The sequence below is a fragment of the Pseudomonas rosaeacicularis genome, from assembly GCF_057128745.1.
In genome coordinates, this window is sequence record NZ_JBSKHT010000009.1 from 57672 (window position 1) to 113719 (window position 56048).

Annotated in this window: 53 protein-coding genes, 4 tRNA genes and 4 pseudogenes (2 of these 61 cut by a window edge); 22 read left to right on the forward strand and 39 right to left on the reverse strand. The window is 58.6% G+C overall.

Annotated features, from left to right (window positions below; genetic code table 11):
* Positions 1 to 209: the final stretch of a ribonuclease E gene (gene rne, locus ACWKWM_RS13080; protein WP_483846542.1), read on the forward strand. The gene continues 3064 nt to the left of window position 1, outside the view; the window shows 209 of its 3273 coding nt (coding positions 3065–3273); its start codon lies off the left edge, out of view; its stop codon occupies positions 207 to 209.
* Positions 210 to 276: 67 nt separating this feature from the next.
* On the opposite strand, the gene ACWKWM_RS13085 is transcribed toward rne, so the two are convergent.
* The 8 genes from ACWKWM_RS13085 to ACWKWM_RS13120 all read right to left on the reverse strand — a co-directional run bounded on the left by ACWKWM_RS13085 (position 277) and on the right by ACWKWM_RS13120 (position 7374).
* The gene (locus ACWKWM_RS13085) at positions 277 to 873 is read right to left on the reverse strand and encodes a nucleotidyltransferase family protein (RefSeq protein ID WP_483846543.1); all 597 of its coding nucleotides are present in this window, start codon (positions 871 to 873) and stop codon (positions 277 to 279) included.
* A 72-nt stretch (positions 874 to 945) separates the two neighbouring features.
* Positions 946 to 1965 (reverse strand): UDP-N-acetylmuramate dehydrogenase, encoded by a 1020-nt coding sequence (gene murB, locus ACWKWM_RS13090; protein WP_483846544.1) that lies wholly within the window; start codon positions 1963 to 1965, stop codon positions 946 to 948.
* 46 nt (positions 1966 to 2011) lie between these two features.
* A complete protein-coding gene (gene kdsB, locus ACWKWM_RS13095) occupies positions 2012 to 2776 on the reverse strand; it encodes a 3-deoxy-manno-octulosonate cytidylyltransferase (protein ID WP_483846545.1) in 765 nt (254 codons plus the stop codon).
* A complete protein-coding gene (locus ACWKWM_RS13100; RefSeq protein WP_007931663.1) occupies positions 2773 to 2958 on the reverse strand; it encodes a Trm112 family protein in 186 nt (61 codons plus the stop codon). Before ACWKWM_RS13100 ends, kdsB begins: the two co-directional genes overlap by 4 nt.
* Before the next feature lie 17 nt (positions 2959 to 2975).
* On the reverse strand, positions 2976 to 3971 hold the full coding sequence (gene lpxK / locus ACWKWM_RS13105; protein ID WP_483846546.1) for a tetraacyldisaccharide 4'-kinase: 996 nt from the start codon (positions 3969 to 3971) through the stop codon (positions 2976 to 2978).
* Positions 3971 to 4402 carry an ExbD/TolR family protein gene (locus tag ACWKWM_RS13110; protein WP_483846547.1) on the reverse strand — a complete coding sequence of 144 codons (432 nt, stop codon included), beginning with the start codon at positions 4400 to 4402 and terminating at the stop codon, positions 3971 to 3973. The genes lpxK and ACWKWM_RS13110 overlap by 1 nt, the downstream gene beginning before the upstream one ends.
* Positions 4399 to 5073 carry a MotA/TolQ/ExbB proton channel family protein gene (locus ACWKWM_RS13115; protein ID WP_483846548.1) on the reverse strand — a complete coding sequence of 225 codons (675 nt, stop codon included), beginning with the start codon at positions 5071 to 5073 and terminating at the stop codon, positions 4399 to 4401. Before ACWKWM_RS13115 ends, ACWKWM_RS13110 begins: the two co-directional genes overlap by 4 nt.
* An 84-nt stretch (positions 5074 to 5157) precedes the next feature.
* Entirely contained in the window at positions 5158 to 7374 is a 2217-nt protein-coding gene (locus tag ACWKWM_RS13120; protein WP_483846549.1) for a DNA internalization-related competence protein ComEC/Rec2, read from the reverse strand.
* Between the two features lie 152 nt (positions 7375 to 7526).
* Here ACWKWM_RS13120 and ACWKWM_RS13125 point away from each other — a divergent pair, with 152 nt between their 5' ends.
* A complete protein-coding gene (locus ACWKWM_RS13125; RefSeq protein WP_483846550.1) occupies positions 7527 to 8048 on the forward strand; it encodes a DUF2062 domain-containing protein in 522 nt (173 codons plus the stop codon).
* A 132-nt stretch (positions 8049 to 8180) separates the two neighbouring features.
* Here ACWKWM_RS13125 and ACWKWM_RS13130 read toward each other — a convergent pair whose 3' ends face one another.
* The 3 genes from ACWKWM_RS13130 to ACWKWM_RS13140 all read right to left on the reverse strand — a co-directional run bounded on the left by ACWKWM_RS13130 (position 8181) and on the right by ACWKWM_RS13140 (position 10707).
* Positions 8181 to 8960: an ABC transporter permease gene (locus ACWKWM_RS13130; protein ID WP_483846551.1), complete on the reverse strand. Its 780-nt coding sequence runs from the start codon at positions 8958 to 8960 to the stop codon at positions 8181 to 8183.
* Positions 8957 to 9889, reverse strand: a complete 933-nt coding sequence (locus ACWKWM_RS13135) for an ABC transporter ATP-binding protein (protein ID WP_483846552.1) — start codon at positions 9887 to 9889, stop codon at positions 8957 to 8959. Before ACWKWM_RS13135 ends, ACWKWM_RS13130 begins: the two co-directional genes overlap by 4 nt.
* A 194-nt stretch (positions 9890 to 10083) precedes the next feature.
* Positions 10084 to 10707 (reverse strand): glutathione S-transferase, encoded by a 624-nt coding sequence (locus ACWKWM_RS13140; RefSeq protein ID WP_483846553.1) that lies wholly within the window; start codon positions 10705 to 10707, stop codon positions 10084 to 10086.
* 258 nt (positions 10708 to 10965) lie between these two features.
* Between ACWKWM_RS13140 and ACWKWM_RS13145 the strand changes: the two genes are divergently transcribed.
* The 4 genes from ACWKWM_RS13145 to ACWKWM_RS13160 all read left to right on the forward strand — a co-directional run bounded on the left by ACWKWM_RS13145 (position 10966) and on the right by ACWKWM_RS13160 (position 15673).
* On the forward strand, positions 10966 to 13413 hold the full coding sequence (locus ACWKWM_RS13145; RefSeq protein WP_483846554.1) for an acyl-CoA dehydrogenase: 2448 nt from the start codon (positions 10966 to 10968) through the stop codon (positions 13411 to 13413).
* 212 nt (positions 13414 to 13625) lie between these two features.
* Complete coding sequence (locus tag ACWKWM_RS13150; protein WP_483846555.1) at positions 13626 to 13826, forward strand: hypothetical protein; 201 nt, start codon at positions 13626 to 13628, stop codon at positions 13824 to 13826.
* A gap of 145 nt (positions 13827 to 13971) precedes the next feature.
* Complete coding sequence (locus tag ACWKWM_RS13155) at positions 13972 to 14382, forward strand: PA2817 family protein (protein ID WP_483846556.1); 411 nt, start codon at positions 13972 to 13974, stop codon at positions 14380 to 14382.
* A gap of 202 nt (positions 14383 to 14584) precedes the next feature.
* Positions 14585 to 15673, forward strand: coding sequence for an LLM class flavin-dependent oxidoreductase (locus ACWKWM_RS13160; protein ID WP_483846557.1), 1089 nt, complete (start codon positions 14585 to 14587; stop codon positions 15671 to 15673).
* A 231-nt stretch (positions 15674 to 15904) separates the two neighbouring features.
* Here ACWKWM_RS13160 and ACWKWM_RS13165 read toward each other — a convergent pair whose 3' ends face one another.
* Complete coding sequence (locus ACWKWM_RS13165) at positions 15905 to 16810, reverse strand: LysR family transcriptional regulator (protein WP_483846558.1); 906 nt, start codon at positions 16808 to 16810, stop codon at positions 15905 to 15907.
* 219 nt (positions 16811 to 17029) lie between these two features.
* On the opposite strand from ACWKWM_RS13165, the gene ACWKWM_RS13170 reads away from it, so the two are divergent.
* From ACWKWM_RS13170 to ACWKWM_RS13180, 3 genes are all read left to right on the forward strand, one after another.
* Positions 17030 to 17638: a cysteine dioxygenase family protein gene (locus ACWKWM_RS13170; RefSeq protein ID WP_483846559.1), complete on the forward strand. Its 609-nt coding sequence runs from the start codon at positions 17030 to 17032 to the stop codon at positions 17636 to 17638.
* The gene (locus ACWKWM_RS13175) at positions 17635 to 19233 is read left to right on the forward strand and encodes a rhodanese homology domain-containing protein (RefSeq protein ID WP_483846560.1); all 1599 of its coding nucleotides are present in this window, start codon (positions 17635 to 17637) and stop codon (positions 19231 to 19233) included. Before ACWKWM_RS13170 ends, ACWKWM_RS13175 begins: the two co-directional genes overlap by 4 nt.
* Before the next feature lie 105 nt (positions 19234 to 19338).
* Positions 19339 to 20334, forward strand: coding sequence for an ABC transporter substrate-binding protein (locus ACWKWM_RS13180; RefSeq protein WP_483846561.1), 996 nt, complete (start codon positions 19339 to 19341; stop codon positions 20332 to 20334).
* Positions 20335 to 20504: 170 nt separating this feature from the next.
* Here ACWKWM_RS13180 and tssE read toward each other — a convergent pair whose 3' ends face one another.
* The 14 genes and pseudogenes from tssE to ACWKWM_RS13250 form a co-directional block, all read right to left on the reverse strand.
* Positions 20505 to 20930, reverse strand: coding sequence for a type VI secretion system baseplate subunit TssE (tssE, locus tag ACWKWM_RS13185; protein ID WP_483846562.1), 426 nt, complete (start codon positions 20928 to 20930; stop codon positions 20505 to 20507).
* A gap of 3 nt (positions 20931 to 20933) precedes the next feature.
* A complete protein-coding gene (gene tssJ, locus ACWKWM_RS13190; protein ID WP_483846563.1) occupies positions 20934 to 21470 on the reverse strand; it encodes a type VI secretion system lipoprotein TssJ in 537 nt (178 codons plus the stop codon).
* Positions 21451 to 22548, reverse strand: coding sequence for a type VI secretion system baseplate subunit TssG (tssG, locus tag ACWKWM_RS13195; RefSeq protein ID WP_483846564.1), 1098 nt, complete (start codon positions 22546 to 22548; stop codon positions 21451 to 21453). The genes tssJ and tssG overlap by 20 nt, the downstream gene beginning before the upstream one ends.
* Positions 22512 to 22967, reverse strand: a pseudogene (locus ACWKWM_RS13200) (type VI secretion system baseplate subunit TssF); the annotation flags it as partial. The gene tssG and the pseudogene ACWKWM_RS13200, both read right to left, overlap by 37 nt.
* Positions 22964 to 23134 (reverse strand): annotated as a pseudogene (locus ACWKWM_RS13205) (type VI secretion system domain-containing protein); the annotation flags it as partial. The pseudogenes ACWKWM_RS13205 and ACWKWM_RS13200, both read right to left, overlap by 4 nt.
* A complete protein-coding gene (gene vgrG, locus ACWKWM_RS13210; RefSeq protein ID WP_483846565.1) occupies positions 23112 to 27353 on the reverse strand; it encodes a type VI secretion system tip protein VgrG in 4242 nt (1413 codons plus the stop codon). The pseudogene ACWKWM_RS13205 and the gene vgrG, both read right to left, overlap by 23 nt.
* Position 27354: 1 nt before the next feature.
* Positions 27355 to 27570: pseudogene (locus tag ACWKWM_RS13215) on the reverse strand (hypothetical protein); the annotation flags it as partial.
* Between the two features lie 17 nt (positions 27571 to 27587).
* Positions 27588 to 28139, reverse strand: a pseudogene (gene tssK, locus ACWKWM_RS13220) (type VI secretion system baseplate subunit TssK); the annotation flags it as partial.
* A 23-nt stretch (positions 28140 to 28162) separates the two neighbouring features.
* Positions 28163 to 29701 carry a type VI secretion system contractile sheath large subunit gene (tssC, locus tag ACWKWM_RS13225; protein ID WP_483846566.1) on the reverse strand — a complete coding sequence of 513 codons (1539 nt, stop codon included), beginning with the start codon at positions 29699 to 29701 and terminating at the stop codon, positions 28163 to 28165.
* 31 nt (positions 29702 to 29732) lie between these two features.
* Positions 29733 to 30236: a type VI secretion system contractile sheath small subunit gene (tssB, locus tag ACWKWM_RS13230; RefSeq protein WP_483846567.1), complete on the reverse strand. Its 504-nt coding sequence runs from the start codon at positions 30234 to 30236 to the stop codon at positions 29733 to 29735.
* A gap of 816 nt (positions 30237 to 31052) precedes the next feature.
* A tRNA-Gly gene (locus ACWKWM_RS13235) sits at positions 31053 to 31128 on the reverse strand.
* A gap of 3 nt (positions 31129 to 31131) precedes the next feature.
* Positions 31132 to 31207, reverse strand: a tRNA-Glu gene (locus ACWKWM_RS13240).
* Between the two features lie 101 nt (positions 31208 to 31308).
* Positions 31309 to 31384, reverse strand: a tRNA-Gly gene (locus tag ACWKWM_RS13245).
* Between the two features lie 3 nt (positions 31385 to 31387).
* A tRNA-Glu gene (locus tag ACWKWM_RS13250) sits at positions 31388 to 31463 on the reverse strand.
* A gap of 266 nt (positions 31464 to 31729) precedes the next feature.
* Between ACWKWM_RS13250 and ACWKWM_RS13255 the strand changes: the two genes are divergently transcribed.
* Positions 31730 to 32503, forward strand: coding sequence for a hypothetical protein (locus ACWKWM_RS13255; RefSeq protein WP_483846568.1), 774 nt, complete (start codon positions 31730 to 31732; stop codon positions 32501 to 32503).
* 108 nt (positions 32504 to 32611) lie between these two features.
* On the opposite strand, the gene ACWKWM_RS13260 is transcribed toward ACWKWM_RS13255, so the two are convergent.
* Together ACWKWM_RS13260 and ACWKWM_RS13265 are read right to left on the reverse strand one after the other, a co-directional pair.
* A complete protein-coding gene (locus tag ACWKWM_RS13260; protein ID WP_483846569.1) occupies positions 32612 to 33097 on the reverse strand; it encodes a GAF domain-containing protein in 486 nt (161 codons plus the stop codon).
* Complete coding sequence (locus tag ACWKWM_RS13265) at positions 33094 to 33987, reverse strand: ATP-binding protein (protein ID WP_483846570.1); 894 nt, start codon at positions 33985 to 33987, stop codon at positions 33094 to 33096. The genes ACWKWM_RS13260 and ACWKWM_RS13265 overlap by 4 nt, the downstream gene beginning before the upstream one ends.
* A gap of 85 nt (positions 33988 to 34072) precedes the next feature.
* Here ACWKWM_RS13265 and ACWKWM_RS13270 point away from each other — a divergent pair, with 85 nt between their 5' ends.
* Positions 34073 to 36394 carry a hybrid sensor histidine kinase/response regulator gene (locus tag ACWKWM_RS13270; RefSeq protein ID WP_483846571.1) on the forward strand — a complete coding sequence of 774 codons (2322 nt, stop codon included), beginning with the start codon at positions 34073 to 34075 and terminating at the stop codon, positions 36392 to 36394.
* Between the two features lie 96 nt (positions 36395 to 36490).
* Here ACWKWM_RS13270 and ACWKWM_RS13275 read toward each other — a convergent pair whose 3' ends face one another.
* Positions 36491 to 36976: a glutathione peroxidase gene (locus ACWKWM_RS13275; RefSeq protein WP_483846572.1), complete on the reverse strand. Its 486-nt coding sequence runs from the start codon at positions 36974 to 36976 to the stop codon at positions 36491 to 36493.
* 112 nt (positions 36977 to 37088) lie between these two features.
* Entirely contained in the window at positions 37089 to 37484 is a 396-nt protein-coding gene (msrB, locus tag ACWKWM_RS13280) for a peptide-methionine (R)-S-oxide reductase MsrB (protein WP_483846573.1), read from the reverse strand.
* Between the two features lie 193 nt (positions 37485 to 37677).
* Between msrB and ACWKWM_RS13285 the strand changes: the two genes are divergently transcribed.
* Together ACWKWM_RS13285 and htpX are read left to right on the forward strand one after the other, a co-directional pair.
* Positions 37678 to 38889 (forward strand): pyridoxal phosphate-dependent aminotransferase, encoded by a 1212-nt coding sequence (locus ACWKWM_RS13285; protein WP_483846574.1) that lies wholly within the window; start codon positions 37678 to 37680, stop codon positions 38887 to 38889.
* A 232-nt stretch (positions 38890 to 39121) separates the two neighbouring features.
* Positions 39122 to 40009, forward strand: a complete 888-nt coding sequence (htpX, locus tag ACWKWM_RS13290; RefSeq protein ID WP_483834639.1) for a protease HtpX — start codon at positions 39122 to 39124, stop codon at positions 40007 to 40009.
* 65 nt (positions 40010 to 40074) lie between these two features.
* On the opposite strand, the gene ACWKWM_RS13295 is transcribed toward htpX, so the two are convergent.
* Complete coding sequence (locus ACWKWM_RS13295) at positions 40075 to 40731, reverse strand: thiopurine S-methyltransferase (protein ID WP_483846575.1); 657 nt, start codon at positions 40729 to 40731, stop codon at positions 40075 to 40077.
* Positions 40732 to 40834: 103 nt separating this feature from the next.
* Here ACWKWM_RS13295 and ACWKWM_RS13300 point away from each other — a divergent pair, with 103 nt between their 5' ends.
* Entirely contained in the window at positions 40835 to 41602 is a 768-nt protein-coding gene (locus ACWKWM_RS13300; RefSeq protein ID WP_483846576.1) for a DODA-type extradiol aromatic ring-opening family dioxygenase, read from the forward strand.
* A 176-nt stretch (positions 41603 to 41778) separates the two neighbouring features.
* Here ACWKWM_RS13300 and ACWKWM_RS13305 read toward each other — a convergent pair whose 3' ends face one another.
* A complete protein-coding gene (locus ACWKWM_RS13305) occupies positions 41779 to 43467 on the reverse strand; it encodes a DEAD/DEAH box helicase (protein ID WP_483834636.1) in 1689 nt (562 codons plus the stop codon).
* Between the two features lie 416 nt (positions 43468 to 43883).
* Here ACWKWM_RS13305 and ACWKWM_RS13310 point away from each other — a divergent pair, with 416 nt between their 5' ends.
* Positions 43884 to 44675: a crotonase/enoyl-CoA hydratase family protein gene (locus ACWKWM_RS13310; protein WP_483846577.1), complete on the forward strand. Its 792-nt coding sequence runs from the start codon at positions 43884 to 43886 to the stop codon at positions 44673 to 44675.
* Here the strand turns inward: ACWKWM_RS13310 and ACWKWM_RS13315 are convergent.
* On the reverse strand, positions 44672 to 45427 hold the full coding sequence (locus ACWKWM_RS13315; protein ID WP_483846578.1) for a spermidine synthase: 756 nt from the start codon (positions 45425 to 45427) through the stop codon (positions 44672 to 44674). The two genes, ACWKWM_RS13310 and ACWKWM_RS13315, sit on opposite strands and share 4 nt — an antisense overlap.
* Before the next feature lie 257 nt (positions 45428 to 45684).
* Here ACWKWM_RS13315 and ACWKWM_RS13320 point away from each other — a divergent pair, with 257 nt between their 5' ends.
* On the forward strand, positions 45685 to 47031 hold the full coding sequence (locus tag ACWKWM_RS13320) for a class II 3-deoxy-7-phosphoheptulonate synthase (protein ID WP_483846579.1): 1347 nt from the start codon (positions 45685 to 45687) through the stop codon (positions 47029 to 47031).
* Between the two features lie 91 nt (positions 47032 to 47122).
* Here the strand turns inward: ACWKWM_RS13320 and ACWKWM_RS13325 are convergent, their stop codons facing one another.
* Positions 47123 to 48367 carry a winged helix-turn-helix domain-containing protein gene (locus ACWKWM_RS13325; protein WP_483846580.1) on the reverse strand — a complete coding sequence of 415 codons (1245 nt, stop codon included), beginning with the start codon at positions 48365 to 48367 and terminating at the stop codon, positions 47123 to 47125.
* Between the two features lie 50 nt (positions 48368 to 48417).
* Positions 48418 to 48651 (reverse strand): DUF1127 domain-containing protein, encoded by a 234-nt coding sequence (locus tag ACWKWM_RS13330; RefSeq protein WP_483846581.1) that lies wholly within the window; start codon positions 48649 to 48651, stop codon positions 48418 to 48420.
* 97 nt (positions 48652 to 48748) lie between these two features.
* Between ACWKWM_RS13330 and ACWKWM_RS13335 the strand changes: the two genes are divergently transcribed.
* Positions 48749 to 49603, forward strand: coding sequence for a LysR substrate-binding domain-containing protein (locus ACWKWM_RS13335; RefSeq protein ID WP_483846582.1), 855 nt, complete (start codon positions 48749 to 48751; stop codon positions 49601 to 49603).
* A 3-nt stretch (positions 49604 to 49606) separates the two neighbouring features.
* Here the strand turns inward: ACWKWM_RS13335 and ACWKWM_RS13340 are convergent, their stop codons facing one another.
* The gene (locus ACWKWM_RS13340) at positions 49607 to 50353 is read right to left on the reverse strand and encodes a sulfite exporter TauE/SafE family protein (RefSeq protein WP_483846583.1); all 747 of its coding nucleotides are present in this window, start codon (positions 50351 to 50353) and stop codon (positions 49607 to 49609) included.
* Positions 50354 to 50578: 225 nt separating this feature from the next.
* Between ACWKWM_RS13340 and ACWKWM_RS13345 the strand changes: the two genes are divergently transcribed.
* Positions 50579 to 51052: a MarR family winged helix-turn-helix transcriptional regulator gene (locus ACWKWM_RS13345; RefSeq protein ID WP_483846584.1), complete on the forward strand. Its 474-nt coding sequence runs from the start codon at positions 50579 to 50581 to the stop codon at positions 51050 to 51052.
* Positions 51053 to 51337: 285 nt separating this feature from the next.
* The gene (locus ACWKWM_RS13350; protein ID WP_483846585.1) at positions 51338 to 51757 is read left to right on the forward strand and encodes an organic hydroperoxide resistance protein; all 420 of its coding nucleotides are present in this window, start codon (positions 51338 to 51340) and stop codon (positions 51755 to 51757) included.
* A gap of 208 nt (positions 51758 to 51965) precedes the next feature.
* Here ACWKWM_RS13350 and ACWKWM_RS13355 read toward each other — a convergent pair whose 3' ends face one another.
* Together ACWKWM_RS13355 and earP are read right to left on the reverse strand one after the other, a co-directional pair.
* Positions 51966 to 52535 (reverse strand): elongation factor P, encoded by a 570-nt coding sequence (locus tag ACWKWM_RS13355; protein WP_483846586.1) that lies wholly within the window; start codon positions 52533 to 52535, stop codon positions 51966 to 51968.
* Between the two features lie 87 nt (positions 52536 to 52622).
* Complete coding sequence (earP, locus tag ACWKWM_RS13360; RefSeq protein ID WP_483846587.1) at positions 52623 to 53756, reverse strand: elongation factor P maturation arginine rhamnosyltransferase EarP; 1134 nt, start codon at positions 53754 to 53756, stop codon at positions 52623 to 52625.
* Positions 53757 to 53883: 127 nt separating this feature from the next.
* Between earP and ACWKWM_RS13365 the strand changes: the two genes are divergently transcribed.
* From ACWKWM_RS13365 to ACWKWM_RS13375, 3 genes are all read left to right on the forward strand, one after another.
* Complete coding sequence (locus tag ACWKWM_RS13365) at positions 53884 to 54285, forward strand: hypothetical protein (protein WP_483846588.1); 402 nt, start codon at positions 53884 to 53886, stop codon at positions 54283 to 54285.
* A gap of 39 nt (positions 54286 to 54324) precedes the next feature.
* On the forward strand, positions 54325 to 54807 hold the full coding sequence (locus ACWKWM_RS13370) for a GreA/GreB family elongation factor (protein WP_483846589.1): 483 nt from the start codon (positions 54325 to 54327) through the stop codon (positions 54805 to 54807).
* Between the two features lie 123 nt (positions 54808 to 54930).
* Entirely contained in the window at positions 54931 to 55137 is a 207-nt protein-coding gene (locus ACWKWM_RS13375; RefSeq protein ID WP_483834623.1) for a hypothetical protein, read from the forward strand.
* A 130-nt stretch (positions 55138 to 55267) separates the two neighbouring features.
* Here ACWKWM_RS13375 and ACWKWM_RS13380 read toward each other — a convergent pair whose 3' ends face one another.
* Positions 55268 to 56048: the 3' portion of a cryptochrome/photolyase family protein gene (locus tag ACWKWM_RS13380; RefSeq protein WP_483846590.1), read on the reverse strand. Its footprint extends 749 nt past the window's final position; the window shows 781 of its 1530 coding nt (coding positions 750–1530); the start codon falls outside the window, past its right edge; its stop codon occupies positions 55268 to 55270.

Consider the following 56048-nt stretch of genomic DNA (forward strand, 5'->3'; position numbering starts at 1 on the left):
GTCTTGAAGCCGAGCGTCTGCAGAAAGAGGCCGAATCAGCCCCTGCTGCCGCCGCCCCGGCTCCAAAGGCTGAGGAACCGGCGCCTGCAAAGCCAACTGAAGCCGCACCGGCTCCGTCTGTTGACGAGAACGTGCAACCGGCCGATGAAGCCGCGCATCACCACGTTGCAGAGCAGGAAGAAAGCAAAGAGCCAAAGCCTCACGCTTGATCCCCGCTGAATGAAAAAACCCCACCTGTGTGAGCAGGTGGGGTTTTTTTATGTCTGGGTAATTGAGTTAGCTGCGCGTGAAAGCAAGTGCAGCGGGCACATCGATATCCCACAACACCCCCGGATCATCGACCTTGAGTTGCTTGACCCTTGCCCCTTCAAACAACCGCTTGGCACCCTTCTCGCCCGCCAACAACATCAACGCCGCACCAAAATCGCGGCCGAATCCTACCGGATGTCCAAATTTGCCTTCGTGGACAGGGACGCTGATCGCATTGTCTTCCAACGATCCGATCAGTTGCTTGAGGGTATCGGGGTGAATGAAGGGCATGTCGCCCAGTACCACCAGCCAACCGCGATGGTCGGGCTCAGCCGCGACGGCAGCCGCAATGCTGTCACCCATGCCCGGCGAGTCCAGGATCACGACCTCACAGCCGTGCTGCAAACCCAGCTCAGCCACGCCGGGATATTCGGGGCGGGTGATGACTACGCATTTATCTACAAGGGGTCGAATGCTGAGCAGAACATGCTCAAGTACTGAGCGCTCGGCGCCGTCGCGCCCTGCACATTGCGCCAGTAATTTGTTGCGATGAGGGCCGGCAACTTGTCGGTAACGACTGCCTTGGCCGGCGGCGAGGACGATGGCGCACAGGGTTTCACGCATGCTTGAGCTCTCCATCGACCTGAATTTAGCATCCGCAACATCAGGACCACGCCAAGAAATGAAGCTGACGGCTCAGTAAAGGTTTGGCTCCATTTCCAGCTCGACGCCGAACCGCTCAGCGACGTCGGCTTGAATCCGGCGGGCCAACTTGAGCAAATCAGCTCCGCTTGCCGAACCGTAGTTGACCAATACCAAAGACTGCAAGCGGTGCACACCCGCATCGCCGTCACGAAAACCCTTCCACCCAGACTGTTCGATAAGCCAACCCGCAGCGAGTTTCGCGCGACCGTCGGCCTGCGGATAACTGACCAGCCCCGGATGCGCCTGCTTTAGCTGCGAAGCCAAATCAGCTGACACCAGCGGATTTTTGAAAAAGCTACCGGCGTTGCCCAAAGTGGCCGGGTCCGGAAGCTTTTCACTGCGAATGGCACAAATGGCGCGGCTGACGTCCATCGGCGTGGGTTGCTTGATGCCCAGTTCGTCCAGACGCTGACGCACTGGACCATAGTCCAGATGCAGATCGGCCCTGTAGCTCAGGCGAAACCGCACACGCAGAATCAACCAGCGTCCGACCTCATGTTTGAACACGCTGTCACGGTAACCGAAGGCGCAGTCATCGAGAGAGAACTCGCGCAATTCACCTGACTGCCTGTCCATGGCCGTGAGGCTGTGGAAGACGTCTTTGATCTCGACGCCGTACGCGCCGATGTTTTGCATGGGCGCTGCACCCACTGTCCCCGGAATCAGACTGAGATTCTCCAGGCCCGCCAGCCCGCGTGCGAGCATGTCCTGCACGAAGGGATGCCACGGCTCCCCCGCTTCAGCCTCGACCACCGCATTGCTGCAGTCCTCATGGACAATCCGGATGCCCCGACTTGCCATGCGCAACACCAGCGCATCGATATCGCCCGTTAACAGCAAATTGCTGCCGCCACCAAAGATCAGCAGCGGTACGCTGTGGTGTTGCGAGTACGCCAGCGCCTGACGAGCGTCGTCATCGCTATGGGCCTGGGCAAACAAGCGCGCCCTAACATCAACGCCGAAGGTGTTGAACGGCTTGAGGGAAACGTCGGTTTGAATCTGCAAGGTCATGAGTTGACCCGCATCAGGCACGCCAACCCATTAAAACGAAACCGCATCAAACCTCCAGCAAACGCCGAACGCGTTCCAGATCTTCGGCGGTATCGACGCCGGCAGGCGGCGCTTCCAGTGCATCGGCGACGTGGATACGCACGCCATGCCACAGGGCTCGCAGTTGCTCAAGGTTTTCAGTGTTCTCCAGCCAGCATGGACCCCAACTGACGAAGTCATGCAGAAACCCGGCGCGGTAGGCGTAAATACCAATGTGGCGACGGAACGGAACGCCTTCGGGCAATTGATCCCGGTCCTTGGCCAATGCATCGCGTGCCCAAGGCAAAGGTGCGCGGCTGAACGTCAGCGCCAGGCCGTTGATATCGGACGCGACTTTGACCACGTTAGGATTGAACAGCGCCGCCACGTCATCGATAGGCTCGGCCAGTGTCGACATCCGCGCTTCGGGATGCGCTGCGAGGTTGTCAGCCACCTGATCGATCACCGAGGGCGGGATCATCGGCTCATCACCCTGCACGTTTACGACGATTGCATCGTTGGCAAGCCCCAGTTGCGCCGCCACTTCAGCCAGGCGATCGGTGCCCGAGTTGTGATCATCGCGGGTCATCAGCACGTCGGCACCGAACGCACGGCAGGCTTCGAAGATGCGCGCATCGTCAGTGGCAACCACCACCCGCTCGGCGCTGCTTTTGCGCGCCTGTTCCCAGACATGCTGGATCATAGGCTTGCCAGCGATGGTTTTTAGCGGTTTGCCAGGAAACCGGCTGGAGCCGTAACGCGCCGGAATGACAACGGTGAAGGCTGCGGTCATTTGTCCAGACGCTCGTCGGTAGACAAGGTGCGGGCTTCGCTTTCAAGCATCACCGGGATGCCATCGCGAATCGGGTAAGCAAGGCCTGCGCCTTTGCTGATCAGCTCGGTTTTGTCAGCGCTGAGCTTGAGCGGCCCCTTGCAGATCGGGCAAGCGAGGATGTCGAGCAATTTGGTGTCCATAAGTAATCCTGAGCGAGTCATGGCAAAAGACGGTGTAACTGCGAATCGAACCACTGAATGAAGGCGGTGGAAGGCTCGGCCTCTACCGCCAGATACCACCAGTCTGCACCCGCAAAGGCACGACATTTGACGGCGTCCTTTTCGGTCATGACCAAAGGCAGAGACGGCTCGAAAGTAAGAGCCTCGGCGTTGTAAACGGCATGATCGGCAAACGGGTGTGGCACAGGCCGCCAGTGTAGTCCTTCGAGGGTATTGAAGAAACGTTGCGGGTTGCCGATACCGGCCACCGCATGCAGCGATTGCCCCGGCGGAAAATGATCTATGGGTCGACGCTCGCCGGTCAGCAGATTGACCAGCGCCGAGGGCTGAAGTTGAAAGCCGTAGCCATCTTCTCGATCATCAAGGGCGCCGTTATAAAGCAGCGCGTCAACGCTTTGCAGTCGCTCAACCGGCTCGCGCAAAGGGCCAGCAGGCAGACAGCGTCGATTGCCCAGACCGCGGGCAGCGTCGATCAAGACCAGTTCAAGATCACGCGCAAGGCGGTAATGCTGCAGGCCATCGTCGGACAGGACCAGGTCGAGCTTCTCATCGGCCAACAGTGCACGAACGGCTTGAGCCCGGTCGGGGTCGATCATCAACGGCACGCCAGTGCGTTGCACGATCAACAGCGGCTCATCGCCCGCCTCGTCGGCCGTTTGCTCAGGGCGAACGCGCCACGGCAGGCTGGGCGGCGTGGCGCCGTAACCGCGACTGACCACACCCACCTTCAAACCCCGGCTGCGGCAATGCTCGATCAGCCACAGAATCAGCGGCGTCTTACCCGTACCGCCGACGGTGATATTACCCACCACGATGACCGGCACGGGGGCTTTATAGATGTCACCCTCACCTGCTACGAACCGCGCGCGCTTTTTATCGACCACGCGCCGATAAAGGCATTCCAGCGGACGAAGCAATGCGAGGGCGGGATGGCCGGTGTACCAGGCGTCGAGCAGTCGGTCGGTAAGGGCCATCAGTTAGCCGATGCGGCCTCGACAGTGGTCATGCGCAAATGGGCGAAACCGAGTTTTCCGGCAGCGTCCATGGCAGTGATCACCGCCTGATGCGGCGTTTTGCCGTCCGCACTGATGGACAGCGGCAAGCTGGTGTCACCCGCCGATTCCTTTTGCAGGGCGTCGATCAGCGTTTGCAGATGGCTGTCGGGCAGCAGCGTGTCGTTCACCGAATACACGCCGTCGGCATTGATGGTGATATCGACGTGCTTTTTATCGACATCGTCGGCCGAAGCGCCAGTCACCGACTGCGGCAGCTCAACGCGCATCTGGGTTTCGCGGGTGAAGGTGGTGGTGACCACGAAGAACAGCAGCAAGATAAACACCACGTCGATCAGCGACACCAGATTGATGTCGATAGTCTCCCGAGGTTTGCGGCGGCGGAATTTCACTTCTTCTTGCCCTCGGCCTTGCCGGCAGGCTTGTCTGGCACATTGACTTCGACCAGATCAACGTCACGGTCGCCCTGCACCACTTCAACCAGTTTGATCGCTTCCTGCTCCATACCAACCACCAGCTCGTCGACACGGCTTTGCAGGTAGCGATGGAAAAAGATTGTCGGGATCGCGACGGTCAGGCCCGACGCGGTACAGATCAGTGCCTTGGCGATACCGCCCGCAAGCATCCCGGCATTGCCGGTCATACCAGAACTGGTGAAGGAGCTGAAAATGTCGATCATGCCCAGCACGGTGCCGAGCAATCCCAAAAGCGGCGCCATGGCTGCGATGGTGCCGAGGGTCGCGAGATAGCGTTCCAGATCATGGATGACGCGGGCGGCAGCCTCTTCGATGCACTCTTTCATGATCTCGCGACCGTGACGGGAGTTGGCAAGGCCTGCTGCGAGGATTTCCCCTAGCGGAGAGTCAGCGCGCAGCTCTTTGAGTTTTTCGCTGTTGAGTTGTTTGTCCTTAATCCAGCGCCACACCTGGCCCAGCAAATGCGGCGGCGTGATGCGACTGGCGCGTAAGGTCCACAGGCGTTCGATGATGATCCCGACGGCGGCGATGGAACTCAGAATGATCGGTAGCATCATCCAGCCACCAGATTTGACCAGTTCCCACACAGCGATCACCCCCTGAAAAAAAGTGGCGCCACTCTAACATAGGGTCGTCGGCTGGCCGAAGCACGCGATGAATAACCAGCTGATTCACTCACGCCAGAACCGTTGCGTCCTACGTTCGGCCTCGGGTTCTGCAAAAGCGCCCAATTGCAGCGTGATGGCCCCCAGTTTGGCGCTATCGTAGGTGGCGATGCCCATCCATCCATAGCGCGACATCACCAGCGGGTGCGGATGACCGAAGCTGTTGTTGCGGCCACGGGAAATCAACACGCCGCGCGGCGCCACTTCCCGCAGGAAAGGCTTGGACGACGAGCTGCGACTGCCATGATGCGGGGATTGCAGCCAATCGGCGCGCACATCGAAACCGTCGTCGAGCAAGGCGCGTTCAGCCTTGACGTCGATATCCCCGGTCAGCAGCAGGCGCTCCCCATTGGCCTCGACGCTGAGCACGCAGGACGCCTGATTGCCCTCAGCGGCACTTTCCCAGAGCCAGGTGGCAAACTTCACGGCGTTCCAGGTCCAGGTTTCGCCGTTACGACAGGACTCGGCTTGCAACTCGGATGGCAGTCTTCCTACATCGCCCCCCAGCAAGCGCTGCACGGGCAACCCCTGAACGATGGCCTGGGCGCCACCGGCGTGGTCGGCGTCGGCGTGACTGAGCAACATCACATCCAGCGTCTGAACGCCGGTTCTGCGAATCGCCGGAAGCACCACCCTTTGTCCGGTATCGAATTCACCGAAACGCGGCCCGGCGTCATACAGCAAACTGTGGTCCCGAGTACGCAGCAAAATCGCGAGCCCTTGCCCGACGTCCATCTGCACCACCTCAACTCGCCCCTCCGGCACAGTTTTGAGCGGCGGGAAGACACACAACAAGAGCATCGGCCAACCCAACAGCCGCATCGGCGCGCCAGTGGGCAACAGCAACAGCACCGCCCCTGTCAGGCTGATGCACCACGCCCATAGCGGAACCGACGGGCCGGTCCAGGCCGGCATCCATCCGGCGGCCAATGTCAGCAATCGGAACAGCCACTCCATCGAACCGCCCGCAAGCCACAACAGCCCCTCGCCTACCGTGGGAACCGCGAGCATCGCTGTGCCCAGTAGGGCCAAAGGCAGTGTGACCAGGCTAATCCAGGGAACCGCGATCAAGTTGACTGCGGGGCCACTGACGCTGACGGGCAAGTTAAGCGCCAGCAGGATCGGCAACAAACCGACAGCGATCAGCCATTGGGCGCGGGTCCAGCTTTGCAGCCAGCGCCAGGCGCCGAGACGCCCGCTGAAAATCAGAATAAGAATGCCCACCGCAGCGAACGACAACCAGAACCCTGGCTTCAGGCTGACCAGGGGTTCGAAAAGTAGCACCAGATTAAGCGACAGCAGCATCGGCCAAGCGACGCCCAACTGCCGAAAGCGCAGGCGCCACAGCAGCACCATGCCAATCATCACGCAAGCCCGTCGCACCGGGACTTCGAAACCGGCGAGAAAGCCGTACCCCAGCGCACCGGCGAACGCGAGGATGCACGCGGCTGGCAGCCATGGAATAACTCTCGGCCAGGCACCCAGACGCGCAAGCCCGGCGATCAGGGCGTAAATCAACCCGCTGAGCATGCCAATGTGCGTGCCGGAGATCACCAGCAAATGTACGGTGCCGGTGTCTTGCAGCACTTGCCAATCGGCGGGACTGAGGCCGGAATCGTCGCCCAGCACCAACGCCGCGAGCCCGCCTTCACGGCCTTGCGCATCCACTTGCAGCAAACGCTCGCGGATTGCGTCGCGCCAGGACGGCGCTATGGCTGCGAGCAATTGTCCGTCCAGCACCGTGCCGGTCGCGCCAATACGCTGGGCCAGCAGCCAGGCTTCATAATCGAAGGCGTCGGCGTTGACCAACCCGCCAGGGGCTTTAAGCTTCACTGCCAGGCGCCACCGCTCGCCGCTGCGCACCTGAGGCCCGTCGTACCAGGCGACGCGGATCGTCTCCGGCAGCTTCGCGCGCCGGGACTGCGCGTCTTCGAGCTTAAATCGCACGACACCGTCAATATGCTGCGGCAGGCCAACAACCTGGCCTTGCAGCCACAGCGTCTGGCCATCGAGCCGCGCAGGCAGCCGATCATTGAGCGCCGACTGTGCCGAAAAACAGGCCCACGTCAGCCCAAATAGAAAGAACGCCAACGGATAAGTACGAAACGGCAACAGCATCAACGCCACGACGGGCATCAACAGCAGTAACCAGACGGGCGGCAAGGCCGGTAAAAAACGCAGGGCCAACAGCCCCAAAGCAAGCGCGAGCATCCCTGTGCGCATGGTCTCTTCCCTGATGACTGCAAAATCCTCCACACGGCTTAGCGCACCTTGCGCGTGACAGTTTTATTAATTGTCACAAAGTCTGAATTTCCAGCGTTCAGTATCTGTGCATACTTTGCCCCGACTTGCCTGCCCATCGACCGGATAACCGTATGCCACGCCATTTGATCAAGCGTTACATGCCCGATCCGAACACCATCCGGGAACACAAATCCTTACGGTTTTTTGGCCGACTGTTGCACGATCCCAACCTGTGGCACCTCAATCGGCGGTCGGTCGCACGAGCAATGGGCGTAGGACTGTTCGCTGCGCTGATGCCAATTCCATTGCAAATGCTGCTGGCGGCGCTGCTGGTGATCTGGGTGCGTGGCAATCTGCCGATTGGTGTGAGTCTGGTCTGGCTGACCAATCCGCTGACCATGCCGCCGGTGTTCTATTGCACCTACAAGATCGGCGCGCTTCTCATGGGATTGCCGCCACGGCATTTCCCGGACGAGTTGAGCTGGGAATGGATCAGCGGACAATTGACCACTTTGTGGCAACCGTTTTTGCTGGGATCGGTGGTGGCAGGCGTGGTGCTGGGGGTGATGGGGTATTTTCTGACAATGGGCTATTGGCGCTGGTGGGTCGGGCGGCAGTGGCGGTTGCGGCAGAAAAAACGTAATCAGCTGTAGGAGCGCAAATGTGGGAGCGGACCTGTCCGCGAAGCCTTCGGCACTGGCAATACAGATGTATCGAGCCCGATGACGCATTCGCGGACAGGTCCGCTCCCACAGGTGTTTCAGTGAATCAATAAGCCGTCACGACTACTGGCGCATCCCTCGCCCACTCACCAGCAACCGCGCGCAGCCAAGGTAAAGCACGATGGTCGCAACGATCATGAATGCCAGCGCAATGCTGATCTTGATGTCCGACACGCCGAGAATGCCGTAGCGGAAGGCGTTGACCATGTGCAGCACCGGGTTGGCCAGCGACACCGTCTGCCAGAACGGCGGCAGCAAGTTGATCGAGTAAAAGACTCCGCCCAGATAGGTCAGCGGCGTCAGTACAAAGGTCGGGATGATCGAAATATCATCGAAATTGCGCGCAAACACGGCGTTGATGAAGCCCAGCAGCGAGAAGATCGTCGCCGTCAGTACCACCACAATGACCGTCACGCCCAAATGATGGACCTGCAGATCGGTGAAGAACATCGACAGAATCGTCACGATGATCCCGACCATCAAGCCGCGCAGCACGCCGCCCAGGGTGTAGCCGATCAGAATGGTGTGCGGCGAAACCGGAGACACCATCAACTCTTCCACCGAACGTTGAAACTTGGCACCGAAGAAGCTCGAGACCACGTTACCGTAGGAGTTGGTGATCACCGACATCATGATCAGGCCCGGCACGATGTACTGCATGTAAGTGAAGCCACCCATGTCGCCGATCTGTCGGCCGATCAGATTGCCGAAGATCACGAAGTACAAAACCATGGTGATCGCAGGCGGTAGCAGCGTTTGCGGCCAGATCCGCGTGAAGCGGCGAATCTCGCGATAAACGATGGTGTTCAGGGCAACGAGGTTGGGGCGCAGCTCAGAGCTCATATCGCCACCTTCGACAGATTTTTTTCCACCAGCGACACGAACAACTCCTCGAGACGATTGGTTTTATTGCGCAGGCTCAGTACCTGAATGTTCATCGACGCCAACTGCGCAAACAGCTCGGTGATGCCAACGGTTTTATCGACCTGCACTTCAAGGGTATGGCTGTCCACCAGCCGCGACGGGTAGCCGATCAGGTTCGGCGGCGTGGTCATCGAATCTCTCAGGTCAAGCAGAAAGGTCTCCACCGTCATGGTGTTTAACAGCTGTTTCATGCCGGTGTTTTCGACGATCACGCCATGGTCGATGATGCCGATGTTGCGACACAGCTGCTCAGCCTCTTCCAGGTAATGCGTGGTGAGGATGATGGTAATGCCCTTCTCGTTCAGCTCGGTGAGGAAGGTCCACATCGAACGGCGCAGCTCGATATCTACTCCTGCCGTCGGCTCGTCGAGGATCAGCAGCCGCGGTTCGTGAATCAGTGCGCGGGCAATCATCAATCGGCGCTTCATGCCGCCTGAAAGTGAGCGCGAAGGCGTGTCACGCTTGTCCCAAAGTCCCAACTGCGTCAGGTACTGCTCGGCGCGTTCCTTGGCGATCTTCGGCGGGATGCCGTAATAACCGGCCTGGGTCACGACGATGTCGAAGGTCTTTTCGAACTGGTTGAAATTGAATTCCTGGGGCACCACACCAATCGAGCGCTTGAGCTGCGCCGGGTTGCGGTCCAGGTCGTGACCGAAAATATTCACGGTACCGGTGGTTTTGTTGACCAGCGTCGAGATAATTCCGATGGTGGTGGATTTGCCGGCACCGTTGGGGCCGAGCAAGGCGAAGAAATCACCCTCGGCGACGTCCAGATCGATGCCCTTGAGGGCCTGGAAACCGTTGCCGTAGGTCTTGGTTAGCTGCCGGATGGACAGAGCAGAACTCATGACTGTAAAAGCACCAAATTAAGGAAAGAGGAAATGATAAACGGGGAAACCAGGCGAAACGCCGCAGGATTGCAAGGCGGCGTGGCTTTAAATTAGCCGATAACCAGCACAGGAAGCGGCAATGTTGCTGGCCCACGCCGCTCAAGTACAGCGACATATATTGATAGTACTTATCGACTCGACGCTGCGCACCTTCAGGTCAGGGGCGTCATGACCGCTTTCTGGAATGCCGGACGCTGTTTCAGGCGTTCATACCAGGCTTGGAGGTGTGGCAGCGCTGCGCGTTCAATCGGCATTTCAAACCAGGCATACGCGAAACATCCAAGTGGGATGTCGCCCATCCCGAATTCATCGCCGGACAGGTATGGCTGCGAGGCCAATGCCTGATCGGCAATCACCAACAATTTCTCGACCGCTTTGGTTGCCGCGTTGATCTGCGCCCAGTCCTGCTGCTCGGCTGGCGTTCGCAGCACGCCCCAGAAAACCGGACGAAACGGGCCGGCCAGGGTTGACGTGGTCCAGTCCATCCATTTGTCCGCCGATGCCCGCGTCTGAAGATTGCCCGGATACAACGCAGAGTCGCCGCCGTACTGCGCCGCCAGGTAGCGAACGATGGCATTGGACTCCCACAGCACGAACTCGCCGTCTTCGATCATGGGCACAACGCCGTTGGGGTTTTTCGCCAGATATTCCGGTTGGTCATTGATGCCGAACGCACCTCCGGCATTCAGCGATTCGTACGGCAGACCCAGCTCTTCAGCGATCCACAGCGCCTTGCGCACGTTGGACGAATTGATACGGCCCCAGATTTTCAGCATTGCGCTTCTCCTTTTTTATTTTCACAGGTTTTTACAGGCACAGATTGGGTCGGCACCGATCTACAGTTCGATGATGACGTGCATCGGTGGCGCACAGTTTACGCCGCGAAGGCAGCGTTCGAGCCACAACTTCGCCTGCATCGGCCAGCCCACGAACTCCCATGACGGCCAGATGTCACTATCGATGCGCGGGCCAGAGCCATTGGCTCTGCCCTTGAGGGTGATCCGTTATCACCGTCATCACGGAGGACGTCTTTTATGTTGTGGTTGTGGATCCCGATTCTGCTGGTCGGCGTGGCCTGGCTGGCCCATCGTCGCGTTGCACCCCTGCCCGCGCTGGGTGTGGTGGCGGTTTATCTGTTGGCAATGGGGGTGTTTAGTCACGCCCATGCCTGGTTGATGACGATTTTCTGGCTGTTGTGGCTGGCCGTTGTCTTGCCGCTGGCTTTGCCGGATCTGCGTCGCCAGTACTTCAGCGCGCCGATGTTCGCCTGGTTCAAGAAGGTCCTGCCACCGATGTCGCAGACCGAGCGCGATGCGATCGATGCCGGCACCGTTTGGTGGGATGGTGAACTGTTCAGCGGGCGGCCCAACTGGAACACGTTGCTGGCTTATCCAAAAAGCCAGCTGAGCGCCGAAGAACAAGCCTTCATCGACGGCCCGACCGAAGCGTTGTGCGCCATGGTCACGGACTGGGAAATCGGTCAGGCCATGGACCTGCCGCCCCACGCGTGGGCGCACATCAAGGAGCACGGCTTCTTCGCGCTGATCATTCCCAAAGAGTACGGCGGCAAAGGTTTCTCGGCTTACGCCCACTCCCAGGTCGCGATGAAACTCGCAACCCGCAGCGGTGATCTGGCGTCCACGGTCATGGTCCCCAACTCCCTGGGCCCTGCCGAACTGCTGCTGCATTACGGCACCGAGGAGCAACGCAATCATTACCTGCCACGCCTGGCACGGGGCGACGACATCCCGTGTTTCGCGCTGACTGGCCCATTGGCCGGCTCCGACGCAGGCGCGATGCCCGACACCGGCATCATCTGTAAAGGCCAGTGGGAAGGTGAAGAAGTCATCGGTCTGCGCTTGAACTGGGAAAAGCGCTACATCACCCTCGGCCCTATCGCCACCCTTCTCGGCCTGGCGTTCAAGGCCTACGACCCGGAACACCTGCTGGGCGACGAAGAAGATTTGGGCATCAGCCTGGCGTTGATCCCTACTGATACGGCGGGCGTGGAAATTGGTCGGCGGCATTTGCCCCTTGGCGCGGCCTTCATGAACGGCCCCAACTCCGGCAAGGACGTATTCATTCCGCTGGAGTACTTAATCGGCGGCCAGGACATGCTCGGCAAAGGCTGGATGATGTTGATGAATTGCCTGTCGGTCGGGCGCTCCATTTCGCTGCCGGCTGTTGGCACGGGTGCTGCCAAGTTCACCAGTCTGGTGACCGGCCAGTACGCGCAGATCCGCGAGCAGTTCAACGTGCCGTTGTCTGCGTTTGAAGGGATTCAGGAATCACTCGCGCGCATCGGCGGCAACGCGTGGCTGATGGACAGCGCACGCATCCTGACCGCCAATGCGGTGGATCTGGGCGAGAAACCATCGGTGTTGTCGGCGATCCTCAAGTATCACCTGACCGAACGCGGCCGCGAGTGCATCACTCACGCGATGGATGTCCACGGCGGCAAGGGCATCATCATGGGGCCCAACAATTACCTGGGCCGCAACTGGCAAGGCGCGCCGATTTTCATCACGGTGGAAGGCGCGAACATTCTGTCGCGCAACCTGATGATCTTTGGTCAGGGCGCGATTCGCTGCCATCCATTCGTACTCAAGGAAATGGCCCTGGTCGGGCGCGAAGATCAGGACCGGGCCGTGGCGGAGTTCGACACGCTGCTGTTGCAACACATCGGTTTTGCGGTGGGCAATGCCGCGAGCACGTTCATTCTCAATCTGGGTTTTGGGCACTTCGAATCGATGCCGGGTGATCGCCTGAGCCAGGGCTACTACCGTGCGTTGAATCGTCAGGCGGCGGCATTCGCCATGCTGGCGGACCTGAGCATGATGCTGCTGGGCGGCGAATTGAAACGCCGAGAGCGTCTGTCGGCGCGGTTGGGGGATGTGTTGAGTCACTTGTATCTGGCGTCGGCAGCGCTAAAGCGTTATCACGACCTGGATTATCCGGAGCATCTGAGTTCGCTGTTCCGCTGGTCCATGGAAGAAGCATTAGGCGAGTCCGAACGTGCGCTGGATGAGTTGTTAAGCAACTTCCCGAACCGGGTGCTCGGTGCCGTGCTGCGCGTGGTGGTGTTCCCGTTCGGTCGTCGCCATAAAGGCCCATCGGACTGGCTCGACGCTGAAGTGGCGCAGATTTTGGGTCGGGCCAAAGGTGATCCGGCGCTGGAATCGCTGCTTGCCGGCTGCTACCGCCCGACTTCGCCGGATGATGCGGTGGGGGCGTTGCAACATGCCAGTGACCTACTGACGGCGAGCCGCCCACTGCACAGCAAACTGCATCATGGGGTGAAAGGCGGTCAGGTCAATCCGAAGGCGGGTGAACATCTGATCGACGCAGCTTTGAATGCCGGCGTGTTGCAAGCCGGTGAAGCGCAGAAATTACGTGATGCCGAAGCGGCGCGGCGCAAGGTGATTGATGTGGATGATTTCGATAAGGAAGAGTTGAAGCAGGCCGAAGGCAAAGTGCGCTGATCAAGCTTCCCGACACTAAACCTGTGGGAGCGGACCTGTCCGCGAAAAGGCCGGTACATCCGATAGATAATTATCGATCAACCATCGCCTTCGCGGACAGGTCCGCTCCCACATTGGATAATCTAACAGCCCACGCTCAGCGGTTTTCCTAACTCGCCACAGATTGTCCTACACTCCCCTCCAACAATAAGAAACAAGCAAGGGGACGCACCATGATCGACCAACGCCTTTCACACCGCTGCATGCTCGCTGATATTGCCGCCGGGGAGGATGTACAGCGCGGCCAATTGTCATCCCGCCTTCAAACTCTCATTCTCATCGGCTTCGTCATACGACAGCCGAATCTCGACCACACCTTCAAACTGATGCTGACAGACGCCGGGCACAGATATCTGGCGGGGTTATGGCATTAGAAGGAGCTGCAAGCTGCAAGTTAGGAGCTTGAAGCTCAGATCAGGCAAATGCAGTTCACCGATGCCGCCAGTCCTGGCTGGGGTATCGGTGGTTTGGTGAGAGCCTTATACTCTCGCGCCTGTTTTTGTCTCTGAGGACTTCATCATGGCCGACGCCAATCTCGACCACACTCTCAACCTGCTGACGCACCTGCGCGGCATCCTGGTCGCGCTGGGTGAAGCCGAACAGGTCCCGGAAGAAAGTCATGAGCTGTTCATCGAACGCTATGACGAACTGATGACCCTCCTGCCGCAAGAACCCATCGAAAGCCAGTACCTGGGCCAGGATCTGTTGTGTCAGGTCATCCAGCGCTACCCGCAAATCGCCCATCTGGTACCCCGCGACCTGCTCTGGTATTTCGGCGGAGACTGCTTGCACTTCATGCCCGATGACGAAATCGATTTGTATACCGCCCTCGAAGAGCGCCGTTACGAGGCCGAACAAAACGACGAGCCGTTCGACTGGAATCAGGAAAAACAATTTCTGACCATGGCCAAGGATGCGCAGAAGCACTGATCTGCGGATGCCTATCGCACTGGACAATTAATAGTTAAACATTCTGATTTTGGCGCAAACCCTATATAAATATTTTTTATAATTAGCTTAGCGCCAAATCGAATTTCACAGCGACGCCTCCTACCCTTATGTTGCTTGCTCACACGGGCGCGATCCCTCTATCGCACGCCTGAAGAATGCCAAAGCCGGGAAGGAGTTGTTCATGAGCGTTGAATTCATCGGTTACATCGCCACCCAGCCAGGGTCGGAAATACATCCGCGCAGTGGCCCGACGATCCAGCCTGAATACGTCGAAAAAGTCGCAAAAGCCCATGAAGAGGCAGGCTTTGATCGCGCGCTGGTGGCCTTCCACTCCAACAGCCCGGACAGCGCGTTTGTCGCGGCCCACGCGGCCAGCGTCACGAGCAAACTGCAGTTTCTGGTGGCCCATCGTCCGGGGTTCATTGCTCCGACTTTGGCGGCGCGGCAGTTCGCGACATTGGATGTGTTCAACGCAGGGCGCACGGCGGTGCACATCATCACCGGTGGTGACGATCAAGAGTTGCGCGCCGATGGCAGTTTTATTGGCAAAGATGAGCGTTACGCCCGGACCGATGAGTATTTGAGCGTCGTACGTCAGGAGTGGACGAGCGGCACGCCGTTTGATCATCACGGCACGTATTACCAGTTCGAAGGCGCGCATTCGGCGGTGAAGTCGCCGCAGTTGCCCCACATCCCGCTGTATTTCGGCGGCGCTTCGCCCGCAGCGATCCAGGTAGCCGGCAAACACGCCGATGTGTACGCATTGTGGGGCGAGACCTACGAGCAGGTGCGCGACATCGTCAAACAAGTGCGCGCGGAAGCGGCGAAGCATGGCCGCACGATTCGTTTCAGTTTGTCGCTGCGCCCGATTCTGGCCGAAACCGAAGAAAAAGCCTGGGCGCGGGCCGACAGTATTTTGGAGCAGGCCAAAGCGGTGGCGAAGGCCAGCGGTTTTGAGCGCAAAGAGCCGCCGAATGAAGGCTCCCGTCGTCTGCTGGCGGCGGCAGCTCAAGGCGCTAGACTGGACAAGCGGCTATGGACAGGAATCGCCGGATTGCTGGGGGCCAAAGGTAATTCGACGTCATTGGTGGGCACGCCCGAACAAGTCGCCGAAGCGCTGCTGGACTACTACGACCTGGGGATTACCACATTTTTGATTCGCGGTTTCGACCCGCTGGAAGATGCGATCGATTACGGAAAAAAACTCATCCCCTTGACCCGTGAGCTGGTCGCCAAGCGCGAGCAGGAGCGGCGTGAGAAAGTCGCGTGAACGATTGCAAGGCGGCTTCTGCCCGGAGGGCGTAGGCGCCTTGCTTGCAGGCGATCTGTCGGGAACCGGCAGCAAAACCTCTGAACGCGGTATGCCTGATACACCTGCGGCGGATGGTTTCATGACTGCTTCGCAGCCAATCGCTGGCAAGCCAAGCTCCTACGGCCTCCGGCCAGAATCAGAAGCAATCAGTGATAGGCCTAGAGACCACATCGGCGCAACCGCATCTGGTCACACCGCGTTACGCGACTGCTTCAACGACTCGGCCACGAAGGCGCCAAATGACGAAACCGGCGCCTGAAGATTGCCCAGGAAACGCGGATAGATCAGCCACAAATCCATCACCGGCTTGAAATCCTTGAGTGGCACCACCGCCAGGTGATCCCGATGGGCGCTGCGCTCCAGCAATGGACGCGGCACTAGCCCCAGCCCCATACCGTCAGCCACCAGACCCAATTGCAGTTCGGTGCCGAAGGTTTCCAGATTGACCTTCAGGCTCAAGCCCTGATCAGCCAACGTGCGTTGCAGCCCGGCACGAAAACCACAGCCGTCGGGGTTCAGCACCCAGCCACGGTCGTAGCAGTCGGCGAGCTTCATGGGCTTTTTCGGCAGGCTGGCCTTGTCGCACACCACCACCAGCTCCATCTTGCCGATGGATTGGCCGACAATGTTTTCCGGGAAAATCTTGCCCGCAGGGAATAACGCCGCTGCAGCATCCAGCTCGCCGTTTTCGATCTTGCCGATCAGGTGACTGCCCCAGCCGGTCAAAACCTGCGCCCGCAACTCGGGGAATTGCCCACGCAGATGCTTGAGTGCGTCGAGCAGCACCACATCGCCAATGGTTTGCGGTACGCCCAGGCGCAGCAAACCGCTTGGCGGTGTATCGCTGGCGACCAACTCGCGCAACGAATCCATCTCCCGCAGGATCGCCAGGCATTTCGAGTACACCTGAATGCCCATCGGCGTAGGTTTGAGCGGCTTGGTGTTGCGGTCGAACAACTCGACGCCCAGCGCCTGTTCAAAATTCTGCACCCGACGCGTGATCGCTGGCTGCGTCAGGTCCAGCGATTCAGCAGCATGGCTGATCGACTGGCAGCGAATCACCGCCACGAAGGCATCGATATCATCAATTTTCATTCGGACCGCACATAGAAAATGGGAAGCAAGATAGGCAAAAAGCATAATTGCGAATTAGAGATCTGGATAGCTCGGGATGATGCCTAACGCGTGGGAGGGAGCTTATCCAACCCGATATAAAAGACGCTTTGGTTATAACCTAATCATTAAAAAGTAGCATATTAGCTAGCCACATTATGTTTATATTCATCCACGCCTCACTCAAGCGCTGGAATACACATGACGCAAACCCGACACCCTGAACGCCTGCGTGAATTCATCGGAGCGCTCGCCGAGCTGATCGACGGCATCCCTCGCGACGGCGACTTGCTGCACCGTGGCAGCAAGCTGCTGGGGCAATTGGTCAGCTACGATGACTGGCTGCCGGACGAATTCGCTGTGCCCAACCCCACCCGTTATCAACAATTTTTGCTGCACGCTGATTCGCGCCAGCGTTTCTCGATCGTCAGCTTTGTCTGGGGGCCGGGTCAGAGCACACCGATTCACGACCACCGGGTCTGGGGCCTGATCGGCATGCTGCGCGGCGCCGAATACTCACAGGGCTACGCCCGCAGCGCCGAAGGCCGCCTGGAAAAAGAAGGCCCGGCGATTCACTTGCTGCCAGGTCAAGTCGAGGCCCTGTCGCCCCGCAGCAACGACATCCATCAGGTCAGCAATGCGTTCGACGACCAAGTGTCGATCAGCATTCACGTCTACGGCGCCAACATCGGTGCAGTCCGGCGCGCGGTGTATCAACCCGACGGCACCGAAAAACTGTTTATTTCCGGCTACTCCAACGCCTTTCTCCCGAATATCTGGGACCTGTCCAAAGAGAACCAAGCCCAATGACTGACATTCGCCAACACCACGCCGCGACCCGATCCTTCGCTGACATTCGCCGGGCCTTGCTCGCCAAAGAAGAAGTCGCGCTGGTTGATGTGCGCGAAGAAGCTCCGTTTGCCGAGGCTCATCCTTTGTTTGCGGCCAACATCCCCCTGTCCAAGCTGGAGCTGGAAGTGCTGTCGCGCATTCCTCGTCGGGATACGGCGATCACCCTGTACGACAACGGCGAAGGACTGGCGCAGATCGCTCGGCAACGTCTGCAGGATCTGGGCTACAGCGACGTGGGCTTGCTGGAAGGCGGACTGCAGGGCTGGCGCGATGCCGGCGGTGAGCTGTTCATCGACGTCAATGTACCGAGCAAGTCCTTTGGCGAGCTGGTGGAACACCATCGCCATACGCCGTCGCTGGCCGCTGAAGAAGTGCTGCAACTGATCCAATCCAAAGCCGATGTCGTGGTGCTGGACGCCCGCCGTTACGACGAATATCAGACCATGAGCATCCCCACGGGGATAAGCGTTCCGGGTGCCGAACTGGTGCTGCGTGCTCGTGAACTGGCGCCAGACCCGAAAACTCGCATCATCGTCAACTGCGCCGGACGCACCCGCAGCATCATCGGCACGCAATCGCTGGTGAACGCTGGCCTGCCGAACCCGATTTCCGCCCTGCGCAACGGCACCATCGGCTGGCTGCTGGCCGGGCAGACGCTGGATCACGGTCAGGCCCGACGCTTCACTGAAGTCAGCGCCGACACTCGCAATCTCGCCACTGCCGACGCGCGAAATGTCGCCGACAAAGCCCGCGTGCAACGAGCTACCCGCGCCGAACTGCAACGCTGGCAGGCAGACACTACGCGCACCACGTACCTGTTCGACGTACGCACCCCGGAAGAATTTGCCGCCGGCCACTTGCCCGGCGCCGGCTCGACCCCTGGGGGTCAATTGGTTCAGGAAACCGATCACTACGCCAGCGTGCGCGGAGCGCGCATTGCCTTGGTGGATGACGACGGCGTGCGCGCCAACATGTCGGCTTCGTGGCTGGCGCAGCTAGGCTGGGATGTGTTCGTGATTGATGACCTGCGGGCTGAGGATTTCAACGAAAAAGGCGACTGGGACGCGCCGATTCCCACGCCGCCGCAAGTTGAGGAAATCAGCGCCGAAACTCTTGCGCAATGGCGCACCCATGGCGATGTGGCGGTGCTGGATTTCACTACCAGCGCCAACTATGTCAAAGCCCACATCCCTGGCGCATGGTGGGTAGTGCGCGCGCAACTGAAGGATGCGCTGGCAAATATTCCCGCCGCCGAGCGCTACGTGTTGACCTGCGGCAGCAGCCGTCTGGCGCGTCTCGCGGTCAAGGACGTCGAAGTGCTCACTGGCAAATCGGCGTTCCTGCTGAAGAACGGTACGCCGAGCTGGTACGCCGCAGGCTATGAAGCGCAAACCGGCGAAAGCCACCTCGCCTCGCCGCGCATCGACCGTTATCGCCGCCCCTATGAAGGCACTGATGCGCCGCGCGAAGCAATGCAGGCGTATCTGGACTGGGAGTTCGGTCTGGTCGAACAGCTCGGCCGCGACGGGACCCACGGTTTTTATGTGATCTGACTCACCGGAGCGTGGCGCACTTCGTCACGCGCTGCCCCATCATTATCCGACCCCTTTCCAGGCGGAGGTTAATCACCCGACATTGCTGACCTGGAGTTGTACTTTATGCGTTCACCCATTGATCTGCGCGCATCCGCCAGACGCTTGATGCTGGCTGCGTTGCTGATGCTGAATCTGCCCTTCACCGCTCAGGCCGCAGAATTGGAACCTCTGTTGGTCGCTAATCAAAAATCCGCCCTGAAGGTTCTACTGCAGGTGTCTGGCGAGCTGAAAGATGTCCCTTATGAGATCCGTTTTTCTGAGTTCCCGTCCGCCTCACCGCTGGGCGAGGCGCTGAACGCTGGCGCCGTAGACATCGGCGCACTGGGCGATGCGCCCTATGTATTTGCGCTAGGCGCGGGTGCGCCGTTGAAAGTCGTCAGCATCACCCACGTCGAGGGCCGCTACACAACTGCGCTGATCGTGCGCAATGACTCACCGATCAAATCGGTGGCCGAACTCAAGGGCAAACGCATCGTGACCGGACGTGGCTCGATCGGCCATTACCTGGCGATTCGCGCTCTCAACGAAGCAGGACTGAGCACCAGCGATGTGACGTTCATTTACTTGTTGCCCAGCGAATCGCGCCTGGTACTGGATAACGGCGAGGCCGATGCCTGGGCCACATGGGCGCCATACACCACCGTTGCCACTCAACATGACGCACGCATTTTACCTACCGGCGGGAAGCTGCTGACCAATCACTCCTACCTTGCCGCCACCAGCCAAGCGATCGCCGAGAAGCGCGAGCAGTTGAACGACTTCGTGGCACGGGTGGACCGCGCGTATCGCTGGATCAACGCGCACCCCGCCGAATATGCCGCCTCGCAAGCCAAGGTCACCGGCCTGCCGGTCGAGGTGCATCTGGCGACAGCGAAAGAAACGCGCATGGAACCCGTGGATATTGACGACAGCGTGATCAGCGGCCTTCAGAACACGGCCGATATCTATCAGCGCGAGGGCATTTTGAGCCGCCACGTCGATGTCTCTCAGGGCTATGACAAAAGCTTCAATGCCGTGCGCAAGGCGGCTACCGCGGCGGCTGAACAGGCAGCTCGATAACCGGGGCAAACCGGGGACATCCTTTACGTTATTACCCGGACGCACTGCATCAGCAGCTTCGTGGGCAAGCCTCGCTCCAACGAGATTCGGGTTGTTCATCAGATCCGGCTCTGACGCAAGACCGTGGGAGCGGACCTGTCCGCGAAGGGGCCGGGACATCTGGCACCTTTTTAACTCTGGCGCTTGAGGTGACGCATCAAGACTTTGCCTTCGGGCGCCACGGTGGTGCCGAAGGTGGCGCACTTGCCGCCTTTGAGCTGCACTTCCAAGGCGTATTCCAGGTGACCGGGCTGCTTCTGCGCCAGCAATTGGATATTCACCGCTGCCAGGCGTGGCTCGTATTTGAGCAAGGTGTCGACCATGATGCTCATCAGCGCGTGCGCCGTGGCTGGCAACCCTTGTAACACCACGCCCATGTCCGGCAATCCATAGTCGGGCAGATGGCTCAGCGTGCCGGCGCGACTGTTGAGAATCCGTTGCAGATTGTCCAGCACTGACAGGGTGTACTGGTCCGCTTCGTCAACGCGATACAGGTCCAGCTCGCCGTGGAAGTTTTGCAGCAGCATTTCGTAGAGCGACGGATTGAGCTCACTCATCGGTCATTCCTTAGCCTGCGCACGCAAGGTCAGCCGGTTGTCACCCAGTTCAATCACGCGCGGCTGATCGGGGTCCAGTTCGTCGCGGGTGAGCATCAGGCGCCAGTTATCGGCAGAGTCATCAGGTTCGCGAAACAGCGCCACCGCCGCGACGAACTGAGTGTCCTTATGCAGGGGCACATTAAGCTGCACTCCCTCCCCCGGCTTGACCACCTGCGAATGTTCGTCGAGCAAATCGGCGCCCAGCACATTGTCGCTGTCACTGAGGATCTGATCGTAGGTCGCTTTGTGCAGCGACTTGCTATCGCGCAGTTGATAAATCCGCACCAGCGTCGGCACGGACAACGCGCGCATGTCCGTCGCATCCGTGTTCATCACCGTTCGGGCGCTGAGGTCCAGGTGCAGGGTTTTAACCTGCTTGTAAAAAATCGCTTCGGTGGTGGAGGTGGTGGCATCGGTCACACTCTGGACCAAACCGCAGCCGCCGAGCAGCGTGAGGAGGGCAATAGGCATCAATGCATTACAAGCGATACGCGACATGGTGGAGTTCCCTGTTCCGTGGGTTGCTGCGCAGGCCGTGGTAACAGCCCAAATTGATGGTGATGGTGGTGCGGTTTTCAACGGCCAGGGCGTCATCCTTCAGCCCCAACACACAGGTCATACCCAACAAGGCCGGCGAACGTCCGAGCAAAGGCAGCGGCAAGTTGCGCACGGGCAGTGACAGTTGCAATTTGGCGGTGCAACGCCAGCCCAGGTACACCCGCAACAAGACCAACAGGTCGTCGTGCAACTGACCACCGGGCAACCAGCCCGAGGCTTCGTTGCTGTCTTCGGTGAATAACGCCAGATGCAGTTGGCTGTTGGCGTCTTGCCCGACACTGCCCAAGGGCGTGCCTTGGGCCAGGCTCACCGGACGCTCGCGAGACAGGCTGGCAGGGTGCGACAAGGCGATCTTCTGCGGCCAGTGCGGCGTCACTTTTGCTAACGTGTTGGGGGCCAGCAGCCTGACCAGCGCAACAATGCCTTCGGCGTTGCGCGTGGGCAGGCGCATCACACCAAGCAATGCAAGAAAGCGCGACATCGGCGTGGCGATCTGCCTTGCAGTACCGGGGATGCCCAGACCAATCAGGCCGAGCAGGCATTGCGAGGTCGGATCAGTCCCCCCCGCCTCGAACGAAGCGGGATACGAATACTTGCGCCAGATCCGGTAGAACTGGGTAAAGATCCGGTGATTGAAAACATCGAGAAACGCTTCCAGTGCCTCGTGCCCTTCCCGACGCTGAGCGATGTCATCCACAAAGGCGGTGGGCAAAGGCGAATCGACGCCGTACAGACCCAGCAGCCGGGTACGGATTGTCGCCGGCCGCTGCGGGTCTTCATCATACGTTTCGATGGCCTTGAGCTCGCTCGCCGGAAACCCCATGCCGGGGTCAGGACGAAAGCGCACCGGGTCATCCGCCACATGCTCGGTGCTGCCGAGCGGCGGATGGTCGGGCATGGCCTGTTCCAGTAGCTGACAGAAGCGATACAGATTGGCCTCGGCCATGCGCCCCTTCAGCACGTCCAGCAAACCATCGGCCTTTAGCCGGGAATACGCTGATTGTGGTTCTCGTTCCATCGCAGGCACTTCCCGGTCGGTTGCAGGATCAGCGTGAGCTGGTTGTAGAGGTGGATATCGGCATACAGCGCGAAGAAGCGGTTGAGCATTTCGCCGAACAGGCTGATGTCGCCCTCCCCCGCGAAACCGTTGGCATCCAGCGTGACTTCAATGTCGACGCCACGTAGCAGAAAGCCTTTTTCAAAACGCTGGATCAGGTGATGGCTGACCTCGACGATGGCCGCCAGACGCCGCCGGTTGAGTTCGCTGCCGGTCCAGTCATAGAGCGCCAGCGTGCCGCGCAGTACTTCGGCGCTGTCGAGCATCGGCAAGAAATTGGAGCCCAGATGGCTGAGCAATCGCCAGTGAAACCGGTCGCGATTGGGCGGATAGCAGGGCAAGGTCGGCGCACACAGGTTGCGCGCGCGCAGGCCGAACTGACCCGCGCCATCAACAGACGCAGCAACCACTGTTGCCGTCCGGTGCGCACGCCAGGCTGCTGCGCAAGCCAGGCCAGCGCCTGTTCGACGCCGTGGCTGTCGGCTTGGGCCAACGCCTGGCCTTCCAGAGCCAGAATGTCGGTATCAGCCAGCAGTGCGGCGGCAGCTGGCGTCGATATCGCCGTCGTCGAGCGCGGTGATTTGCGCGTTCTCCAGCAGACGGATCAAACCCCAAGTGCCCTGATAATCTCCGAACAATCGCTCGCCCGCACTGACGCTGGTCCAGGTCAGGCTAGCCCCCGGGTGATCGCTGGTACCCGGCCAGCCGAAGCGCTGCCAGCTTTCTTTCTGGTTGAAATAGTGATGCCGTTCGCCGTTGAGGATGAAGCGGGTCTGCACCACGTCGCGTACCGCTTTGCCGCGCAACTCGAAGCTCAGGCCCATTCCGCCGTCTGTGTAAAGCACATCCGCCAGTTGGCTGAGCTGGTTGTTCGGATAAATATTGCGCTTGTTGCCCTGCGCAGGCTTGTTGATAAACAGGCCTTTATTGGGCGTCCAGTGTGAAGACTGATGGATGTAACGACCTCGCAGCAGGCGCTCCTGATCGGCGTCGAGTTGCACCTCTGCACCCGTCAGGGTTTGTTCGAGAATTTGCGCAGCGATGGCTTGCAAGTCTTCGGGCAACGCCAATTCAGGTCGTTCTTCCAGGCTTTTGAACGGTACACCATGACGCACGCCCAACTCGCGCATCAGACGCAGCCCAATCAGCGCCAACTCGCCGCGCACAGGCCGCTCGAGGATGATCGTCAGCCAATAGTCCTGGGTAACGTTTTCGGACCTGCCGCTGGTTGGCCGCATAAACGGCCAAGCATGCACCTTGATGTTGCCCTCACCCGCCAGCCCACTAGCACGCAAGAACTCGGCGCGAGCTGAAACGGCTGCCCATTCGCTGGAGGACTGCAGTGACCGGTTGGCAGGCAAGGTGACGCGAAGCGGCTCCGCCACCATCAACCGTTCATGGGCACGGGGCAGATAACCGCCGCCGATATCCGAATGCACGCCAGGCAGGCCGATTTCTGGATGCCCCTGCTGCACACTGTTGAGGGCGAAGTTGTGGCGACACTCATCACGTGCGTGCAACTGAATGACCTTTCGTGCGCAGCCGGGCGGCAGGTGCAGGTTGACGCCAGGGTTGGTTTCATCTGCCACACTTAAGTCAGCGCGCCCCACCGCTGCGATGGCTGCGACTGTATCGAAGAGGCCGATCAAGTTGAGGCTGACGTCCACTACCGGATCAAAACCCGCCAGCAGTCCGAATCGACCGCCTTGCAACAGCTCAGCGAAGATTCCCCGACCGGGTTTGAGTAGTTCATCGGCGCAGTGCCGGGCAGCCGCCGCGCCCCGACTGAAGCCGATAATGTCGAATTCGATACGTCGAATATCGGTGCCGGGGTTGGCTTGCTGGAAGAAGCCTAACTGTGTTTGGACCAAGCCCGGCGCCTGCCCAACCCGCGCCACGACCCCCGTCTCACCTTGCCCGGTGCCTTGGCCGTATAGCGAATCCTTGCCACCGCTGCGGGTGCCGATGCCCTCCAGATAAACGGGCACATAGCCAATATCTGAATCAACCGCAATCGGTGTCGCCGTGTTGTCCGGATACAGATCATAAAGATGCACCACGTTACTCGGCGCATTTCCATAACTGTTATCCGGTGCTTCATTGAAGCCACTGCCATCAAACCCATCGAATCCAAACTGGTTGCACTGCTCGATGATGCTTGTCAGCTCGCTACGACTGAACAGCGCCAGGTCTTCGCGGCTGCATTGTTCGGTGGCAGCAGAATTGCTCTGGTTGTTGCCGGTCCCGTCGAAAAACAGACCCAGGCGCAGGGTGATGCCTTCGAGTTCTTCTTCCTCTTCCTCCTCATCCAGATCGTTGTTCAAAACCGGGGCTTCGGGTTTGCCAGGATCATCAAGGGAGTTTGCAGTCGGGCGGACCGGCGCACTTGTTCTGGGCAAAGGCGCCACAGCCGGTGCGCTCGCAATGACTGGCAGGTCCGGCAGGTGTGGGACCTGTTTGGCTTTTCCCTTTAGATACTCATTGTGCACAGACTTGACCGTGTAATCGCCCACGGTCCCGGACTCGATGCCGCACTGATCCATGGTGATGTAGCTGCCACCGGCGTTCAGAGTGATTTTCTTCTTGGCGGTGATGTGGATTTCATCGTCGGTGCTGGTGATGTGCAGCCCTTGCCGCGCGAGGATTTCCAGGGTGTCGTTCTGCGCCTGGATGGTCACCGGGCCGTGATTGGCCAACAGCTTGATGCCGAGCTTGCGCACGAACAGGCTCAGCCCTTCGCCCACGCCAATGAACATCCGCTTGACCACGCTGATGTCAGCTTCGGCACCGGCGTTGAGCATCAGGTTGTTTTTCGCCGCTAATTGCAGATGTTTGCCACTGGTGAGGGCAATCCCCTGCGGCGCGCTGAGCAATAGGACCGAAGACTTGAGCTGCTCAAGGTCTTGCCTGAGCAGGCTGAGCTGCGCTTGCACATCGGCTGGGTCGGCGTTGGCGGCTGTCGCATCGACCGACAGCGTTTTTAGTTGCTCGCCAGCCTGTTGCAGAAGGCCAACGGCAGCATCCATGTCAAGCTGCTGCCCCTGCGCCTTGGGTTGCTCATCCGCACTGATAAACACGCCCTTCCCACCGCGAATCGCGCCCCAACCATCAGTGCGCAACTCAAAGCCCTCGCCCCTTTTCTGCTTCTGCGCATCCACCAGATGTCCAAGGTTCAGCTGGCTCTTGCCACCGTACTCGGTGCTGAGCTTCACATGCTCCTGCCCACGCAAATCCTCCATGCGCAGCTTGTTGTTGGCCGGTGTGCGCAGCACATTGCGGGTGTAGTCGCGCTTGTCGAGGGTGACGTGGTCTTTGTGTTTGTTGTCGTGCAGGGCGTGGGCGATGTAGGGCCGATCCGGGTCGCCTTGTTCGAAGGCGATGGCCACTTCGGTGCCGCAGATCAGCGGTAGATGCAGGCCGTGGGTGTCGCCAGCGTAGGGCCGGGCCAGACGCAGCCAGATACTTTCTTCGCCGGGTTTCCAGGTGTCGCGGTCGAACAGGAAGGTGACTTTGTAGCGGCCTTCCCGGTCGATGTGGCTATAGATATCCTGCGCCTGAGTGCTGGTGACGCGGGCCGGGACGGTGCCGGCGATCTGCGGTTTGGGGAGCAACGGCGGTCGGAAGCAGATAGTTTCGGCGTAGGGAATCGCCTCGAAGCTGACTTCGAAACTGCGATCCCGGGCCGCGCGGGTGATCAGGCGGGTGATGACCGCGCCGGGTCCAAAAGCCTGCGGCGCACCGCCGGATATCTTCAGCACCTGAGCCAGCGCCAGGGTCGGGCTGCTGCTGACACCGCTCAGGCGGGTCCGGTTATTCAGGTAACGCTCGTGCCGAAGGCGAGCATAGAAAAAGCCGCTTTCGCTGAGCAGGTCTTCGTCCTGATCGATATGATCGCCGAGCACGGTGTAGGGTTCGGCGTAGTGATACGCCTCGCCGTAGAGCGTTTCCGATCCGCGGGTTTGATCGACATCGCCGTCGAGAAACGCGTGAATGTCACGATGGTGATAAGCGCGGATATTGACGTTTTGCTCCACCACCTGGTGCTCGGTCTGCAATTGCCAGACTGCGTCCACCCCGCTGCTGCCCAGCCCCGACTGCGCGCGATATGGCAGCACCACGTCGCCCGCGTAATGACGTTGATCGTCGTGAAATTCCACCACCTCAATGCGTAAACGCTGATCAACGCTGAAGCGGAACCAGATCCCGACTTCGGCCAGCAATCGGCGGATAAACGTCAGGTCGTCCTCGCCGTACTGCATGACCTGTTCGCGTTTCGGGTACTCGCGCACCAGATCAAAAAGGAAGTCCTGACCCTCGAAATCATGCCGGCTGCGCAGGATGTTTTCGACAATTTCCGGCACCGACTGATGCTGGTAAATGCGGAACTGCCGACCGCGCTCAAGCAAGGCCAGACGCGGCTGCAACGTGATTTCGTAGCGCGCTTCGTCGTTGGAACCGGACAGGCGTTTGAAGCCAGTGACCACGCCGTGCAACGTGCGCAACGGCGGGATGACCTTGCCAGCGTCCCACGGCATCACCGGCGGTAAATCATGAGGCGCCGCATGCAGGCTGAAATCGGCCTGGCGTCTGAGCATGTCCGAGGCGGCAATGTCGTGATTGCTGGAAGTGAATTCGATGCGGTATTTGAACGGCTGGCTGAGTTGTTCTTCGCCGTCGAAGGCCAGCACGTCGAGCGTTGCTTCGATGCCACGAACAGTGAGGGTGTGGCGGCTGTGGTCGAAGAACGTGCGCAGTGGATTGAGCATTTCAGAGCTCCTTCGCGACAGCGGCGTCGGTGAAGTTGAGGGTTATGCCGTCCTCGTCGCTGTAGCCCAGCGTCACGCCGCTGGTTTTCAGCTGGGCGGCCTGGCGTTGCAGCAGTTGCTGGCTGAGCACCGGCAAAATCTGTTGATTGAGCAGACTGTCGATGTTGCGGGCGCCGGTGTCGGGCAGCAGGCAGGCGGCAACTAGCGCGTCATGCAGGCGCGCGTCTAGGCACCGTCAACACTCCAGGCGCCCTGTCCATCGCGCACCAGACGCGCGACAGGACAGGTCAGATAATCAGCATTCTCGTCACTGTCCAGACGCAAGCTCAGCGCGTGCTCCAATACGCCGATGGATTGCGCCTCGTCGCCGTAAACATCCTGCACCTGACGCCAATCCCGGCGATAACGCAGGGGACGCTCGGCCTGGGTGTCTTCCAACAGGCAGTTGTTGCCATTGGCGTGTTCGAGCGCTAAGGCCAGCAGCACCACTGCGCTCTGACTACCCTCGGTCAGCGCTCGGCTCAACTCCAGCGCGGGCGGCAGACGATCAACATGATCGGTATCAATCAACGTGCCATCTGGCATGCGCAGGCGCAGCCGGGTTGCCTTGAGCTTGCCCATCCGCAAGGCATCCGAATCAAATGACGCCGCCCGAATACCCCACGGATGGATCAGTGACAGATGCGCCAGGTATTCGTTATTCCAGGCTTCCCAACGCGCTTGCTGCTGAAATTGCTGCGGCGACAGCAACGTCCCCGCGGCCCACAAAGGTCGATCGATTTTCATGACGTCGTTTCCCTACGCACGGATCAGGCTTTGGCCTTGGGCATCTGCGAAACCAGCGACAAATTGACGTCCATGCCTTCCACCTGAAAATGCGGCACGGCGTACAGCTTCACGCGGAAAAAACCGGGGTTGTCTTCGATGTCTTCGACGGTGACTTTGGCGTCACGCAAGGGGTGGGAGGCCTGAAGGTCATCGCCGGGGTCGGTCATTTCGGTAACGAGCCCGCCGACCCACTTGTTCAGCTCAAGCTCTAGAATCCGACGATCCTTGGTGGTGCCGATGTTTTCGCGCTGGATCAGCTTCAGATAGTGGGCAATGCGCGAAAGCAGAAAGATATACGGCAGCCGCGCGTTGATTCGGCTGTTGGCGGTCGCATCAGCCGTGTCGTACAGGGCCGGTTTCTGCGACGAATTAGCCGAGAAGAAACAGGCGTAATCGCGGTTTTTGTAATACGAGAGCGGAATGAACCCGAGGTTGGCGAATTCGAACTCACGGGTTTCCGGAATCATGACTTCCGACGGAATCTTCACCTGATTGCCGGTGCCCAGGTCGTACAGGTGAATGGGCAAATCCGTGACGGCGCCGCCCGATTGCGGGCCGCGGATCTGCACGCACCAGCCATTGGTGATAAAGCTTTTCACCATGTTGGCGGCGAAGGCGAACGAGGCATTGGTCCACAGGTATTTGCCGTGGTCAGGGCCTTTCACGCTCTCGACGTAGTTGAAGCTGCGCACCGGAATTGTATCGGGGCCATAGGGCAGACGGCCCAGCACCCGGGGCATAGTCAGGCCGATGTAGCGAGAATCGTCACTGTCGCGAAAAGACTTCCACTTGATGTATTCCGCGCGGTCGAAGTAGTTGCCGATGTCCTTGATCGCGGCGACCTCCTCCATCGACTCTTTGCCAAAAAAAGCCGGGCCGACCGAGCCAATGAACGGCATGTGCGCTGCCGCTGCGACTTTTGAAATGCTGCGCAAAAGTGCAATGTCCTGCGGACTGCGATCAAACTCGTAATTGGAAATGGCCGCCGCTATCGGCTCGCCGCCCGGCGTGTCGTACTCTTGCGTGTAGGCATGAACATATAAACCACTTTGGGCGATTTCGGGTGCGTCTTCGAAGTCTTGTACCAAGTGATCTTTACTGATATCCAACAGTTCGATTCGAACGTTTTGGCGGAAGTCTGTTTGATCTATCAATGACTTAACGCCGCGCCAGGTCGATTCGACACGTTGAAAGTCCGGGTGATGCATCACCGCATCAAGTTGGGAACTGATATGTGCATCCAGCGCCGCGATGTGTTCATCCAGCAAGGTCTTGTCGAGGCGCTCAACTTTCTGGGCGGATTTTTTAAGAAGATCAAGAAACACACTGACAGCAGCTGTTACCCGCTCATCGACGGAGACATCGGACAGGACTTCATTACTTTGAAAAACTTCTATGTCACCCAGTGTTGTAACCGGGCTGAGATTTATCTTTGCAAACAGCGTGCTATACACATTCTGACTTTCTTCAGACAATGTTGCAGCGCCGTGTGAGTGCACGGAAGACTGTTCTACTGACATGATGGCAACTTCCTTGTGAAACCTGGGCGGTTTAACGACTTTCGTTGGGAGCCAGTGCGGCCAGTTCGGCACGCAGTTCGTTGCTCAACGCTTCATCCTTGAGGATGCGTTCCAGCTCGTGGCGAAACGTCGCGTTGTCCAACAGATTTGATTTAAGGTCGCGCAGCAGATTTCGCATCGCCAGCAGCGCACGGAGTTGCGGTATCTGACGCGCCACCTGCTCGGGCTCGAAATCGCGCATGCTCTGAAAACTCAGTTCCACCGAGGTGTCGGAGGCGTCGCTGGTCAGAGTGTTCTCCACTGCCAGCGTCAGGCTCGGTGAAAACTCGGCCAATACGTTATCGAAATTGTTTTTATTAATGTCGACCTTGTCTCGTTCTGACAAGGACCGCTGCTCTTTACCGTTACTGTAATCGCCCATCACCATCAGCTTGAGTGGCAACTCAACCTTTTTTTGCGCACCACCGGTATGCAAATCGAGCTTGATATTGACCCGAGCTTTGGGCACTTCGTTTTGGAAGCTGTTTGATGCCATAAATCCTCCAGTTTTGCGTTACAGAAAATATGTATATCAACATCAACTCACTGGAAGCTTCCGACTGAAGCCGTCCTTAACACTTCTTGACCTATGGTCAGGCCAATATGTTTACATATGTTTATAAACACGTTTATTTTATGTTTATTTCAATAAACACGAGCATCAGAAAATTATTGAATCCCGACCTGCAGAGCAATAGTGGTTTACCAGTAACGAATATGCCATCCCTCGAACGACGTTTCGGAAGTTTCCCACTTGCTTTCGGAAACGTCCCACTTATTAAAATTGACAAAGTAACGAAACATTAGACTGGATATACAAGCTGATAATATGGCACGGCGGCTCTACATAGAGGGTTGCAGCTGCACAATGGCGATGATTTCCCGAGAGGAGCGAATCGATTTGAGCCTAATTGCGTCGGTGTGAAGGTCGACAGGCGATTCAAGCTGATGAAAAATGCAGCCTTCGTTGCGGGGTCGTTTCTCGGCGTCGCCCTTGATGCCGACGGCAAGCTGATCGACACCAATACGGTGCCCGACCTGCTGAAGCTGTTGCAACGACAGGGCTGGTTAACGCTGGAGCAGCGTCGCGAAGGACAATACTTCTGCTTTGCGCCCGAGCGGCGCACTCAGGTGTGGAACCCTGGCCGTAATCAGAAACAGGTGTCCAGGGTTTCGATAACGCTCAGATCGTCGTCCACCAGACAACCCGTGCGCCACAGCGCCTGCGGATTGCTGGTGAGCCGCATTGACCCAGACCTTAAAACGCGGACAAACAAAGACGCCGCTCTGGTGAGCGGCGTTTTTGTGAATTTGGAGCGGGAAACGAGACTCGAACTCGCGACCCCGACCTTGGCAAGGTCGTGCTCTACCAACTGAGCTATTCCCGCAAATGGCGTCCCCTAGGGGACTCGAACCCCTGTTACCGCCGTGAAAGGGCGGTGTCCTAGGCCACTAGACGAAGGGGACGCTGCCCGGAACATATGGTGTATGTCCCAGTGTCCAAAGCATCATCCGAAGATGTTGCCTGGTTTCACTCAACCCTGCCCTGAAGCAAAGCTGCTTAAAAATGGAGCGGGAAACGAGACTCGAACTCGCGACCCCGACCTTGGCAAGGTCGTGCTCTACCAACTGAGCTATTCCCGCAAATGGCGTCCCCTAGGGGACTCGAACCCCTGTTACCGCCGTGAAAGGGCGGTGTCCTAGGCCACTAGACGAAGGGGACACACGTACAACATTCACTACTTACTGCGCTGCGCTGTGTGCTTTACGCTGTAAGTGGCGCGCATTCTATGGATGGTTTGATAGGTCGTCAACCCCCATGTGAAAATTTATTCAAATCAATGACTTCGCCCTCTATTTAGTCAATGAATGGCCGATACACAACTGCAGGGCAGACAACTAATAAGAGAGCAGGCCGACCGCCACACCTTTCCGCAATAGTGCATAGCCACTACACTCGGCGCACATTACTTGATCGAGGCTTCAACGGTGACACCACTCATTATCACGCTGATGGTTGTAGCGGGCATCGTACTCCTGATAGCCATCGGTTACCTGAATCACGTCAACGAGAACAAGAAGGTTGAGCGTGCTCGCACTCTGGTAGAACTCAACGATCGCCTGCGCCGCTGCAGCGAGTTGTCTGAGACCTTCCCGGGCCAGCTGATGACGCCTGCACTCAAGCTATTGCTGGTGCGTCTTGAACTCAACGTGGTCAAGCGTCTGACCGAGCTGGAAAGACGCAGCAATATCGGTCTTCAAGAGCGCGAAACAGAACTGCAAGCCCTGGTCGCACAAGGGGATAACTTGACGGTCAGCAATCCCCCCGCCCCCATTCAAACTGAAGCCAAAGCCAAAGACGTGCGCTTTCTGCTGGAAGCGATGCATGGTCAGGTGACGCGCGCGGCCCATGACGGATTTCTGCAAACCACCGAAGCCAAACACTGGATTCGCGAAATTCGTAATTTGCTGGTGCTCCTGCACATCGAGTTCTTCAACAATCTGGGCCAGCAAGCTATGGCGGCGGAGCAGCCTGGCCAGGCCCGCCTTGCCTTCGAACGTGGCGTGCAATACCTGCGCAATCAGGCAGAGCCCGCACCATGGAAAACCCATTTGGCGGCGATGGAGAGACAACTGGGGCGCGCCAATGCAATGGTGCTGGACACCATCGCACCGACTGAAGACGACAACAACGAGCTGACCGAAGGTCTGAAAGTCGTTGAAGCCGACGCCGAATGGAAGAAGAAGGCAATCTACGATTAGCTACAAGCGGCAAGCTTTAAGCTGCAAGCCTTAATCCTACAAGTGCCTCTGTCCCGCTTGTAGCTTGTAGCTTGTAGCTTGTAGCTTGTAGCTTGTAGCTTGCAGCTATCAGGTCACATCCGTCGACTTCAGAAATATCGCCACCAATTGCTCAACCCCCGCCTGATCTTCCTCGCTGAATCGCCCGATGCTCGGGCTGTCCAGATCCAGCACGCCAATCAAATTCCCGTCTTTGACCAGCGGCACGACCAGCTCGCTGTTCGAGGCGCTGTCGCAGGCGATGTGGCCGGGAAACGCATGCACGTCCTCGACACGTTGGGTTTCGCGGCTTTGCGCTGCGGCGCCACAGACCCCCTTGCCGAACGGGATACGCACACAGGCGATCTGGCCTTGAAAAGGCCCCAGTACCAGTTCCTCGTTGCGATTCAGATAAAAGCCGGCCCAGTTCAGGTCGTCCAGCTGGGTGAACAGAAACGCCGAAAACTGCGCCGCATTGGCGATAAAGTCGCGCTCGTCCGCCAGCAGGGATTCCAGCTGCGCCGTCAACAAGCGGTAGCCGTCCAGGCCCTTGCCCGCCGCATTCAAATCAATCATGACTGTTGCTCCAACATCTTCAACCCTACCCAATACCTGGCGAATTGATAAGCACAGCGGCCATTTCGATTGCCGCGTCCGGTGGCCCAGCGCACGGCGAGAATTTCCAGCTCTTCATCTCGCTGCCAAGCCAGGCCCGACTTGCTTGCCAGTTCGCCGACCCAGTGCTCGACCACGTTCAGGAAATGCTCTTGGGTGAAGGGGTAAAACGACAACCACAGGCCGAAACGGTCGGACAAGGCGATCTTGTCTTCCACCGCTTCGCTTGGGTGCAGCTCGCCGTCTTCGCCGCGCTTCCAGTGCTCGTTGTCGCTCTCCTTCTCCGGCACCAAGTGGCGACGGTTGGAGGTGGCGTACAGCAAGACGTTATCCGGCGCTTGCTCGAGCGATCCGTCGAGCACACTTTTCAGGACGCGGTAATCGCCTTCGCCCGACTCAAATGACAGGTCATCGCAAAACAGTACGAAACGCTGTGGCAGTTTTTGCAGCAGCTCGACGACCCGTGGCAGGTCGCCCAGATTGTCGCGCTCGATTTCGATCAGCCGCAGTCCGGCCTTGGCGTGCTCGGCGAGCAGCGCACGAACCAGCGATGATTTACCCGTCCCGCGCGAGCCCCAGAGCAACGCGTGGTTGGCCGGTAGCCCATCGATGAACTGTTGAGTGTTGCGCCCCAATTGCTCGCGCTGGCGATCCACCCCGATCAGGTCCGACAGGCGCATGTCCAGGGTGACTTCCAGCGGCATGAGGTAGCCGCCACGCCCTTCGTGGATCCAGCGCGCGGCCAGTGATTTGTTCCAGTCCATCGGTTCGCGGACCGCTGGCAATAAAGGTTCGAGTCGCGCCAGCACAGATTCGGCGCGTTCCAGAAATGCGTTCAACCGAGAATCCACAATGTCTCCTTGATTTAACTGATTAAAGGCCGGGTCCGATCAGCTATGCTTGCCCAGCGATCGGACACAGGAAGTAGCAGTACCTATGGATATAGCGATTACTAACCGGCTGTCGTTCAAGCAGGCACGTTTGATCGTGCTGATTGGTTTCGTGTTGGGAACCCTGCTTAGCCTGTTACAAATTGCCATCGATTATGCCAGCGAAGACGCCTCCATCGATCGTGAAATTCGCTCCCTGCTGCAAATCAGCCACAACCCGGCCTCGCGAATCGCCTACAACATAGACTCCGAACTCGCTCAGGAGCTGACCCTGGGCCTGCTTCACTCCCCTGCCGTGGTCGCCGCCCGGCTCACGGACAACAACAATATATTGTTGGCTGCCGTGTCCCGCCCTATCGCGCAAAGCCCGTATCGGATGGTCAGTGATTTCCTGTTCGGCAAAAGCCGTGAGTTCGAGGACAAGTTGTTTCTTGACCACTTGCCCAATGAACCCATCGGCACGCTACACCTCAATGTCGACACCTTTGCGTTTGGCAGCCACTTTCTGCAGCGCGCTGAAATTACCCTGCTCAACGGCTTCGTCCGCAGTCTGTTGTTCGCGGGGATCCTCATGGCGCTGTTCTACTTCACGCTGACCAAACCCCTGACCAAAGTGATTCGCGCACTGACCGCCAACGACGCCCGCAGCCCCACGCAAACGCCCCTGCCCTGCCCGCCCGGCCATGAGAAAGATGAAATCGGTGTGCTGGTTAAAGTGGCCAACCTGCAGTTCGAGAGCGTCGCCATCGAATTTGCTCGACGCCGGGATGCGGAAAACCGTCTGACCGACCATCTCAATGAACTGGAGGACATCGTCACCGCGCGCACCCTTGAGCTCAATAACAGCAACATTCGCCTGAGTCAGTCCAATGAAGAGCTGCAAATCGCGCGCAGCACGGCGCTGGACATGGCCCACGCACGCTCGGCGTTTCTGGCGCACATGAGTCACGAAATTCGCACCCCGCTCAATGGCTTGCTGGGCATGATGGCGCTGTCCATGGACGGGCCGCTGAGCGCCGAACAGCGCCAGCAGCTGTTGATCGCCCATGACTCGGGCAAAGTGCTGGTGGAATTGCTCAACGATATTCTCGATCTGTCGAAATTCGACGCCGGCCAGCTTGAACTTGAACGTATCCCTTTCGATCTCGGCACCCTGATCGAAGACACCGCTAACCTGCTGTCACAAAATGCAGCGCCCAGTGTCGAGCTGACGTGCTTGATCGATCCGCGGTTTCCCGCATTGGTGCTGGGCGATCCGACCCGCGTGCGGCAGATCGTCAGCAACTTGCTCTCCAATGCGCTCAAGTTCACGCGTGTCGGACGTGTCGATGTGCGCCTGAGTCAGCAGGCAGGCAAAGTACGCATCGAAGTGTGCGACACCGGCATAGGCATCGCGCAGGACGCGCAGGCAAAAATCTTTGAACCGTTTACCCAGGCTGAAGCGGCGATCACCCGGCAATTCGGCGGCACGGGATTGGGCCTGACGCTTACACACAATTTGTGCGAAGCCATGAACGGCGAACTGAGTATTGAATCGCGCAGCGGCGTCGGCAGCCGGTTTTGCGTCGATCTGCCCTTGCCGGCTCATGCGCCAACGCCGGAGTGGCCCCCTTTGAAAGGCCGCGTCGTGGTGGTGAGCTCTGCCAACAGTGGACTGATGGAATTACTGGGCGAGTGGCTGCCTGCGTGGGGGATCGAGTATCAGCACTTCGCTGTCAACGACACCCGGCACCACACGCTTCCGGATCTGTTGATCACCGATTGTCCGGACTGTCTGACAGGCATGCGGCCGGAGACGTCGATCCCGATTCTCTTGGTCACGGCCTACGGCAATTTCATGGCCAGCGATCAAGTCAACGCTCTTGCTCCGCTTCACCAGCAAGCCCGGCCGCTGGGAAGGCTGAGCCTTCATCAAACGCTGGGCCGTATATTGCGCACAGAAGGCCAACTGGACAGTGATCGTCTGTTGCGCGAGCAGCCCTTTAATCACCGCGCGCGCATTCTGCTGGTGGAAGACAATCCGGTGAACCAGCTGGTTGCCAAGGGGATGTTGAGCAAGCTGGGCTGCGAAGTGGTGGTCAGCAGTCATGGCGGCGAGGCACTCGACGCATTGGCCCAGGAAGGTTTCGATCTGGTACTGATGGATTGCAACATGCCGGTCATGGACGGTTACGAGGCGACTCGGCTTATCCGCCAGAACCCTAAGTGGCAGGATTTACCGGTCATCGCCCTGACCGCGAACGCGATGCCCGAGGAGCGCGAGCACTGCAAATCGGCTGGCATGAGCGATTACCTGGCCAAGCCTTTTCATCGGGAAGAGTTAATCAGCTTGCTGGATCAGTGGATTCCAGCAGTTCAGGCGCATTAAGCGCAATCATTCTGTAGGAGCGAATTCATTCGCGAAACGGCGCGCCAGATTTTCCGCGTCGCCAACAAGTTGGCTCCTACAGAAACATGTGGGGAGTCAGCCAAGCAAAGCCTCGATATCCGATTTCAGCTCTTCGGGTTTGGTCAACGGCGCGTAACGCTTGACCAGCTTGCCGTCCTTGCCGATGAGGAATTTGGTGAAATTCCATTTGATTCGTTCAGATCCCAGCAGGCCGGGCGCTTGCTTCTTCAGTTGCACAAACAACGGGTGCGCATTGTCGCCGTTGACGTCGATCTTCTTGAACAGCGGAAAGCTCACCCCGTAATTCAATTCACAAAACTCCGAGATTGCCCCTTCGTTACCGGGCTCCTGCTTGCCGAACTGGTTGCACGGAAAACCCAGCACCACCAAGCCTCGGTCCTTGTAGCTCTGCCACAACTGTTCGAGCCCTTTGTATTGCGGTGTAAATCCGCACTTGCTCGCGGTATTGACCACCAGAACGGCTTTGCCAGCGTAATCGGCGAGGGTTTTTTCTTCACCCTTGATCGTCTGCACGGGGATGCTCAGCAAGTTGTCGCTCATGGCAATGCCTCGAAAAGAGAATTAGCCAACTTAGCGCGCCCGTGGCGGGCGCGCTATTGGATTGTCATGCGTGATAACGATTCATGCGTCTGACAACGATAGCGGCATATCCCTACGCGCGCGGCACCAGGTCCAGACACACCGAGTTGATGCAATAGCGTAAGCCGGTCGGCGGCGGCCCATCAGGAAACACATGGCCCAGATGCGCATCGCACTTGGAGCACACCACTTCGGTGCGGATCATGCCATGGCTGACGTCGCGCACTTCGACGACGGCGCTGCCTTCAAGCGGTGCATAAAAGCTCGGCCAGCCGCAGCCGGAATCAAACTTTGTAGTCGAGTCAAACAGCGGCTCGTTGCAGCAGATGCAGTGATAAACCCCATCGGTTTTGGTGCTGTTGTATTTGCCGCTGAACGGCCGCTCGGTCGCCTTCAGGCGACAGACGTTGTACTGCTCGGGGTCGAGCATCTGCTTCCACTCTTCCAGGGTTTTATCCAGCTTTTCCACGGGTACACCTCCACAACTGAAAAAGCCCGATCTGTGCCTTTTCCACGGATCGGGTGGCACGTATGATTGCGCCTCGTCAGAACGCCAGTCTGTCACCCGCGTTTCACGCATACAAACCCATTTTGATGGCGTTATGCTCAGCGGTCCGTCCGCAAGACCTGCGACCGGCCGCCCATTTTCGGGATCTACCACCATGCAGTTCAGCAAATCCAACAAGCTCGCCAACGTCTGTTACGACATTCGCGGGCCCGTGCTCAAGCACGCCAAGCGCCTGGAAGAGGAAGGCCATCGCATCCTCAAGCTGAACATCGGCAACCCGGCACCCTTCGGTTTCGAAGCCCCTGAAGAAATCCTTCAGGACGTGATTCGCAACCTGCCCACTTCGCAAGGCTACAGCGACTCCAAAGGGTTGTTCAGTGCGCGCAAGGCGGTCATGCAGTACTACCAGCAGAAACAGGTCGAAGGTGTCGGCATTGAAGACATCTACCTGGGCAACGGCGTCTCCGAATTGATCGTAATGTCGATGCAGGCATTGCTCAATAATGGCGATGAAGTGCTGATCCCGGCGCCGGATTACCCGCTGTGGACCGCTGCCGTGAGCTTGTCCGGTGGCAACCCGGTGCATTACCTGTGCGACGAGCAGGCGAACTGGTGGCCGGATCTGGCAGACATGAAAGCCAAGATCACGCCGAACACCAAGGCCATGGTAATCATCAACCCGAATAACCCCACCGGCGCCGTTTACTCTAAAGAAGTGCTGCTGGGCATGCTGGAATTGGCTCGCCAGCATAATCTGGTGGTGTTCTCCGACGAAATCTACGACAAGATTCTGTACGACGATGCCGTGCACATTTGCACCGCATCCCTAGCCCCTGACTTGTTGTGCCTGACGTTCAACGGCTTGTCCAAGTCCTATCGCGTGGCAGGATTCCGCTCCGGCTGGATCGCTATTTCCGGGCCAAAGCATAACGCCCAGAGCTACATAGAGGGCATCGATATCCTGGCGAACATGCGCCTGTGCGCCAACGTGCCCAGCCAGCACGCCATTCAGACGGCATTGGGCGGCTACCAGAGCATCAACGATCTGGTGCTGCCGCCGGGCCGCTTGCTGGAGCAGCGCAATCGAACCTGGGAGTTGCTCAACGATATCCCCGGCGTCAGCTGCGTGAAACCTATGGGCGCGCTGTATGCCTTTCCGCGCATCGACCCGAAGATCTGCCCGATCCACAACGACGAGAAGTTCGCGCTCGACCTCCTGCTGTCGGAAAAGCTGCTGATCGTTCAAGGCACGGCCTTCAACTGGCCTTGGCCTGATCACTTCCGCGTCGTCACCCTGCCACGGGTGGACGATCTGGAACAGGCGATCGGGCGCATCGGAAATTTCCTCAAGACCTATCGCCAATAAAACCCGCCTTGTAGGAGAGCGCTTGCCCGCGATAGCTTTCTCTTCAGTTGCTACTTTGGTGGCTGACTGATTGCTTTCGCGGGCAAGCGCGCTCCTACAGGCGTGGGTTCATAATCCTCTGGCGATGCAGGGCGACACAGTTTGAAATAGTCGCCGGGTTGAATAGCCGCGGACATCACCTTATATACCCCGCAACCCGATACATATTCTTCACGAGGAGAACGTCTCAACCATGATGCGCATTTTGCTGTTCTTGGCCACTAACCTTGCGGTCGTGCTGATTGCCAGCATCACCCTGAGCCTTTTTGGCTTCAATGGGTTTATGGCGGCCAATGGGGTTGATCTGAACCTCAATCAGCTGCTGATCTTCTGCGCGGTATTTGGTTTTGCCGGCTCACTGTTTTCGCTGTTCATCTCCAAGTGGATGGCGAAAATGAGTACGGGCACCCAAATCATCACCCAGCCGCGTACGCGCCACGAACAGTGGCTGGTGCAAACGGTGGAGCAACTGTCCCGCGAGGCGGGGATCAAGATGCCGGAAGTGGGTATTTTCCCTGCTTACGAAGCAAACGCCTTCGCCACGGGCTGGAACAAAAACGACGCGCTGGTCGCGGTCAGCCAGGGCCTGCTGGAGCGTTTCTCACCGGATGAAGTGAAAGCAGTTCTGGCACACGAAATAGGCCACGTTGCCAACGGCGACATGGTGACTCTGGCACTGGTACAGGGCGTTGTGAACACCTTCGTCATGTTCTTTGCACGGATCATCGGCAACTTCGTCGACAAGGTGATCTTCAAGAACGAGCAAGGCCAGGGGATTGCGTACTACATCGCGACCATCTTCGCCGAAATCGTTCTGGGCTTCCTGGCCAGCGCAATTGTCATGTGGTTCTCGCGCAAACGTGAATACCGCGCAGACGATGCCGGTGCTCGTCTGGCCGGTACTGGCGCAATGATCAGCGCCTTGCAGCGCCTGCGTTCGGAGCAAGGCGTGCCGGTGCAAATGCCCGACAGCCTGACCGCCTTCGGCATCAATGGCGGTCTGAAGCATGGCCTGGCGGGTTTGTTCATGAGCCACCCGGCTCTGGAAGACCGCATCGAGGCGCTGCGTCGTCGCGGTTGATCCGCGTGCTGGCAGTACGTGTAAGGGCGACCTCGGTCGCCCTTTCTTTCGCCTGAAGTTTGTTGCTACCGCCGGAAAAGGCTATAGACCTGCTCACTCAACCGCGTCGCCCCCGCGTCCGCGAATTTACGACTCTGCTGCAGGACGTTCTCTTCAGCGATCACCTTGAGCCGCCACTCCAGAGAAAGCAGCTGAATCACCTCGTCATCGGCGACACTGAACGGCGGTCCGGCGACCTGAGACTGCTCGTAATCCAGCGTGATCAACAGCCCACGGCAATCGGCTGGGAGGATTTTGTTCAAGTGCTGAACGTAGCGCCAGCGCATTTCCGGCGGCAAGGCGATCAAGGCAGCACGGTCGTATAACACCGAGCAATTGCCAATGTCCTTGGCGCTCAATTTAAAGAAATCACCGCACCAGATCTCGCAGTTTTCATTGCTGAACAGCTTGAAGGCGCCGCGCTGCTCCACCAGTGGCTGCACGTTGCGCTCGGCAAAATAATCCTCGACCGCTTTCTCCGATAGTTCGACACCCACCACCGTCAGGCCTTGCCCCAGAAGCCACGTCATATCGACGCTCTTCCCACACAACGGCACAAATACCCGTTCGCCTTTTTTGACACCCAGCTCCGACCAGAATCGTTGCAAATAGGGGTTAACCTGAGGCTGATTAAAGCCAATCTGATCCTGGGCCCACCGCTGATGCCAAAAATCGGGCTGCATATGTAACTCCTGATATATCGATCAAACCGCACAGAAACTTATATTAGATTTAGATGAATGATCTGCCTGATCATGAAGCATCTTACCCTTCAGGATGGCCGATATGTTCCCCAGCCTATTTATCTCTCACGGATCGCCCATGCTAGCTCTGGAGCCTGGCCCCAGCGGCCCCGCGTTGGCACGTCTGGCGGCCGAAATTCCCCGCCCACGGGCCATCGTGATCGTTTCAGCGCACTGGGAAAGCGATGAGCTGCTAGTGAACGGCAATCTTCAGCCTGAAACCTGGCATGACTTCGGCGGATTCCCGGCCGCACTATTCGCCGTGCAGTACCCAGCCAAGGGTATGCCGCAGCTGAGTCGGCAAGTAGTGGAGTTACTGGCAGCAAGCAATCTTCCTGCGCGAATAGACCATAAACGCCCGCTGGATCACGGCGTCTGGGTGCCGCTTTCGCTGATGTACCCGCAGGCGGACATTCCGGTGGTGCAGGTTTCATTGCCCTCGCGCATGGGTCCGGCCCTGCAGACACGAGTCGGCAAGGCCTTGGCGAGCCTGCGCGAAGAGCAGGTGCTGATCATTGGCTCCGGGAGCATTACCCATAACCTGCGCGAACTGGACTGGCACGCCGGCCCCGAAAGCGTGGAGCCTTGGGCAAAAGCGTTTCGTGACTGGATGATCGAGAAACTGGCTGCCGATGACGAGGCCGCCCTGCACGACTACAGGCGTCTTGCGCCAAATGCCGTGCGCAACCATCCCAGTGACGAGCATTTGTTGCCGCTTTACTTTGCACGCGGCGCGGGGGGTGAGTTCAGCGTTGCGCATGAAGGCTTCACCATGGGCGCGCTGGGGATGGACATCTATAGGTTTGGCTAAGGCCGGCTCACCCGATCTATAGGAGCGAATTTATTCGCGAGGCGCCGTGCATGTGAAGCCAGCTGAATGCTCGCCAACAAGTTGGCTCCTACAGAGCGAGCAACCCTAAATCCAAGACAAAAAAATCCCCGAACCAGTCGGGGATTTTTTATTTCAGACGATCAGCTCAAGGCAGATCAGTCTTCGCGATAGCGACGCAGCTTCAACTGCTTACCGGCAACGCGGGTGTCTTTCAGCTTGGCCAGCAGACGCTCGAGGCCATCTTCTGGCAGCTCGACGAGGCTGAAGCTGTCACGCACCTGGATGCGACCGATTGCTTCGCGGGCCAGACCACCTTCGTTGAGGATTGCACCCAACAGGTTTTTGGCAGCGATGCCGTCACGTGCGCCCAGCGCGGTACGGCAGCGAGCACGGCCTTCGGCCAAAGGAACCGGGGCACGACGCTCGCGATCACCACGATCCGGACGATCGCCCGATGGACGATCCGAACCCGAGCGATCGGAACGTTCACGCGGAGCACTGTTCGGCACCAGTGGACGTTCTTTCTCGATGGCGCCCAGGGTCAGAGCCTGACCGTTGGTAGCTTTGCGCAGCAGAGCAGCGGCCAGAGCACGCGGGCTGCAACCGATATCAGCAGTCAGACGGTCGAGCAACTCACCGTGAGTCGATTCTGCATCAGCGACCAGCGGCGACAGGCTGTTGGTCAACTTCTTGATGCGGGCATCGAGAACAGCCTGGCCATCTGGAAGACGAACTTCAGCGATTTTCTGACCGGTCATGCGCTCGATCACTTGCAGCATGCGACGCTCGCGCGGCGTTACCAGCAACAGTGCGCGACCTTCGCGACCGGCACGGCCAGTACGGCCGATACGGTGAACGTAGGCTTCCGGATCGTAAGGCATGTCCACGTTGAATACGTGGGTGATACGCGGAACGTCGAGACCACGGGCAGCAACGTCGGTCGCTACAACGATGTCCAGACGGCCATCCTTGAGGGAGTCGATGACGCGCTCACGCTGGTTCTGGGCGATGTCGCCGTTCAGCGCAGCAGCCTTGTAGCCTTTGGCTTCAAGAGCGCTGGCCAAATCCAGAGTCGCTTGCTTGGTCCGCACGAACATGATCAGTGCGTCGAAGTCTTCGACTTCCAGCAAGCTCAGAACGGCAGAGGTCTTCTGGTCAGCGTGAACCAACAGGTGAGCCTGTTCGATCGCAGTAACGGTCTGGGTCTTGCTTTGGATCTTGACGTGTTTCGGGTCACGCAGGTGACGCTCGGCGATCGCACGGATCGACTGCGGCAAGGTGGCCGAGAACAGTACGGTCTGGCGGGTTTCCGGCATGGCCTTGAAGATGACTTCGAGGTCGTCCATGAAACCGAGTTTCAGCATTTCGTCCGCTTCGTCGAGAACCAGGTGGTTCACGGTCGCCAGGACTTTCTCGTCACGACGCAGGTGGTCACACAGACGACCCGGGGTAGCGACGACGATTTGCGCGCCGTTACGGATCGCTTTCAGCTGTGGGCCCATCGGCGCACCGCCGTAGACAGCCACAACAGTGACGCCCGGCATTTGCTTGGCGTAGGTTTCGAACGCGGTGGCGACTTGCAGGGCCAGTTCGCGAGTCGGCGCGAGGATCAGCGCTTGCGGCTCACGCTTGGTCGGATCGATGCGGTGCAGGATAGGCAGAGCGAAGGCGGCGGTTTTACCGGTACCTGTCTGCGCCTGACCAATCATGTCGTGACCGGCAAGAATGATAGGGATCGATTGCTGTTGAATAGCCGATGGCTCTTCGTAGCCGGTAGCAACAACGGCTGCAACAATGTTCGGGTGAAGTTCAAGAGCGGCGAAGCCGCCGGATTCCTGGGTCATGGGTCTGCCTCTGAGTGCATCCGCAAAGACCCATGCTCCAAAGCTGCGCGTGCCGTGTAAGACCCTAGAGTCGCCCTGGCTGCTTTGTCGGCGGGGATTTGCGAAAACGTATTGATGAATGGATCGTCAAGGATAGTTCGCAAGCGAACGAGCGTCCGAAGATGGCTTCGGAGACCAATACCGTGGCGAGGGCCCTGTTAAAGGCCGGCGCGCACTATACCGGAATTGCGCAAAAATGTGAGGGTTTTTTTTGGGGCAAATAATGGCCTGCGTCCAACTGTCACAGGCTTTGCGCAAACTCGCGCCAGTGTCTACTTTTCTAAAAGCCCGGTATTACTGGCGATGGGCTTAATCGTTTCACCTATTCCGTCAGACAGTTCGCCTCCGATCCTACTCAGCGCGCAGGAATCTCAGACATGACCTCCCCCATCAAAGGCCACGTCAGCCGCGAGCGGCGTGGCGCGACCATGCTCATCGGCCTTGATCGCGTTCCCAAGCGCAATGCGTTCGACATGCAAATGCTCAATCAACTCAGCCTCGCCTACGGAGAATTCGAGCGCGATGATCAGGCGCGAGTCGCCGTGGTATTTGCACATGGCGAGCATTTTACGGCTGGCCTTGATCTGGCCGAAGCCGGGCCTACCCTCAGCGAAGGCTGGAAAGTGCCAAACGGGGGATACGACCCATGGGGTTTAGGCGTAGGACCCAGGGTCAGCAAGCCGGTGATCGTTGCCGCTCAAGGCTACTGCCTGACGCTGGGCATCGAACTGATGCTCGCATCGGACATCAATCTCTGCGCCAGCAACACACGCTTTTCCCATCTCGAAGTGCAACGAGGGATATTTGCCTTTGGCGGAGCGACCCTGCGCCTGCATCAGATTGCCGGCTGGGGCAATGCCATGCGCTGGTTGCTGACGGGCGATGAGTTCGATGCCCACGAAGCTTGTCGAATGGGACTGGTTCAGGAAGTCATGGCCAGCGAAGACTTATTGCCCTCTGCGTTGCGCCTGGCCCAACACATCGCCGACAGAGCACCGCTTGGCATAAAAGCCACGCTCGAGTCAGCGCGCCAGGCGGTGCTGGAGGGCGAAGCCGTGGCGGCGCTAGCGTTACCGGCATTGGTCAAACAGGTGATCAGCAGTGCGGACGCCAGCGAGGGCCTCAAAGCGCTGATTGAAAACCGGACCCCGCGCTTCACCGGTCACTAACTGGCCGGGCGCAAGGCCTTGATCAATGAAGCCAGCGAATAACCCAGTTGCGGCGCAAGGAAAGCGGCTCGTTCGGTGAGTGCGTCGATGTCCAGGGTTTGCTCCAGATCAGCCGGGACGATGAGAATCACGTTGCCTTCTTTGACCGGCAGTTCCCAGTAATGACGGTGGTAGAGTCCGCGCAATAACGCAGCGCCCAGCGGCTTGCCGTCATCTGAGGCCCATTGATTGATCACCAGCCAACCGCCGGGATTGAGGCGCCGCTGGCAGCTTTCGAGGAAATTCCACGCCAGATGCCCGACCCCCGGACCAGTGTCGGTATACAGATCGACGAAGATCAGATCGGCGGATTCAGCGCTGGCCAGTAGTTCCAGCGCATCGCCGACGCGGATGTACAGCCGGGGATCATCCGCCAGCCCCATGTATTCCATGGCCAGACGCGGCACGTCCGGTCGCAGCTCGATGGCTTCGATGTCTTCCAGTGGCAGGAATTTCATGCACGCCTGAGTCAGCGTTCCGGCCCCCAACCCCATGAACAGCGCGCTTTCCGGCGCTTCATGGCACAACGCCCCAATCAGCATCGCGCGGGTGTAGTCGTACTCCAGCCAGGCGGGGTCCGCCGTAAAGGTACAGCTTTGCTCGATGGCGTCGCCGAATTCGAGGAAGCGGTACTCGTCCACTTCCAGCACGCGAATCATGCCGAAGTCATCATGTACTTCAGCCAGCACGCGCTCTACGCGCTCCTCAGTCATTGCCGCTCCTACAGCCTGGCGAGCGCCCGGACCCGAGCGCGAAAGCGCGGATTGTCGTCTGTGCTGCCCACCCAGGCAAGCGCGCCCAGTGCAAATCCCGTTGGCAAGGCTTGCCCGCGAAGCCAGCGCCTCAGTTTGTCTGACACAATGCATCGCCCCCTTCGCGGGCATGCCACGCTCCAACAAGGGATCAGGTAACGTTCGTTTGATCCGGGCTGCTACCATAGCCGTCCGATCGCACTGACTTCGAGTTCACGATGAGCCAACCCTGGAGCCCCGACAGCTGGCGGGCCTTGCCAATCCAGCAGCAACCTCAATACCCCGATGCCGCGCACGTTCTGCGTGTGGAACAGACCCTGGCGAGCTACCCGCCACTGGTGTTCGCTGGCGAGGCCCGAGAGCTGCGTCGCCAGTTCGCCGAGGTGACCGAGGGTCGGGCGTTCCTGCTGCAGGGTGGCGATTGCGCCGAAAGCTTCTTCGAATTCTCGGCTGCGAAAATCCGTGACACCTTCAAAGTGCTGCTGCAGATGGCCATCGTCATGACGTTCGCCGCAGGCTGCCCGGTAGTGAAAGTCGGGCGCATGGCCGGTCAATTCGCCAAGCCGCGCTCGTCCAACGACGAAACCATTGATGGCGTCACGCTCCCCGCCTATCGGGGCGACATCGTCAACGGTATTGGTTTTGACGAAAAAAACCGCGTGCCAGACCCGGATCGCCTGCTTCAGGCCTACCACCAGTCCACCGCGACCCTGAATCTGCTGCGCGCCTTCGCTCAGGGCGGTTTCGCCGACCTCCATCAAGTCCACCAATGGAATCTGGACTTCATTGCCGGTTCAGCGCTTTCGGACAAATACAGCCAGCTTGCCAATCGCATCGACGAAACCCTGGCCTTCATGCGCGCCTGTGGCATGGACACCTCGCCGCAACTGCGCGAAACCAGCTTCTTTACCGCCCACGAGGCGCTGCTGCTCAACTACGAAGAAGCCTTCGTGCGGCGCGACAGCCTGACCAATGATTTCTACGATTGCTCGGCGCACATGCTGTGGATCGGCGACCGCACCCGCCAGCTGGACGGCGCGCACGTTGAGTTCCTGCGCGGCGTAAAGAACCCGATTGGCGTCAAGGTCGGGCCAAGCATGAACACCGACGATCTGATTCGCTTGATCGATATCCTTAACCCGGACAACGACCCCGGCCGCCTGAACCTGATCGCGCGCATGGGTGCGAACAAAGTGGGCGATCACTTGCCCGGCCTGATTCGCGCCGTGGAGCGCGAGGGCAAGAAGGTGCTGTGGAGCTCGGACCCGATGCATGGCAATACGATCAAGGCCAGCAGCGGATATAAAACCCGTGATTTTGCGCAGATCCTCGGCGAAGTTAAGCAGTTCTTCCAGGTGCATCAGGCGGAAGGGACTTACGCTGGCGGGATTCACATCGAGATGACCGGGCAGAACGTCACCGAATGTATCGGCGGCGCGCGTCCGATTACCGAAGATGGCTTGTCGGACCGTTACCACACCCACTGTGATCCGCGGATGAATGCCGATCAGTCGCTGGAATTGGCGTTTTTGATTGCCGAGACGTTGAAGCAGGTACGCCGCTAATACTGCCCTGTAGGAACGAATTCATTCGCGAGGTTCGTTCAAACGATGAAGATGCATCAGATGGACGTGCCTCTCGCGAATAAATTCGCTCCTACAGAAAATCGTGCTCCAGCGCGATAAACGCCACTCTCAACCGCGCTGCACTGGCGCGCTGGCAATTGATCTGGATCTCAGGCAACCCCAGCCAATCGGCCAGTTGCCGCAGGTTTCGAGCCAGCGCCTGCATGCCCTCCTCGTCCAAGCTCTTCGCTTCTTCATGCACGGCATGCACCGCCAGCCGTCCAACCGCGCGTTCAGCTCGCAGGTCGATGCGCGCGGCGATGTGTTCGTTGTACAAAAACGGCAGCACGTAATAGCCATAAATGCGTTTGGCCTGGGGCGTGTAAATCTCCAACCGATAGCGGAAATCGAACAGCCGCTCGGTGCGTGCACGCTCCCAGATCAATGAGTCGAACGGCGACAGCAACGCGCTGGTTTGGACGTTGCGTGGGATTTTCAACGCTGGCATCGCATACGCCGGCTGTTTCCAGCCCTGGATCGTGACCGACTCAATGTCACCGGCTTCCAGCAACTCGGCAATCCCGACTCTGGCCGGCAATGGGTCCTGACGAAAATAGTCGCGGATGTCTTTCTCGGTGCCCACGCCCAACGCCTTGACCGCATGCAGGAGCAAGCCGCGCTGGGCGTCTGATTCGGTCAATTCAGGATGATCGAGCACTGCCGAAGGCAAAACCCGCTCGGGTAAATCGTACAGTCGCTCGAAGCCTCGGCGCCCGGCGACCGTTACCTCTCCTGCCGCAAACAGCCACTCCAGCGCCTGTTTTTCCGCGCTCCAGTCCCACCACGGCCCGGCACGTTCCTGACGGGTGCTGATGCTACCCGCACCCAATGCGCCGCGCTCGCGGACCATCTGCAAGACTTGCGCAATGACCGTAGGTTGCTCGCGACCGAATTTGGCCATCTGCTGATAAATGCCCTCGCCTTGCGACGCCCGTTGCATGCGCCAGCGCAGCAGCGGATACAGCGTCACCGGCAGCAACGACGCCTCATGCCCCCAGTACTCGAACAACTTGCGATGGCGCCCCTGACTCCAGGCCGCTTGATCCAACAAAGTGGGTGAGTAGTTGCCGAGACGGGAATAAAGCGGTAGGTAATGCGAGCGCACTAGCGCGTTGACCGAATCGATCTGCAACACGCCCAGGCGTTCGATCAGTTGCGAAACATGACTGGCTTTGATGAGAGCTGGCGGCTGCCGCCCGTTAAAGCCTTGGGCGGCCAGCACCACACGACGTGCCTGCTTGAGTGAAAGCGCTTGAGAGGTAAGTTGCACGGCCATTCAGAGCCTCCTGCTTGATGCGCAAACCTAACCCATCGATAGCGGCGCTGTCAGTGTTTCATCGGATCGTCCCAGAACGGACGCTCAGATTCCTGCTGGATATCGGCGCGGCTCAAGCCTATATCCTTCAGCGCATCGTCGCTCAGCCCTGCCAGCATCTGACGCTCGCGGTGCAACTGAATCCAGCGTAAAACATGAGCCCTGAGCGACGTCATCGAGCGTTCGACGAACGAGTCCCGCGACAGGGTTTTCAGTACCAGCACGTAACCTTTTTGACCTTTCATCTTGTAGCCCTCCAGGTGGGGATAGCCAGATTCTCGCGCCGGGACTAAGATCAATCCAACGAATGTTTATGATGCATTGCATCTGGGAGATTGATGTATGGCGACCTATCCGAGCATCGACAGCGAACTGCTGCGCACCTTCGTCGCCATCGCCGATCAAGGCGGCTTTACCCGGGCAGGGGAATTGGTCAATCGCACGCAGTCGGCGGTGAGCATGCAGATGAAGCGTCTGGAGGAAGACGTCGTGCAGCGACCGCTTTTCCAGAAGGACGGACGTACGCTTAACCTGACCGCCGAGGGCCAAGTGCTGCTGGGCTACGCGCGACGCATCCTCAAACTGCACAGCGAAGTCTTCAACACGCTGCGCGAGCCACACATGGTTGGGACCGTGAGGATCGGCACCCCGGATGACTACGTGATGCGCTTTTTGCCGGGTATTTTGTCGCGCTTTGCCCAGGCCTATCCGCTGGTGCAGGTGGAGGTCCACTGCGAATCATCGACTCAGTTGCTGCAGCGTCAGGATCTGGACCTGAGCATCGTCACCCGGGAGCCGGGTAAGGAAATCGGCCAGATCCTGCGTCAGGAAAGGTTTGTCTGGGCCGAGGCAGTGGGATTTTGCCCACACGAACAAACGCCATTGCCGCTGGCGATGTTCAATTCCGATTGTTTCTGCCGCTCCTGGGCGGTGAATGCGCTGGACGCAATGCAGCGCGAATACCGCATCGCCTACACCAGCGCGAGTCTGTCGGCGATCATGGCCGTGGTCAGTGCAGGGCTGGCAGTGACCGCGCAATTGCAGAGCCTGATCACCCCGGACCTGCGGATTCTTGGGGATCAGGAGAATCTGCCGCAGCTGCCTTCGGCAAGCATTGTCCTGCTGCGCAATCCAAATAATCCTTCGCCGATCACCGAGTGCCTGGCTGATCACATTGCCGAGGGCTTCAAGCTGTAGGCGTCAGAGGCGAAACAGCAACATGATCGCGCAGAGCACCAGAAATACGCAGAACAACGAGCGCAGCAGGCGCTCAGGCAAACTGTGAGCCAGCGCCACCCCCCAGCTGATACTCGCCAGGCCGCCGATGGCCAGGGGAATGCCCATCGCCCAATTGACATGGCCGTGCAGCGCGTAGGTGGTCATGGTGATAATGGTGCTCGGTGCGGCAAGCGCCAACGCCAGGCCTTGGGCGGCGACTTGGGTGGCGCCGAAAACCCCGGTCAGGATCGGTGTGGCGATCACTCCTCCCCCTACACCGAACAGCCCGGCTGTGACGCCGGACCCAAGCCCAAGCACCCAAAGCCATTTGCCGTGTCGTAGCTGCGGGCCAGCATTGCCCTTGCGCCAGAACATCTGGATCAGGTTGAACAGGGTCAGCACTACCAGAAACCCGACAAAGCCTACGCGCATGCTCTGCGGATCGACGCGCACGGCCCACAAAGAGGTCAGCCAAGACACCGTAAAGCTGGGCACGATCAGCATCATCGCGTTGCGAAGGGATATCCGGTTGCGCTGGTTATAGCGCCATAACGCTAGCAATACGTTGGGCAACACCATCAACAAGGCAGTGCCTTGCGCCAATTGTTGATCCAGGCCGAACAGCACGCCAAGTGCTGGAATGGCCACCAGGCCGCCCCCAATCCCGAACAGCCCGCCCAATGTCCCCATCGCGGCCCCGAGCAGCAAGTACATCAACAGCTCGATCACGCCTGACTCCCGTCTTGAATGCTGCGCGCATGCTACGCAGTCGCTGCCCTGTTGAAAATCCTCTTACCTCTCCCAACAGCCACGAAACGTGGGAGGTTGCTTCACGCAACGTAAATTACGGCGGCCAAGATAAAAAAGGCGTTGGTACCGATCGTAGAATTTATCTGGTGCATTAAAGATCACAGCACTAAATTAGCGTTCACATTCTATTTCAAGGACGCCCTGATGAGCGCGGACGATAGCTCTACATCCCCTGCTTCTGGCAATTGCGAGGCGTTGCTCCTGCAAAACCAGCTATGTTTTGCCTTGTACTCGACCTCGTTGATGATGACGAAAGTCTACAAACCGATGCTGCAAGCGCTAGGCCTGACGTATCCTCAGTATCTGGCGATGATGGTGTTGTGGGAACGCGACGGGATTACCGTAGGTGAAATCAGCACACGGCTGCTCACAGATCCAGGTTCGCTGACGCCGCTGCTCAAGCGCCTGGAAGCCGACGGCGTACTCAATCGCACCCGCAGCAAAGAAGACGAACGCGTCGTGCAGTTGTATCTGACTGAGCAGGGCAAAGCGCTGCGACAGAAGGCTCAGGATATTCCGCAGTGCATTCTGGCAGCCAGCGGCGTCAGCATTGAGCAACTGCAGACCATTCAGGACGACCTCATCGAACTGCGCGGGAATTTGCAGGGCAGTCTCTGACGTTATCTCAAGGACTCAACTGTTACCTGTAGGATCTGACGAGCAGCGCGAGGTTCCGGGGTCGCGTTCGACCGATGCGGTCTGTCTGACACACCGTCATCGTAGCCTCGCACGGGCTCGTCAACTTCTACAAATCCTCAATAACCTCCCGCTTCCGAAATCTTCCCAAAATATATCTTGCGTACAAACTAAGTGCGCACTACATTCACACCACTTGCTTAGCGCACAAACTTTTAGCGTCAGGCAAAACCATCCAATCCTGAATCAGCTCACGAGGAAAAGAACATGGAAACTCTCTACACCGCAGTTGCAACCGCTACCGGTGGCCGTGATGGCCGTGCTGTCTCCAGCGACAAAGTTCTCGACGTCAAACTGAGCACCCCCAAAGAATTGGGCGGCGCGGGCGGCGATGGCACCAACCCTGAGCAACTGTTCGCATCGGGCTACTCGGCCTGCTTCATCGGCGCCCTGAAATTCGTCGCCGGCCAAAGCAAGCGCAGCCTTCCAGCCGATACCTCGATCACTGCCCATGTCGGCATCGGTCAGATCCCCGGCGGTTTCGGTCTGGACATCGACCTGAACATCAGTTTGCCTGGTCTGGAACAAGCTGACGCACAAGCCTTGGTCGATGCAGCCCACCAGGTATGCCCGTACTCCAACGCCACTCGCGGCAATGTTGATGTTCGGTTGCACGTAACGGTCTGACCTTAAGGTCTGCCTTTGTAGGAGCTGCCGAAGGCTCCGGGGTCGCGCCCGACCGATGCGGTTAGCCTGACACACCGCATCGCAGCCTCGCGTTGCCCGTCAGCTCCCACATTGACTGCGGTGCTCCACGCAAAAACGACCGGCCACAAAAAAACCCCGACTCTCGCGAGCCGGGGCTTTTTTCGTTTCAGCGTTACAAAAGCAGTGCTTATTTAGCACGGCCTTTGTAGGAACCGCCTTCTCGGGTGTCGATCTCGATGCGGTCACCGATTTCGATAAAGTCAGCAACCTGCAACTCAGTACCGTTGCTCAGCTTGGCAGGCTTCATCACTTTGCCGGAAGTATCACCGCGAGCGGAACCTTCGGTGTAATCAACAACGCGAACGATGGTGGTCGGCAGTTCAACCGAAACCAGACGCTCTTCGAAGAAGATGGCTTCGCAGACATCGGTCATGCCTTCTTCAACGAATGGCAGAACCGCTTCGATGTCTTCAGCGTTCAGTTCGTACATGGTGTAGTCAGTGGTGTCCATGAACGTGTAGGTGTCGCCGCTGATGAAGGACAGGGTCGCTTCTTTACGGTCGAGGATCACGTCGTCCAGCTTGTCATCGGCGCTGTAGACGATTTCAGTCTTGTAGCCGGTCAGCAGGTTTTTCAGCTTGGTCTTCATGATCGCGCTGTTACGGCCCGACTTGGTGAATTCAGCTTTCTGAACCAGCCAAGGATCATTCTCAAGCTTGATCACGGTACCGGGTTTGAGTTCTTTACCAGTTTTCATTACGAGTATCCGAATTTGGATGAAAGTACTTTCTAAGCCCTGTACGAAAAGCCACTTTTCGTACAGGGCTTAATACAAGGCCGCGTATCATAGCGAATTTCGATAAAAGCTTACTAGAGCAGTCGTCAGATCGTCCTGCAAAGCCTGTTCCAGACACCAGCGGTCGGCGTGCGCTGTCACTTCTGGCCAGTGTTTCATCAAATCGTTCCAGCTTTGGCCCATGCCCTGCCCGGCATTCCAGTGATGCCAGACCTGCGCCAAAGCCTGCGCCGCAGGCGGCGACAACCCCACCCGGTACAACTCCAGAAAAGCATCGAGCTTGGCCCAATGCGCGTCGTCGTCCTGTTCGTAAATGTGCCAGATCAGCGGCCTGCCGGCCCATTGCGCGCGGATGAACGAGTCTTCACCACGCACTACGTTGAACTCGCAACACCACAGTAAACGGTCGTAATCCTCCTGGCGGACAAACGGCAGCACCTGGATCGTCAACGCATTGCGCTGGTTCAGATCGCCGGCGTTGAGCTGGTCGACTCCCAGCCAACGCTGCACGTCTGCGAGCACCCGGCCTTCCGGCACCAGCAGATGAGTCTTGCGCTCATCGAAGGCCAGTGCTTGCAGCCAACTGGCCAATCCGGCGTGCTCGTAGGCGAACAGTGAAATCAGCCGCGCGTCGGGATCGGCCACGATATTCAGGCCCCGCAAAAATGATTGCTGCATTGCAGCATCGGCCTGAAACACCTGGCGCCGCTGGATCAGCCCGGTTTCGCGCAATAACCCGCCAGTCTTGTCGGTGAAGCCCGGGAAGAAGAAATACTTGCGCAGGCCCGATGATTGAACCGATGGCAGGCCATGGCAACCGGCGACCCAGTCTTCGGCGCTGAGGTATTCCAGGTTGAACCACAGCGGCTGTTTTGCGCTGGCAAGCATCGAGTCGATGTACGGCGTTGGCAAGCGACAGGCGAAGGCTTCGATCACCACATCGGGCAACTGAACCGGCCGCCAGTCCTTGGCCCAATGGCAGATGCTGACGCCGTCGCACGTTTGCTGCTCAGCTGTAGCATCTGCGCCGGGGCGCAAACGGGCGAATGCCGACAGATCGTCGATCCATAGCCGCACCTCAAACCCGTGCTCTGCCACCAGTTGCCGCGCCAGACGAAAGGTCACGCCGACGTCGCCAAAGTTATCCACAACCGTGCAGAAAATATCCCAAGAGGCTTTCATCCCGGCTCCTCGTGGATGTTGAAAAGTGCGGATTGTCCTTCATAACCGCGCACGATCACCAGCCCCGGACGTGCGACAATCGTCGGCACCTGTTTGCCACTCGCCCATGCCAAGTCCGGAGTCTGTCATGCCAACCTCGATACGCCGCCGCGAGTTGTCGGTCACCCTTGCTCCGCTGAAACTGATAGTCAGCATCGCCTTGGGCATGTGGCTTGGGTTCATCGCCATCGTCCTGACCGGGCTGCTGGTTTTCAAGATGCTCCCCGCAGAACAAGCGCAAGCCATCAGCAACGCGGCCACTCAGTTGACTGCACCTGCCCCGCCCAAAACTCCGGTGCAGAGCGAAAACCCGATGTTCGATCAGTACAAGCAAATCCTGCGCGACAGCGAACAACGGCAGGCCCAGGACGCCGAACAGGCCGAGCGGCAAAAATCTTTCAACGGCCCGAAATGCCAGTTCTGGATGCAGCAGAATCAGACCGCCCCCAGCGAGAAGAGCCGCGCCAGTGTTTATCAATTCTGTGGCTGAACCGATGCACACAAGCACCCCCATCAAGAATCCACGCCCATGAACAAGCAACAGGTTTTGCTGCAAATCATCGACACGCTGATTGTCGATCTCGATGTCGCCACAAGGGCCGCGCAAACGGCCTATGAAACCGCGACTCACGAAGAGAACATCGCCGAAAACAAGTACGACACGCTCGGGCTGGAAGCGTCATATCTGGCGGCAGGTCAGGCACGTCGCGTGGAGGAAATTCGCCAGTCGCTGCTGCGATTTCAGACGCTGACCCTTGAACCTCACGATGCAGAGCACGGCATTCAGACGGGCGATCTGATTACCCTTGAGTCCACCACCGGTCAGCGCCAGCACCTGTTTCTCGGCCCCGACGCTGCTGGGCTGAAAGTGCGGCATGAGCAGACGCTGATCACGGTCATCACCGCCAAGGCGCCGCTGGGCCAGAACCTGCTGGGCAAGTTCGACGGGGACGAAGTAGACATCCACGTCAATGGCGCCCGGCAATCGTTCGAGATCATGCAAATCCTGTGATCCGTTGATCATTTGCAGGGTTGAAGCGTCGGACTTTTTGTGGGTAAGGTGCGCTGTCGCACGACAAACGGTTAGCCCGGAAGATGGAGCCGGGAAACAGGACCCATTAAAAGGAGATATTTCATGACGAACGTCATTGCTTTCCCTGACGCCCATGAACGTGATCACCTCAAGTCCAGTGACCACCAAGGGTTGAGATACCTGAATAAGAAAGAGCGACTACTGATCGACAGACTGCGCCAGACCAGCCATGCGGGGCGCCAGTACGTGTTCGATTACGCAACCATCATGCAGCAGACCAAACCGTTGCACCCTGAACCGGTGGATTAACGCGGCTACGGCGCTCAACACTCGCGCGCCGAATGAAGATCACTGTAGGAGCGAACTTGTTCGCGAAGCGGCGCCTCTGACACACCTCGCTGGCCGTCTCGCCAACAAGTTGGCTCCTACAGAAGAAGTATCACAGCGCATCCAGATCCCCACGCCAGGTGGCGGCCTGCTCCTGCAAAGCAACAACATCGGCCTCGCCCATTTTCCCTAGCGTGCGATACACCATTCCCAGCCGGTGATTGCCTTCCAGCTGCTGCTTGTTGCGCCGAAAGAAATCCCAGTACAACGCGTTATACGGACAAGCCCGCTCGCCGATCCGCAGTTTCTTGTCGTAATGACAGCCCTTGCAGTAATCGCTCATGCGGTCGATGTAGGCCGCGCTCGACACATAGGGTTTGGTCGCTAGCATGCCGCCATCGGCGAATTGGCTCATGCCCAGCGTGTTTGGCAATTCCACCCATTCAAACGCATCGATATACACCCCCAGATACCACTGATGCACCTGCGCCGGATCAAGCCCGGCCAACAGCGCGAAATTACCGATCACCATCAGCCGCTGAATGTGATGAGCATGGGCATGCTCCAACGAGCTGCCGAGCGCATGAGCCATGCAGCGCATCTTGGTTTTGCCGTCCCAGAAATACGACGGCAGCGGCGCATCGTGGCCGAAGGCGTTGAGCAAGTCATAACCGGGCATCTGCGCCCAGTACACGCCGCGCACGTATTCACGCCAGCCCAGAATCTGCCGGATGAAACCCTCGACCGCTGCCAGCGGTGCTGCGCTTGATCGGTAAGCCGCCTCTGCCCGGTCGACGACTTCGCGCGGGTTGAGCATCTTGGCGTTCATCGCAAACGACAGTTGCGAGTGAAACAGCCGCCACGCGTGAGTGCTCATGGCGTCCTGAAAATCG

Bases quoted from the DNA above. Each gene is read 5' to 3' on its own strand.
- ACWKWM_RS13085 (WP_483846543.1), bottom strand. From the start codon at position 873: ATGCGTGAAACCCTGTGCGCCATCGTCCTCGCCGCCGGCCAAGGCAGT.
- murB (WP_483846544.1), bottom strand. From the start codon at position 1,965: ATGACCTTGCAGATTCAAACCGACGTTTCCCTCAAGCCGTTCAACACC.
- kdsB (WP_483846545.1), bottom strand. From the start codon at position 2,776: ATGACCGCAGCCTTCACCGTTGTCATTCCGGCGCGTTACGGCTCCAGC.
- ACWKWM_RS13100 (WP_007931663.1), bottom strand. From the start codon at position 2,958: ATGGACACCAAATTGCTCGACATCCTCGCTTGCCCGATCTGCAAGGGG.
- lpxK (WP_483846546.1), bottom strand. From the start codon at position 3,971: ATGGCCCTTACCGACCGACTGCTCGACGCCTGGTACACCGGCCATCCC.
- ACWKWM_RS13120 (WP_483846549.1), bottom strand. From the start codon at position 7,374: ATGCGCACAGGGATGCTCGCGCTTGCTTTGGGGCTGTTGGCCCTGCGT.
- ACWKWM_RS13125 (WP_483846550.1), top strand. From the start codon at position 7,527: ATGCCACGCCATTTGATCAAGCGTTACATGCCCGATCCGAACACCATC.
- ACWKWM_RS13130 (WP_483846551.1), bottom strand. From the start codon at position 8,960: ATGAGCTCTGAGCTGCGCCCCAACCTCGTTGCCCTGAACACCATCGTT.
- ACWKWM_RS13135 (WP_483846552.1), bottom strand. From the start codon at position 9,889: ATGAGTTCTGCTCTGTCCATCCGGCAGCTAACCAAGACCTACGGCAAC.
- ACWKWM_RS13140 (WP_483846553.1), bottom strand. From the start codon at position 10,707: ATGCTGAAAATCTGGGGCCGTATCAATTCGTCCAACGTGCGCAAGGCG.
- ACWKWM_RS13145 (WP_483846554.1), top strand. From the start codon at position 10,966: ATGTTGTGGTTGTGGATCCCGATTCTGCTGGTCGGCGTGGCCTGGCTG.
- ACWKWM_RS13150 (WP_483846555.1), top strand. From the start codon at position 13,626: ATGATCGACCAACGCCTTTCACACCGCTGCATGCTCGCTGATATTGCC.
- ACWKWM_RS13155 (WP_483846556.1), top strand. From the start codon at position 13,972: ATGGCCGACGCCAATCTCGACCACACTCTCAACCTGCTGACGCACCTG.
- ACWKWM_RS13160 (WP_483846557.1), top strand. From the start codon at position 14,585: ATGAGCGTTGAATTCATCGGTTACATCGCCACCCAGCCAGGGTCGGAA.
- ACWKWM_RS13165 (WP_483846558.1), bottom strand. From the start codon at position 16,810: ATGAAAATTGATGATATCGATGCCTTCGTGGCGGTGATTCGCTGCCAG.
- ACWKWM_RS13170 (WP_483846559.1), top strand. From the start codon at position 17,030: ATGACGCAAACCCGACACCCTGAACGCCTGCGTGAATTCATCGGAGCG.
- ACWKWM_RS13175 (WP_483846560.1), top strand. From the start codon at position 17,635: ATGACTGACATTCGCCAACACCACGCCGCGACCCGATCCTTCGCTGAC.
- ACWKWM_RS13180 (WP_483846561.1), top strand. From the start codon at position 19,339: ATGCGTTCACCCATTGATCTGCGCGCATCCGCCAGACGCTTGATGCTG.
- tssE (WP_483846562.1), bottom strand. From the start codon at position 20,930: ATGAGTGAGCTCAATCCGTCGCTCTACGAAATGCTGCTGCAAAACTTC.
- tssJ (WP_483846563.1), bottom strand. From the start codon at position 21,470: ATGTCGCGTATCGCTTGTAATGCATTGATGCCTATTGCCCTCCTCACG.
- tssG (WP_483846564.1), bottom strand. From the start codon at position 22,548: ATGGAACGAGAACCACAATCAGCGTATTCCCGGCTAAAGGCCGATGGT.
- vgrG (WP_483846565.1), bottom strand. From the start codon at position 27,353: ATGCTCAATCCACTGCGCACGTTCTTCGACCACAGCCGCCACACCCTC.
- tssC (WP_483846566.1), bottom strand. From the start codon at position 29,701: ATGTCAGTAGAACAGTCTTCCGTGCACTCACACGGCGCTGCAACATTG.
- tssB (WP_483846567.1), bottom strand. From the start codon at position 30,236: ATGGCATCAAACAGCTTCCAAAACGAAGTGCCCAAAGCTCGGGTCAAT.
- ACWKWM_RS13260 (WP_483846569.1), bottom strand. From the start codon at position 33,097: ATGATTGATTTGAATGCGGCGGGCAAGGGCCTGGACGGCTACCGCTTG.
- ACWKWM_RS13270 (WP_483846571.1), top strand. From the start codon at position 34,073: ATGGATATAGCGATTACTAACCGGCTGTCGTTCAAGCAGGCACGTTTG.
- ACWKWM_RS13275 (WP_483846572.1), bottom strand. From the start codon at position 36,976: ATGAGCGACAACTTGCTGAGCATCCCCGTGCAGACGATCAAGGGTGAA.
- ACWKWM_RS13285 (WP_483846574.1), top strand. From the start codon at position 37,678: ATGCAGTTCAGCAAATCCAACAAGCTCGCCAACGTCTGTTACGACATT.
- htpX (WP_483834639.1), top strand. From the start codon at position 39,122: ATGATGCGCATTTTGCTGTTCTTGGCCACTAACCTTGCGGTCGTGCTG.
- ACWKWM_RS13295 (WP_483846575.1), bottom strand. From the start codon at position 40,731: ATGCAGCCCGATTTTTGGCATCAGCGGTGGGCCCAGGATCAGATTGGC.
- ACWKWM_RS13300 (WP_483846576.1), top strand. From the start codon at position 40,835: ATGTTCCCCAGCCTATTTATCTCTCACGGATCGCCCATGCTAGCTCTG.
- ACWKWM_RS13305 (WP_483834636.1), bottom strand. From the start codon at position 43,467: ATGACCCAGGAATCCGGCGGCTTCGCCGCTCTTGAACTTCACCCGAAC.
- ACWKWM_RS13310 (WP_483846577.1), top strand. From the start codon at position 43,884: ATGACCTCCCCCATCAAAGGCCACGTCAGCCGCGAGCGGCGTGGCGCG.
- ACWKWM_RS13315 (WP_483846578.1), bottom strand. From the start codon at position 45,427: ATGACTGAGGAGCGCGTAGAGCGCGTGCTGGCTGAAGTACATGATGAC.
- ACWKWM_RS13320 (WP_483846579.1), top strand. From the start codon at position 45,685: ATGAGCCAACCCTGGAGCCCCGACAGCTGGCGGGCCTTGCCAATCCAG.
- ACWKWM_RS13325 (WP_483846580.1), bottom strand. From the start codon at position 48,367: ATGGCCGTGCAACTTACCTCTCAAGCGCTTTCACTCAAGCAGGCACGT.
- ACWKWM_RS13330 (WP_483846581.1), bottom strand. From the start codon at position 48,651: ATGAAAGGTCAAAAAGGTTACGTGCTGGTACTGAAAACCCTGTCGCGG.
- ACWKWM_RS13335 (WP_483846582.1), top strand. From the start codon at position 48,749: ATGGCGACCTATCCGAGCATCGACAGCGAACTGCTGCGCACCTTCGTC.
- ACWKWM_RS13345 (WP_483846584.1), top strand. From the start codon at position 50,579: ATGAGCGCGGACGATAGCTCTACATCCCCTGCTTCTGGCAATTGCGAG.
- ACWKWM_RS13350 (WP_483846585.1), top strand. From the start codon at position 51,338: ATGGAAACTCTCTACACCGCAGTTGCAACCGCTACCGGTGGCCGTGAT.
- ACWKWM_RS13355 (WP_483846586.1), bottom strand. From the start codon at position 52,535: ATGAAAACTGGTAAAGAACTCAAACCCGGTACCGTGATCAAGCTTGAG.
- earP (WP_483846587.1), bottom strand. From the start codon at position 53,756: ATGAAAGCCTCTTGGGATATTTTCTGCACGGTTGTGGATAACTTTGGC.
- ACWKWM_RS13365 (WP_483846588.1), top strand. From the start codon at position 53,884: ATGCCAACCTCGATACGCCGCCGCGAGTTGTCGGTCACCCTTGCTCCG.
- ACWKWM_RS13370 (WP_483846589.1), top strand. From the start codon at position 54,325: ATGAACAAGCAACAGGTTTTGCTGCAAATCATCGACACGCTGATTGTC.
- ACWKWM_RS13375 (WP_483834623.1), top strand. From the start codon at position 54,931: ATGACGAACGTCATTGCTTTCCCTGACGCCCATGAACGTGATCACCTC.